Below are 57,671 nucleotides of genomic sequence, written 5' to 3' on the forward strand. Positions count from 1 at the left end.
CCGCGTTGCACATCGCTGACGGCGTACTGGGCGGCGTGCTCTCACGTTGGTCCGTCATCCACACTCCGCCGCAGGAACTCCCCGCGATCTCGGCGGAGTTCCACCGGGTGCTGGCACCTGGTGGCCACCTTCTGATCGGCTTTTCGGCAAGCGACGATCCGTCTCACCTGACCCAGGTCTTCGATCACGCGGTCGCTCCGGCCTATCGGTGGTCGCCTGATCACCTCGCCGCGATGCTGCGCAAGGCCGGGTTGGCCGAGGTGGCGCGGATGGTCCGGGAGCCTCAGCCCACCGACCGACGGCAGTTCCAGGAGATTCACCTGCTTGCCCGCAAGGATTGAGGGTGCGCCTCGGGACGGGCATGCGCGATCATGATCGGCATGGACGCTCGGTTCCTTGGCATCGCTGATCTGGTCGAAGTCCCGTCCGTGGCGGTCGTGGTCGATGTCATGCGTGCTTTCACCGTGGCCGCCTGGGCGTTCGGCCGGGGGGCGGAAAAGATCGTTCTCGCTGAGTCGCTGGACGAAGCGCTGGCCCTCAAGGCTTCCCATCCGGATTGGGTGGCGCTCAAAGACGGTCCGCACGCGCCCGGGTTCGACATGGTCAACTCGCCGGGCCTGCTGCGGTCCGCCGACCTCGGCGGACGGACCGTTGTGCAGAAGACCACGGCGGGCACGGTCGGCGCCCTCGCGGTCAAGGACGCGTCACTGGTGCTGTGCGCCGGCTTTGTGGTGGCGGAGGCGACGGCTCGGCTCTTGCGGACACACGGGAGCGACAGCGTCACGTTCGTGGTCACCGGCGAGGAAGGGCAGGCCGATGAAGATCTGGCGTGCGCGCAGTACATCGCCCGGAGGACCACCGGGGCGGGGACGGACCCCGCTGAGTTCCTCCGCCGCGCTGCCGAGTCGCGCGCCGCTGCCGAGCTGGCGGCGGGGGTGCGCCAAGGCGTCCACCCTGATGACGTTGCGCTCTGCCTGGAGGTCGACCGGTTCCCCTTCGCCATGGCGGCGGCCGTGGAAGGACCGCTCATGGTCCTCCGTCCGTGTGTCGTGCCTCCGGCGACCGAGAACGCCCCGATCTGATCGCCGGCGACGTCCAACTCTCCCCATGCGGGAGGCGGAGCCCAGTCGGGTACCCCGATTCGGCCGCATGCCCCGGTGGCGGCGGTTCGGGATGGTGGTATCGAGCTGGGCGAGGGCCGGCCCCCGATACGCGGCCGGGTGATCGCTCAGGTCTCGGCGAACGCGCCGACGGCCATGACCGTGAAACACGGCACCCGCGCCGCCGAGCGAAACCGGGTGAAAGCCGGTAGGGATGGTGGATGGCGGTGGGGATTCGATCTGCGGAGCTCGCCGCCGGGCGCGGAGAAGGGCCGCCACATGGTGCCGCCACATGGTCCTGGGATCGCAGGGGTCCCGGGGCCGGCACGGGTGGGCGGCCGCAGTGGTCGAGCCTACGAAAGTGGACCCCGTGACATACGAATCCGATGGATCCGAGCTCCCCGGCTACAACGACTCGTTCTGGATGGAAACCAGCCGTACCACGTCCTACCCGCCTCTGGCGGAAGACCTCAGCGTCGATGTCGCGGTGGTCGGCGGCGGTATCGCGGGGCTGAGCACCGCCTGGGAACTCGGCCGGACGGGCCGGACGGTCGCCGTACTGGAAGCCGACCGCATCGCCGCCGGGGTCTCGGGCTACACGACAGCGAAGGTGACCGCACTGCACACCCTGGTGTACGGCCGACTGCGCCGAAGGCAGGGGGCGGAGGCCGCGGGCCTGTACGCGCGTTCACAGCAGGCCGCCGTGGAACGCGTGGCGGAGATCGTCGACACCCTGGGCATCGACTGTGACTTCGAACGGGCGAGTGCCTACACGTACGCCACCGACCCGGCCGCCGGTCCGGTGCTGGCCGCCGAGGCCGAGGCGGCATCCGCCGCGGGGCTGCCCGCGGCCTATGTGAAGCACACCGGGCTCCCGTTTCCCGTCCATGGCGCGGTGCGGGTCGATCACCAGGCTCAGTTCCACCCCCGTAAGTACTTGCTCGCCCTTGCCGAGGACATCCGGGCGAACGGCGGCTCCATCTTCGAGCGCACCAGGATCACCGGTCTGTCCGAGGGCACACCCTGCCGGATCACGGCGGAATCGGGCCGGACCGTCACAGCGCGGGACGTCGTCGTCGCCACCCACTACCCGGTCTTCGACCGTGCTCTGCTCTTCACCCGTCTGGCGCCGCGCCGTGAACTCGTTGTGGCGGCGCCCCTCTCCGCCGACCAGGCGCCGGACGGTATGTACATCACCGAGGAGGAGGGAAAGCGCTCAGTCCGCTCCGCCCCGCTGGCGGACGGTCAGCGACTCCTCATTGTCACGGGAGAGAGTTTCACGCCCGGTACGGGGGACGCCGGAGCCGGCTTCCAGCGGCTCGACGCCTGGATGCGCGAGCGCTTTCCCGTCGGGAACACCGCCTACCGGTGGGCCGCGCAGGACAATGACTCGACGGATCACATCCCGTTCGTCGGACCCTTCCACGCGGCCGCCCGCCACACCTACGTGGCAACCGGCTTCGGAGGCTGGGGGATGAGCGGAGGCGTGCTGGCGGGTCAGCTGATCGCCGACCTGGTGCAGGGGCGGGCACCCGCCTGGGCAGCCCTGTACGACCCGCGCCGCCTGAAGAGCATCCTGAAAGAGGTTCCGACGCTGATCACACAACAGGCCGAGGTGGCCAAACACTTCGTCGGCGACCGGCTGCGCACCACACACGTGGACTCGGTGGCCGAGGTCGCGCCCGGCGAGGGAGCGGTGGTACGTCTCAACGGCCGGACCTGTGCCGTCTACCGCGACGAGGAGGGCTCGGCCAGGGCTGTCTCGGCCCGCTGCACCCACCTGGGGTGCCTCGTCTCCTTCAACCGGGGTGAGAAGGCTTGGGAGTGTCCGTGTCATGGATCGCGATTCGGTGTTGATGGATCCGTCCTCCAGGGCCCGGCGGTCCGGCCCCTCGAAAAGATCGACATTCCCGCCTCCGACAGCGGGAGAACGGCCCGATGAGCCCACCGCTCGAAGCGCTGTCGTGCCGGATGCGCTGGAAGAACGTAATTTATGAGTCCACGCTCCGAGTGAGGAGTCCTCATGACCGGCGAGGGGCCCGGGAGGCACCGCCTCACGGACTCCCGCCGCCATCCCATCTCCCGCAGAGGACGGTCCACCATGGAACGCTCAACCACGCCATTCGGTACCCCTCGCCTGCTGGGCATCTACCTCAACGACCACCTCGCCGGCGCGACCGGCGGGGTGGAATTGCTGCGCCGCGCCGCACGCGCCCAGCGCGGCCGCAGCAGGGGTCCCCAACTGGCCGAGCTGGCCGAAGAGGTGGCCTCGGACAGGGCCGCTCTTCAGCAGATCATGGCCGACCTCGGTATCCCTGTTCAGCGCGCGAAGACCGCCCTGGGATGGCTGGCGGAGAAGGCCGGACGGCTCAAGCTGAACGGCCACCTGCTCTCGCGCTCACCGCTCAGCGACGTTCTCGACCTTGAGATGATGCGCCTGGGAGTAGAAGGCAAGACCTCCTGCTGGCGTTCGCTGCGTGCCATCGCAGACACCGACAGCCGGCTCGACACCGCCCGACTCGACGGGCTCCTCCAGCGTGCCGGCCGGCAGGCGGAGGTCCTGGAGGCACTGCGCACCGCCGCGGCGGTCGAGACATTTGGCAGCCCGCGAGACTGAGCTCCCGGTGGCTGCTGTTCTGTCCGCAGGGATTTTTTGGTTCCCGCGTTTGGGTCCGGTTTTACGGGTCACACCCAGGCCGTAAGGAACGTATAAGTCTCCGCGTTCAAGGACTGAGGAAGGTAGTGCCATGGGCATCATCGCCTGGATCATCATCGGACTGCTCGCCGGCATCATCGCCAAGGCCATAGTTCCCGGCAAGGACCCCGGCGGGATCATCGTGACCATGCTGCTGGGCATAGTCGGTGGTCTCCTCGGCGGCTTCCTCGGCAAGGTGATCTTCAACGTGGATTCGATCGACGGGTTCTTCGACCTCTCGACATGGATCGCCGCGATCATCGGTTCCGTGATCGTGCTGCTGATCTACCGACTTGTCACGGGCCGCAGCCGCGCGCACGCCTGACCCCGCGCGGTACCGCTCCGTGCCCCGTCCGGAGCTTCGTCCTGGCCGGCCCCGCAGTACAGGGGCCGGCCAGGACGGTTTACGGCACAGCGCCAGCGCGAGGCGGAGGCCCCCGGCGCGAGCCGATCAGTCCTCGTGCCGGCGGTGGCCGGGCAGCATCTCCTGGATCTTCGCCTTGAAGCCCTGCCTGATCATCGCCTCCCTGTCGCTGTCGCCCTTGAGGACGGCGGAGGCCGCCGCCTCGATCTGGTCGAGCGTCGCGTGCGGAGGGATGGGCGGTACGGCGGGGTCGGTGCGGAAGTCGATGACGAAGGGCCGGTCGGCGGAGAGTCCCCGCTGCCAGGCGGCCTCGACCTCGCCGGGTTTCTCGACGCGTACGCCGTCCAGCCCGACGGAGCGGGCGAAGTCCGCGTACGGCACATCGGGAAGGGCCTGTGAGGGAAGGAACTGCGGAGCGCCGGACATGGCGCGCATCTCCCAGGTCACCTGATTGAGGTCCTGGTTGTTGAGTACCGCCACGACCAGCCGGGGATCGTCCCACTCCCGCCAGTACTTGGCCGCGGTGATCAGCTCCGCCATGCCGTTCATCTGCATGGCCCCGTCCCCCACCAGCGCCACGGCGGGCCGGTCCGGGTGGGCGAACTTCGCGCCGATGACATAGGGCACTCCGGGCCCCATGGTGGCGAGCGTGCCGGAGAGCGACCCACGCATCGCGCCGCGCATCCGCAGATGCCGGGCGTACCAGTTGGCGGCGGAGCCGGAGTCGGCGGCCAGGATCACATCGTCGGGAAGGAGCGCGTCCAGCGCGTGGACGACGTACTCGGGGTTGATGGGATCCGCGTCCACGGCGGCGCGGCGGCGCATGACCTCCCACCAGTGCGCCGTGTTCCGCTCGATCGTCTCGCGCCACGTGCCGTGTTCCTTGCGCTCCAGCAGGGGCAGCAGGGCCTCCAGCGTCGAGCGGGCGTCTCCCACGAGGTTCACCTCGAACGGATAGCGCAGACCGACCATAAAGGGATCGATGTCGATCTGAACGGCACGGGCCTGGCCGAATTCGGGCAGGAACTGGCTGTACGGGAAACTCGACCCGACCACGAGCAGGGTGTCGCAGTCCCGCATCAGTTCGTACGAGGGCCGGGTGCCCAGCAGTCCGATCGCCCCGGTCACATACGGCAGATCGTCGGGAAGCGCGTCCTTGCCCAGCAGGGCCTTGGCCACTCCGGCGCCGAGCGTGTCGGCGAGTTGCTCGATCTGCGCCCGTGCGCCGCGCGCACCCTGCCCGATCAGCACGGCGACCTTCTCACCCGCGTTGAGCAGCTCGGCGGCGCGGGAGAGGTCGGCCGACGCCGGGACCGGCGCGTACGAGGCGACGCCCAGGCTGGACGGCACCATTTTGAAGGCGTGGGTCGGCGGCGTGTAGTCGAGTTCCTGCACATCGGCGGGGACGATGACGGCCGTCACCGTCCTCTTGGTGTACGCCGTGCGCATGGCCCTGTCGATGACGTTGGGGAGCTGCTCGGGGACGGTCACCATCTCGCAGAAGTCGGAGGCGACGTCCTTGTAGAGGCTCAGCAGGTCGACTTCCTGCTGGTACGAGCCGCCCAGGGCACTGCGGTTGGTCTGGCCGACGATCGCCACCACGGGCACATGGTCGAGCTTGGCGTCGTACAGGCCGTTCAGCAAATGGATCGCGCCAGGGCCCGAGGTCGCCGCGCACACTCCGACCTTGCCGGAGAACTTCGCGTAACCGACGGCCTGGAAGGCGGCCATCTCCTCGTGCCTGGCCTGGATGAACCTCGGCTTGTCCTCGGTCCGTCCCCAGGCGGCGAGCAGACCATTGATGCCGTCACCCGGATAGGCGAAGACATGACTGACCCCCCACTCGCGCAGCCGCTGAAGGATGTGGTCGGACACCTTGATCGACATGAGGCACCTTTCATCCGGCGTCGGGGAGGCCCAGCCGGTGAGCCCCCGCCCGCCCGTCTCCGGAAACGCGTTCCCGGGGAAGGTGCCGGCTAACGCGGCCGGACCTGACGTTGGGCCGGATGCCCCCGAAGGACCACCGGGCCCGTTTCCGAGTGACGGGAGGTCGGACCGGCGCCGGATTCGTGCCGTGGGCCGGGCGGGCCCCGGAGGGCGTCAGTCGGTCACCGGATGCCCACCGTCGCCCTCGACCACGACGCGGTCCTCGCCGGCCTCGGCCGTGCGCTCGACCACGGTGACGTCGACGCCGCCGTCCCCGGTGGTGTCGAACTGGTACAGGTCCGCCGTGCCGTCGCCGGTGGTGTCCGTCATCCAGACGTCCGGCTTGCCGTCGCCGTTGGTGTCGGCCGCGAGCACGATGTGGTGCTGGTTGCCGCGCGTCTCCACAACCTCTTCGTTTCTCTCCATGTCGGCCGCGTGCCCGGAGCACGTCGGCAGAAACCCGCGGGAAGCATCGTCCGGGGCCCCGGGAAACGGGCCCCCGGCGGAGGCGCGGCGGACCGGCAGGGAACAGACGCGGACGGGGGCTGGGGAGGAACTCCCCGGCCCCCATGTGTGGTCGGTGGCTGATCAGCCTCTGTCCGCGACGGCCGGGGAAACGTCCCGGCGGCGCCCCCCCGAGGTCGGTGTGCCCCCCCCAGGCGGTCGGTGGGTGTTCGGTGTGTCGGGGGGTGGTGCGGAGGACGGGGTGTGAGGGGGGTGTCCCGTCCTCCGCGGTGGGTGTGGTGCGGGGTGCGGGTGTGTCAGCGGTTGAGCTGCTTGTGTTCGGTCGGTCCGCCGATGGTGATCTTGCGGGGCTTGGCGCGTTCGGCGATGGGGATGCGCAGGGTGAGTACTCCCGCGTCGTAGTCGGCGGTGATGCGTTCGGTGTCGAGGGTGTCGGCCAGGACGAGCTGGCGGGAGAAGACGCCCAGGGGTCGTTCGGTGAGTTCGATCTGTACGTCGTCGGCCTTGGCGGTGGGGCGGCGTTCGGCCTTGACGGTGAGCATGTTCCGCTCGACGTCGATGTCGATCGCGTCCTTGGTGACGCCGGGCAGGTCGAGGGCGATGACGTAGTCCTCGCCTTCGCGGTAGGCGTCCATCGGCATGGCCGAGGGCCTGGACCAGGTGCCGCTGACTCCTGTGAGCTGCTGGGCGAGCCGGTCGAGTTCACGGAACGGGTCAGTGCGCATCAACATCGCGATACACCTCCACAGGTCTGGCAGGAACTGCCAATGCGTTCGGTCTGACACCGTTGTAACATGTCATCCGAACGATGACAAGTGAAGTGTCGTCCACAGGGCGACAGTCTTGGGAGGAACGCCGTGACCACCAGCCCCGAGCCCCGTGACCCCACTTCGTTCTTCGCCGCCGAAGCGGCGCTGAACGCGATCGACGAAGCCGTCCGTACCGCCCAGGACCCACGGACAGGAACGCACCCGCAGGACGACACCCACGCCAGCGCGGACCAGGCTCTGGCCGCGCTGCTCCTGCTGCGTGAACTGCGCGACCAGCTCGCGGGATGGGAATCCGGCCTGATCGAAGCGGCCCGGGCGGCGGGTTCGAGCTGGGCCGACCTCGCCCACCCCCTGGGCGTCGCCAGCCGCCAGGCCGCCGAGCGCCGCTACCTGCGCGTACGCCCCGGGACGCCCGGCACCACCGGCGAACAGCGCGTACAAGCCACCCGCGACCGCCGCGCCGCCGACCGTACCGTCACCGCCTGGGCCCGTGCCCACGCCGCCGAGCTCCGTCAACTCGCCGGACAGATCACCGCGCTCACCGACCTGCCCACGCGTGCCCGCACACCCCTGGCCCGGCTGGCCGACGCCCTCGCCGACAATGACTCCGCCAACCTCATCGCTCCCCTCACCGACACCCACACCCATCTCAAGGCCACCCACCCCGACCTCGCGGCCCGCGTCGAGGACATCACTCACAACACCGACCGCCTCCGCCACACCGGCGACACCCCCCGCTGAACGGGCCCCGGCCGCACGGGGATCGCGGATCCGGTGGCGCCCCGGGCCCTGTCCGGCACATCCCGCCCGCAGGCCGGGCGGATGTGCCCGACAGGGATGACGAGGCAGACCTTGGTCACACGGCATCTCGCGGCGGCACCAACAGGCCCCGGAGCGGCGGCGGGGGAGTGGCCGTCAGTCCCGGACGTCGTCGAGTGCGGCCGAGGGGCGGTCGCCGCTCTGGGCCTGCTGGGCGCGGCGTGCGAAGAGCGCGGCGATGTCCTTGACGAAGCCCTGGTCGAGCTGGTCCTCGTGGCGGGCGGAGGTGTCGAGCCGAAGGATTGTCGTCCCCACGCGTATCTGCCCCGTGATCCCTTGTGTGCCCTGGGAGTCGACGGTGCCGCGCAGCGCGTCGCGTTCCTCGCCCGCCGCGCCGAGATCGGCCTTCTCCTGGCCGGCTTTTCGCTCCGTGTCCTTCCAGAGCACGTCGTACGCGGCCTCGGCGGCAGGTTCGTCCTCGTAGGCGACCATCCAGAGACCGGCGAGGGCGTCGCTGTCGGCGCGCTCGAAGGTGACGGCCCCGGTGAAGCGGGCACCCTCGCAGCCCTTGTTGCCCTCGTTGGGACAGATGCCGCTCCGCTTGAACGTGGTGTCCAGGGCGCCGGACGAGACCTTCTCGGCGGTCTTCCAGCCGGGCATGGCCTGCGCGTCCGGCAGTACCGACCGGACCTGCGCCTGATCGAGGGGCGCGGCGGTGCCCGCCGGCTCGCCGCCGCATCCGGCGAGCAGCGCCGCTCCCAGTCCTGTCCCCACAGCCCGCACGTACCACTGCTTACGCATGACCCTCCCCGTATGGTCGCCCGGCCGTATGGTCTCCGGCCGAATGGTGCCGGCTGCTGATCATAGTGACGGGGAGTGGACGTTCGCTCACGATGCGGACCCGGCATCGGACACGCGGCTCGCGGGGGGTGACGACGGGGCCCGGCAGGTGGCCGGAGAACTCGGGTGTCGGCGGCGGGCGGTGGTGGAAGGCGGATTCGCGGCGCGGTGCCCCGGTACGATTTGACCTGCCCAGTTCAAGCCGCATATCTTCAGCCACCTGGCCTGATCCATAGGGACAGGTCATCATCGTGGGCCCTTGGGGGGGAACGCAGTGCACTGGTATGTGGATGTACTCAAGAACTACGCCGGATTCAGCGGGCGCGCGCGGCGCCAGGAATTCTGGATGTTCTACCTGCTGAACCTGATCGTCGCCATTGTGGTGGCCATTCTGGATGCCGTGCTGGGGCTGAACACCATTCTCAGCCTGCTTTACACGCTCGCCGTCCTGCTCCCGTCCCTCGCCGTGACCGTGCGCAGGCTGCACGACACCGGCAAGAGCGGCTGGTGGGTCTTCATCAGTCTGATACCGCTCGTCGGCAGCATCATCCTGCTCGTCTTCCTCGCGAGCGCGGGGGAGCCGAACGCGAACGCCTACGGCGAGAACCCCAAGCAGGGGCCCGCGCACCTGTAATCCGTCCGGCCCGGGGCATCTGCGTCAAGGACCCCGCATCGGCCGGTCGAAAGTGTGATCCTTCCCCGAATGCCCGCCGGCACCGAGCCGGCGGGCATTCGGCGTTCCTGGTCCGCTGCCTGACACCGGTCCGCGTCCGGCCGCGGTGTGTGTGCCCGGCCCGGCCCGTCTGTCGTTTCACAACGCCACCGTCCCCACCGGGCATTCATTCATCGGATGGATGAGAGAGGGTGGTTGTCCCATGTCATGCAGGGGGCATTGACAGGTTGTCAATTCGCTCCAATCATCGGACCTCATGACCGAACTTCCCAGGCGTCAGGTACTCGGAATGACGGCAGGAGCGGCAATCGGCGCCGCTCTGATCGCCCCGGCCACAGCCGAAGCGAGCGCGCTCACCGCGGACTCGGCACCAGTCCAGGGACATACGGAGCACGGCGGCCACTGGGGCACCGTTCCCCCGGCCGTCCCCGTGCCCCTGGAGAGCTGGTTCGACAACGACGGCATCGACACCGCCGGAGTCCGCGGCGGCGACTTCGACGGCTCCGGATACACCTTCCCCGGCGAGGAACTCCCCGCCGGGGAAGTGGAGATCGACGGCATCGCCTATCTCTTCCCCGCCTCGGCGACCGGTGCCAAGAACAACATTGTCGCGCTGGGACAGCGCGTCGACCTGCCCCCGGGCCGTTATCTCTCGGCCTTGTTCCTCACCTCCTGCAGCTATGGCGCCACGTCGGGCACCGCCACCGTCCACTACGCCGACGGCACCACCACCAGCGCCGGACTCGGCGGATCCGACTGGTACTCCGGCACCGGGGCACTGACCGCGCCGTACCGCTACGATCCGAACGGCTCCAAGGACCAACACCGGGTGGTCATCGGTACGTCCGAGCTCGCCATGGACCCGGCCAGGGAAGCCGTGGCCGTCACCCTGCCCGTCACCCACGCCGCCACCGAGGGCAGTTCGTCCCTGCACATCTTCGCGCTGTCCTTGCAGCCGGTGGCCGAGGGCCGGGCGCTGTCGCTGCGAAGCGCGCACTCGACGACATCCCTGCTCGACAACGGCGCGCAGAGTGTCGAGGCCACCGTCGTCAACGCGGGCACGGTCGGCATCCTCGCCTCCGACGCGCTCACCCTCTCCGTGGACGTCCCGGGCGCCCGTACCGTCTCGCCGGGGAAGGTCACCAGGCTCTCTCCGGGCGACCAGGCCCGCGTCACCATCGGCATCCGGTCCTCGCCGGGCACGGTACCCGGCACCGGCCGCGGCGGCCGGATCACCGTCACCAGCCATGGCCGGCGCGCCGCCGGCACCGCTCTCGACCTGACCCTCGGGGTGCCCGACTACCGGCCCACGGACGATTCCCTGAACACGCATCAGGCGCCCTACTGGTTCCAGGACGCCAAGTTCGGGATCTTCATCCACTGGGGGGTCTACTCGGTGCCCGCCTGGGCGCCGGTCGGCGTCCAGTACGCCGAGTGGTACTGGGCCCAGATGCAGGACCCCGCCAATCCCACCTACGCCTACCACCGTGACACCTACGGTGAGTCCTTCGCCTACGACGACTTCATCCCCCAGTTCCGCGCCGAACGGTTCGACCCGCGCGCCTGGGTCGAGCTCTTCCGCGACGCGGGCGCCCAGTACCACGTCCTGACGTCCAAACACCACGAAGGCTTCGCGTTGTGGGACACCAAGGTGTCCGACCGCAACTCCGTGAAGATGGGGCCGAGGAGGGACATCGTCAGGGAACTCTTCGATGCCTCACGCCGCTACGCGCCGGAACTCCACCGGGGCCTGTACTTCTCGATGCCGGAGTGGTTCAACCCGGACAGCCCCTGGCAGGGGCACGCGCCGCGCAATCCGTACACCCTCGAACCCCTGCCGTACACCGGCCATGCGGCGGGCAAGGACTACATCAGGGATCTCCAGGCCCCGCAGATGCTGGAGCTGATCGAGAACTACGACCCAGAGGTCATCTGGTGTGACATCGGCGGTGACAACGACAGCCACCGGGTGCTTGCCGAGTACTTCAACCACGCGAAGAACCGCGCCCGGCCGATCGGCGTGACCGTCAACGACCGTTCGGGCATCGCCCCGCACGACTTCACCACACCCGAATACACGACGTACGACACCGTCGTCACCGCCAAGTGGGAGGCCAGCAGGGGCCTGGACCCGCGCTCGTACGGCTACAACCGCGCCACACCCGACGACCGCTATATGACGACGGAGGAGGTCATCCACTCCCTGGTCGACATCGTCTCCAAGAACGGCAACTTCCTACTGGACATCGGACCGCGTGCCGACGGCACCATCCCGGAGATCATGGAGCGCAGGCTCCGTGAGACGGGGGAGTGGCTCAAGGTCAACGGCGAGGCGATCTACGGCAGTACGTACTGGGCGAGGATGCCGCAGCTCGGCGAGGACCTGCGCTTCACCGTCAAGCCCAACGAGGCGTTCTACATCCACTCCCTGGCCGAGCCGGGCAGCACCCTCACGGTCGGCGCGCCGGTGCCCGTCAGGCCCGGCGACCGCATCACCATGCTGGGTCATCACCGGCCGCTGACCTGGCGTACGGCCAACGGCGCGCTGGTCGTGGACGTACCGGCGGCGGCCCGCAAGGCGGGGCGGCATGCCTGGGTCTTCAAGATCGACTGGAGGTCCTGAGGTACCGGACCGGCCCGGGGGCGCCGGAGCCGGGCGTCCGAAGTGCGGGACGGAGGGGCGGGCTGCCATGGCGCCCCGACGTCCCGCGTAGGGTCATCGCGTCGTAGTCGTCGGGCGGAGGACGTGACCGGCCTGTGAACGTGGGCATCACCGGGCAGGCGGTCGGCCTGTTCGCCGTCACGAACGTCGACGACATTCTGATCCTGTCCCTGTTCTTCGCCCGGGGAGCCGGTCACCGGGGCGCGGCCGGCCGGATCGTCCTCGGGCAGTACCTCGGCTTCATGGCGATCCTCGCCGTCGCCGTCGCTGCCGCCTTCGGTGCCTCGTTCCTGCCCGGGGCGGTCATTCCTTATCTCGGTCTGCTTCCGCTGGTGCTCGGTCTCAAGGCGGCCTGGCAAGCCTGGAGCGCTCACCGTGACGACGCTGACGGCGCTGACGGCGCTGACGGCGAGGTGAAGGAGGGCGGCGGTCCGAACCAGTGGGAGGTCGCCGCGGTCACGTTCGCCAACGGCGGCGACAACATCGGCGTCTACGTCCCGGTCTTCGCCACCGCCGGCGCCGGCGGGACGAGCCTGTACGCCGTCGTCTTCCTCGTCCTGGTCGGCGTGTGGTGTGTCGCGGGTCGGTTCTTCGCCACCCGACCGGTCATTGCCAGGACCCTCGGCCGCTGGGGACACATCCTGCTTCCCCTGGTGCTTGTCACGCTCGGTCTGCTGATCCTGGTCGAGGGCGGCGCCTTCGGCCTCTGAGCCGCCCGGAGTTCCGGCGGTCACGGGTTGGCGGCCCTCGGGCGACCTCTCCGATCCGGGCCGTCCGGGCGGCTGCCGACGGGCATTCCACGCCGCACCCGGCCCCCTCGCGGAAGAGACCTGTCTCCAAGTGTTGAATATGGATGTCATTATCAATTAGCGTAGGAAGGGCGCCGCGCCAGCAGCGCCATCGAGGCGGTGGAGGAGAGGTCTGCGTGAGCGCGACAAGCCAGGCGGTCGGGCCGGAGCGGGTCAGTGCCGAGCGGCATCTCTGCGTGGGAGCGGGACAATGCGTGCTTGCCGCGCCGGCCGTCTTCGACCAGGGGGACGACGACGGTCTGGTGGTCGTGCTGGACGAGACACCGCCCGCCTCGGAGCTGCGTGCCGTACGCGATGCCGTCCGGGCCTGCCCGTCCGGCGCTGTCACCCTGCGTCGGGGTGCGGAGGACTGACGTACGTGCACCACCCCCGCGCCACAGGCCGCCCCCGCCGACGTGGGGTGCCCGGGACCGTCACCGTGTGACGGCCCGTCCGGTTTCGCGGCCCGGGCGCCGGCGCTGCCCTCTCACTCCGCACGCGGCCGGTGTTCCACGCCCGCCCGTGCGCCCACTTCGTTCAGTTCAGCAGATCGTCAAGGAGAAGCATGTCCAGACAGTTCGACCGCCGCGCCTTCCTCCGCCGCAGCGCCACCGGGGCCGCGGCCCTGGCGTTGGGGCCCGGCCTGCTGGCGGCGTGTTCTACGGACGATCCCGCGCTCGACCCGAAGACGAAGAACGGCTCCACATCCCGCACCGGAGGTACGCTTCGCGCGGCCTTCGTCGGAGGCGGTGCCTCCGAGACGCTCGACTTCTTCAACGGTCCCTCGGCACTGGACCTGGTCCGCGCCCGGGCCTGGCACGGCACGCTGGGCAATCTCGATCCCACCGCACCCGACGGCGTCCGCTACGGCGTGCTCAAGGGCATCGACATGGCGAAGGACTTGTCCACGTACACCCTGCACATCCGGCCCGGCGTCCGTTTCACCGACGGCTCGAAGCTGACCTCCACCGACATCCTGCACTCGCTGTCCGTCCTCGCCGGCAACAGCATGCTGCCCGTCTACAAGCTCGCCGCGGCGAATTTCGATCTTTCGCGCGCCAGGGCGGACGGCGACCTCAAGGTCGTACTGCCCACACGCCGGCCCATCGCGGACGGTCGCATGATCCTGTGCCAGGGCAACTTCCTGATCGTCAAGGACGGGACGAAACACTTCGCCCCGGGCATGCCGAGCTGTGGACCCTTCAAGCTCAGCGAGTTCACACCGGGCCAGGGCGCGGTGTTCACGCGCTACGACGAGCACTACGGTCATGTGCCCCGTCTCGACGGCCTGGAGCTGCGGTCGATCGCGGACTCGACGGCCCGCGCCGGTGCGCTCACCAGCGGCGAGGTCGATTTCGCGCACGACCTGTCACCCGTCACCGCACGCACCCTCGCGGACAGCGCGAACGTCGAACTCGTCCCCACGAAGAGCCCGTATCTGGTCGGGCTGTCGTTCCAGATGAACATGGGCGTCAAGCCGTTCGACGATCCGCGGGTACGTGAGGCGTTCAAGCTCGCCGCGGACCGTGAGGCGATGGTGCGGACGGTGTTCTACGGAAACGCCGAGGTGGGCAATGACCTGCCCGCCATAGGGTTTCCGGACTACGCCGCGAGCCTGCCTCAGCGTGCCCACGACCCGGCCGCGGCCCGAAGGCTGCTCAAGGCGGCCGGGGCCGACGGAATGAAGGTCGTACTGACCACGGGTCCCGAGACACCGGGGATGGTGGAAATGGCCACGCTCTTCGTCGAGGACCTGAAGAAGGTGGGTGTCCGGGCGTCCGTCCGTGAGCTGCCGGCCGGGCAGCTCTTCGCCGACTTCGCCGCCTACAGCCGCCTGCCGCTGGCTGCCGCGTACCAGATGCCGATCCCCGCGCTGTCGACCTACCAGATGAACACGGCCGCCGGCTCGCCGTCGGCGTTCGGCTGGAAGCGGCCCGCGGTCGATGCCCTGGTGGCGCAGGCACGTGCCCAGAGCGACCAGGGCAAGGCCAGGGAGATGGGCGCGCGGGCACAACGCGAGCGCTGGGAGGAGGGAAACCAGGTGCTGCCCGCCTTCAAGCCGAATCTGAACGCCCAGACCAAGAGGGTCAGTGGGATACAGGACGACCTCTTCGAGCAGTTCCCGGGCTTCTCCCAGGCGTCCCTGGCGTGAGCTGGCTCTCCTTCGTGGGCCGTCGTCTGGCCGGCGCGGCCGTTCTGCTGGTGGTGCTGTCGGCGGCGATCTTCGCGGCCACGGCTGTACTGCCGGGCGACGCGGTCAGCGCGGTCGCCGGGGTGGACGCCTCGCCGGCGGAACGCGCCGAGGTCCGTGCCGAACTCGGTCTGGACCGGCCCGCCGCCGAGCGTTACGGCGCCTGGGTGTCGGGCGCCGTCCGCGGCGACCTGGGTACCGGCTTCGTGGGGCATCGCGCGGTCAGGGACGTCCTCACCACCCGGCTGCCCAACAGCCTGTTGCTGGCGGGCCTGACCCTCGCCGTCACCGCGCCGCTGGCCGCGCTGCTCGGTCTCTGGACCGGGCTGCGCGGCGGCGCCGCCGACCGATGGGTCTCGGCCGCAGCGCAAGTCGCCGCCGGAATACCCGAGTTCGTACTCGCGTCGCTGCTGATCACGGTGGCGGCGGTCTGGCTCCGGCTGCTGCCGCAGGTGTCGCTCGTACCGCTGGGCGGTACACCGCTCGATGTGCCGCTCGCACTGGTGCTGCCCGTCCTGACCCTCAGCGCCGTCGGCCTGGCCGTGGCCACCAGGCTCTTCCGTGTCTCCGTCGCGGATGTGGCGGCCACGCCGTACGGCGAATCGGCCCGGCTGAACGGTGTACGCGGAGTGCGCCTCGCGGTGCGCCACATCCTCCCCAACGCGGCGGGGCCGGCCGTCCAGGCGCTCACCCTCACCACCGGCGCGCTGGTCGGCTCCGCCGTGGTCGTCGAGAGCGTCTTCGACTACCCGGGGATCGGCCGCGAACTGCGGCTGGCCGTGGCCGCACGGGACATTCCGATGGTCCAGGGCATCGCCACCGCTCTCGCCGCGGTGATGCTGGTGATCCTCCTGCTGGGAGACATCTGCGCGCGCTCGCTCGACGCGCGAGGAAGGCACGACGGATGACGAGTGTCATGACGGAGGAGCGGCGGGTACCGCGTGGCCACCCGGCGCGGCCGGGCCGGTGGCTCCTGGTCACCGGGGCCCCCGCGCTCCTGGTCGTCCTGCTCGCGCTGCTGGGCCCACTGGCCGCTCCGCACAGTCCCACCGAGCAGTTGGCGGCGCCCTTCCAGCGGCCGGACGGGCAGTTCCTCCTGGGGACCGACATCCTGGGCAGGGACGTCGTGAGCCGGGTGCTGAGCGGAGGCCGGACGATCGTGCTCATCGCCATGGCCGGGACAGCGGTCGCGGGCGTCATCGGTGTGGCCGCCGGAGTCCTGGCCGCCCTGGTGTCCCGGCGGTTCGGCGACCTCGTCCTCCGGGTGGTCGACGCGCTGGCCGTGCTGCCGGCCCTCCTGCTCGTCCTCGTGCTGGCCGCCGGCTTTCCCGGCAGCGACTCGGCGGTTGTCGCGGCCGTCGCCCTGGCCACCGCGCCCTTCTCGGTCAGAGTCCTGCGCGCTGCCGCGGACGCCATCCTGACCAGCGGATATGTGGAGGTCGCCCGGGCCAGGGGCGACAGCGGGCGGTCCGTACTGCGCCATGACGTGCTGCCCAACATCGCCGGGCCCGTCCTGCTGGACACCGCGCTCCGGCTGGTCGCCTCACTGCACCTCGCGGCCACCGCGGGTTTTCTCGGCCTCGGCCGTGGCGGGTCGGCGCCCAACTGGGGGCGCATGGTGAACGAGAACATCCCGGGAGCGTCCCTGGCGATGGCGCCCTTCCTCGCTCCGGCTTTGCTGCTGGTGGTGCTGTCCGTCTGCGTCGGGTTGCTGGCGGGACGGCTGGCGGACGCGGTGGGCGGGGGCGCCGTATGACCGGCGGCGACACACTCGCCGAGGTCCGAGGACTGACGATCGGTCCGGTCACCGGGGGCCCGCCCGTCCTCCTCGACGCCACCCTGTCCGTGGCGCGCGGGCAGGTGCTCGGTGTGGTGGGGCGGTCCGGTTCCGGCAAGAGCAGTCTCGCGTTCAGCCTGCTCGGCCATGTCCGCCCCGGCCTGGAACGCCGCCGCGGCACCGTCCGGGTGGCCGGGCTCGACCCGTTCGGCCGGGCGGAGGCCCGCAGGCTGCGGGGACGGGTGGTGTCGTTCCTCGGCCAGGACCCCGCCTCGTCACTCAACCCCGCGCTGCGCATCGGCAAGCAGGTGGCCGAGGCGGTACGACTGCGGTCGGGAGTGTCGGGTGCCCGGGAGGTGGGCGCGGAGGTCGAGTCGCTGCTCTCCTCGGTACGGCTGCCCGCCGACCGGGCGTTCCAGCGGCGCCTGCCGCATCAGCTCTCGGGCGGGCAGGCCCAGCGGGTGGCTCTCGCTCTCGCGCTCGCGGGCTCGCCGAGTCTGCTGGTCCTGGACGAACCCACCAGCAGCCTGGACACGGTCCTGGCAGCCCGGATGCGCCGGCTGCTCGCCGACGTGCTGGGCCACGGCGACCGGGCCGCGGTGCTGGTCAGCCACGATCCGGCCTGGATCGCCGCCGCGGCGGACGAGGTGATCCGGCTGGAGGACGGCCGGATCGCCGCACCCCGCTCCCCGCGGACCCCGTCGGCCACCGCTCCCGTACGGGGCCGGCCGGACGGTCCGGTCGGCGGCCGGGCCACGGGCGGCCCGAGCTCCGGCGGGCGGCTGTCCGTGCGGGGACTGACGGCCGTCCATGGCCGGGAGCCGGTGCTGCACGGTGTCTCTCTCACCGTCGAGGGCGGCAGTTGCACCGCGGTGATGGGCCCGTCCGGCTCGGGGAAGACCACCCTCGCCCGCTGTCTCGCCGGGCTTCACCGGCCCGCCCACGGCAGTGTCATATGGCGGGAGGACGCCCCGGATCCCGACGGCGGCGGCGCGGTTCACCTCGTACCGCAGGACGCGCGTGGCGCGCTCAACCCGCGTGAATCGGTGCGTGTCGCCCTGCTGCGCCCGCTGACGGGGATACGACGGCTGCCGGCCGAGCGGGCGGAGCAGGAGGCGGACCGGCTGCTCGCGTTGGTCGGCCTCACACCGGAGATGCTCCGGCGCAGGCCCGGTGAGCTCTCCGGCGGCCAGCGCCAACGGGTGAATCTGGCCAGGGCGTTGGCCGCCGGTCCGCGTGTCCTGGTCTGTGACGAGATCACCTCGGCGCTCGACCCGGAGACGGGGGCCGCCGTCCTCTCGCTGCTGGACTCTCTGCGGAGCTCGCTGGGGCTGACGGTCGTACTGGTCACGCACGACCCGGCGGCGGCCGCTCGCTGCGCGGACCGGATTGTCGTCCTGGACGCGGGGCGGGTGGCCGAGTCCGGACCCGTGGACCAGGTCCTGGGCCGCGCGGAACACTGAGGTCCTGCGTCGGAAGGCCGATGGGGAGGGGAGCGTACGCGTACGCTCCCCTCCCGCCTTTCACGCCTGCGTCAGCCGCCGGGCCAGTGCCGCCTTGTCGATCTTCCCGACGGCGGTCAGCGGCAGGTGGGCGACCTCCACCACCTCGTCCGGAGCCTTGTGGTCCGCCAGCCCGCGGCCCTTCAGGAAGGCGGCAAGCTCACGGGCGCGCGGAACGGCGTCCGTACACACGACGAACGCGACCGCGCGCTCGCCCCAGCGGTCGTCGGGCACGCCGACCAGGGCGGCGGAGGTGATGGCCGGATGTGTCAGCAGCTGCTCCTCCACCTCGGTCGCGGCGATCTTCTCGCCGCCGCGATTGATCTGGTCCTTGATCCGGCCCACCACCACAAGATGCCCGGACGGGAGGCGCCGTACGACATCGCCTGTCCGGTAGAAGCCCTCCGCCGTGAAGGCCGTCCTGTTGTGTTCCTCGGCCCGGTAGTAACCGCGCAGTGTGTACGGTCCCCGGGTCAGCAGCTCACCCGGTGTGCCGTCCGGCAGCGGCCGGCCTTCCGAGTCCACCACGAGGACCTCGTCGTCCGGTGAGGCCGGACGTCCCTGAGTGGTGCAGACGAGCTCTTCCGGATCGTCAAGACGTGTGAGGTTGATCAGGCCCTCCGCCATGCCGAAGACCTGCTGCACCGTGACGCCGAGCGCCGGCCCCAGTTCACGCGCGAGACCGTCGGGCAGCCGCGCTCCGCCGACCTGGACCACCGCGAGGCTGCTGATGTCCGACACCCCGGACGCGGCCTCGTCCATCCAGTGCGGGACGAGCGGCGGACTGAGCGAGGTGATCGTCACCCCTTCCCGCTCGATGAGCGCGAACGCGGTCTGAGGGCTGGGATCCGGAGCGATGACGACGGTTCCTCCCGTGAAGAACGTACCGAGCACTCCCGGACAGGACAGTGTGAAATTGAAGCCGATCGGGAGCACCGCCAGATACACGGCACGGGCGTCGAGCGCGCAGACGCCGGCGCAGGCGCGCGCGTTGTAGCTGTAGTCGTCGTGCGTCCGGGGGATGAGCTTCGGCAGTCCCGTGGTGCCGCCGGAGAGCAGCAGCAGGGCCAGGTCGCCGGGGTCGGCCCCGCCGTCGTCCCCGGCGAGGCCGTTCACGGGTCCGGCCGCCCGGCGCAGCTCCTCGAACCGGATGAAGTCGCTGTGCGGACCGGGGTCGCCGACCACCACGACATGGCGCAGTGAGCCCCCGGGTCCCTGCTCGGCGAGTGTCTGCCGCAGGAGTTCACGGTGGTCGAATCTCGCGTGCCGGTCGGGGATGACACAGGCGCTGGCCCCGGAGACGCGTACGAGATGACCGATCTCCTTGCGCCGATGGCCGGGCATGGCGTGGACGGGTACCGCGCCGAGCCGCTGGAGGCCGAACCAGACCAGCACGAACTCGGCGCGGTTCGGGAGCTGGACCACCACCCGGTCCCCCCTGCCCAGCCGCAGTCCGCGCAGCCCGTGGGCGATGCGGTCGGCCTCGGCGTCCAGGTCCGCGTAGGTCCAGCGCCGGTCTCCGTCGACCAGGGCGGTGCGTTCGGGGTGTTCCGCCGCCCAGCGGCGCAAGGACGTGCCGAAGGTCACGCCCTGCCAGTGTCCGGCGGCGCGATAGCGCTCCGATTCGGCTTCGGGCCAGGTGGGTTGGGTGTTGTTCACGGTGTCTGCCTTTCATCGCCGTCTGCCCGGGTGCTGGCGCGCAGCCCTGTCATCTGTCTACGATAAGCTCATTGAAATGATAATCGTTTCCATGTGACGCCGGGTCGGGCCTCTGCCGGACCGAGCCGGACCGGGCGTGAGCGGAACGCCGCTCGGTGTTCGCCGACGAACCCGCGCACCACATCTCCGACCGGAAGGACCCCCCGTCAGTGAGCGATGAACCGGCCTCCACGGCACAGACACCGCAGGACGGCTCCGCGAACCGCCCAGCCTGTTCACCGGCGGCGGTGCGCGAAGCGGTGGCGCGCGCGCTGGACATGACCCCGCAGGAGGTGGACGGCGACCGTGACCTCTTCGAACTCGGCCTTGACTCACTGACGTTGATGGCCCTCGTCGGCGACTGGCGCCGCGGCGGCAATGCCGTCACCTTCCAGGACCTCACCCGTGACCCCACCCTGGACGCCTGGACGCGTCTGCTGACGGAGAAGGCCCGGTGCGACACACCGCCCGCCGGGCAGCTCGCGGCCCGCACCCCGCCCGGCGGTGAGCGGGCGGCGGAGGCGGGGACCTTCCCGCTGGCGACGATGCAGCACGCCTACTGGATCGGCCGCCAGGACGGCCAGCCCCTGGGCGGTGTCGCCGCGCACTTCTATGTCGAGCTGGACGGTGACGGTGTCGATCCCGGCCGGCTCGACAACGCGCTCAAGGCACTGGTGGACAGGCACGGCATGCTCCGGGCCGTCTTCGACGACGAGGGCCGCCAGAGCTTCGGAGCCGCGAGCACCGGACTCACCCTCCACGACCTGCGCCAACTGACCGCCGACGAGGCCGGATCGGAACTGGAACGGCTACGCGAACACCACACCCACGCACGTGCGGACATCGCGGCCGGCCAGGTCTTCCAGGCCGCTCTGTGTCTGCTCCCGGGCGGCGGGACACGCCTGCAGCTCGACCTCGACATGATGGCCGGAGACGCCCTGAGCCTGCGGGTTCTCCTCTCCGACCTGCGGCGCTTCTACGAGTCACCGGACGACGCGCCTCCCGGACTCACCCTCGACTACCGCCAGTACCTCGTCGAACATGAGCGCCGCCGGAGCCCCGAGCGCGAACAGCACGCCGCCTGGTGGCGGGAACGGCTGGCCGAACTGCCCCGCGCGCCACGACTGCCGACCACCGTGGACCCGCTCACCCCGGTACAGGCGGACGACAAGACACTCACCCACTCCAGGCGGCTGCACCACTGGCTCGGTCCGGAGGCCAAGGCCGCGCTGCTCGGCGCCGCCCGCCGCCATGGCATCACCCCCGCGGCCGCTCTCGCCACAGCCTTCGCCGAGGTCATCGCCGCCTGGAGCGGCAGCCCGCGCTTCCTGCTCAACCTCCCGGTGTTCGACCGGGAGATGTTCACGCCCGAAGTGGCGCGACTCGTCGGCGACTTCAGCAGCTCGGTCCTGCTCGACGCGGACATGAGCGCCCCGCTGCCCTTCGCCTGCCAGGCCCGGCAGGTGCAGGAGCGGCTTCAGACCGGTATCTCCCACGGCGCGTACAGCGGAGTGGAGGTGCTGCGTGACCTGGCACGCGTCGAGGGCACCCCGGTGCTCGCACCCGTCGTCTACACCAGCGCCATCGGGCTGGGCGAGATCTTCGAGCAGGACGTCCAGAAGTCCTTCGGCCGGCCCGTCTGGATCATCTCCCAGGGCCCGCAGGTGTTTCTGGACGCGCAGGTCACCGAACTCGACGGCGGCCTCCTCCTCAACTGGGACGTACGCGACGGCCTGTTCGAGCCCGGCGTTCCGGAGGCGGCCTTCGAGGCGTACCGCCGGCTGATCACCGGCCTTGTCACGGACGCCGCCGCCTGGGCCCGGCCCGTCGGCGCCCTGCTCGACCCCGGCGTGCCGGCCCGGCGAGCGGTCGCGGCGCTGCCGCCCACACCGCTTCCGGACCGCGCCCTGCACACGCGCTTCTTCCGGCTCGCCGAGGCGGAGCCCCGGCGCACCGCCGTCGTCCGCGAGAACGGCGACACCCGGACCTACGGCCAACTCGCCCGGGCGGCACGGCGGGTGGCCGCGCATCTGCGCCGTCACGGGGTGCGTGAGGGCGACGTGGTGACGGTGACCCTGCCCAAGGGCGCCGACCAGATCACCGCCGTGCTGGGCGTACTGGCCGCCGGCGCCGCCTACGCACCCGTCGGAGTGGAACAGCCCGCCGTACGGCGCGCGCGTATCCACGCCGTCGCGAGCCCGTCCGCCGTACTCACCGACCGGGCCCACGCGCACCTGTGCGCGGACGCCTCGCCAACTCCGGTGCTGCTTCTGGAGGACGCGCTCACCGAGGAACCGGGACCGGTCGCCCGGCCGGACCCCGCACTGCCCGCCTATGTGCTCTTCACCTCGGGCTCCACAGGGCTGCCCAAGGGAGTGGAGGTGCCGCACCGCGCCGTCGTCAACACCATCGAGGCGCTGGAGGACCAGCTCGGCCTCGGTCCCGGCGACCGCACCCTCGCGATCTCCGCCCTGGACTTCGACCTCGCCACCTGGGACATCTTCACCCCGCTGTCCCTCGGCGGCCAGGTGGTCGCCGTCGGGCAGGAGCACCGCAGGGACGCCCACCACTGGGCCCGGCTCGTACGCGCACACCGGGTGACACTGATCCAGTGTGTACCGGCCCTGCTCGACCTGCTGATGGCGGCGGCCGAGGACACGGGCCTGGGCGATTCCCCGCGCATGGTCCTGCTCGGCGGTGACTGGATCGGACTCGACCAGCCCGGCCGGCTGCGCGCCCTCGTCCCGGGCTGCCGCTTCGTTGCGCTCGGGGGCATGACGGAGGCGGCGGTCCACTCGACCGTCTTCGAGGTGGCCGAACCCGACCCTGCCTGGAAGTCCGTGCCGTACGGGGTCCCGCTGCGCAACACACGGGCGCGCGTGGTCGACGGTCGTGGACGAGACTGTCCGGACCTGGTCACCGGAGAGCTGTGGGTCGGTGGCCGCGGTGTGGCGACCGGCTACCGGTCGGACCCGGAGCGCACGGCCGAGCGTTTTGTCGAGTACGACGGCGAGCGCTGGTACCGCAGTGGTGATCTGGCCCGCTACCGGCCCGACGGCGTCCTGGAATTCCTCGGCCGCGCCGACCACCAGGTCAAGCTCGGCGGTCACCGCGTCGAACTCGGCGAAGTCGAAGCCGCGCTGGAGGCCGACCCGGCCGTCCGGCACGCGGTCGCCACCGTCCTGGAGACACCGGTCCGGAGGCTGGCCGCGGCCGTGTCGGCACGCGGTCCGGCGCCCCAGGCGGACGAGCTCCGCGCCCGGGTCGCAGAACGGCTGCCGGCCCCTATGGTTCCCGAACGGATCCTGGTCCTTGACGATCTGCCACTGACCGCCAACGGCAAGTTCGACCGGACCGCCGTGCGCCGGGCCCTGACGGACGCCGCAGGCGAGGAGACCGTCCCGACCAGCGCGCCGGCCGGCCCGGTGGAGACCGCGGTCGCCTCCGCATGGGCCGCACTCCTCGGAGTGAGCGACATCGGAAGGGACAGCAGCTTCTTCCGGCTCGGCGGAGACTCGCTCATCGCCACCCGCCTGATCGGCCGGCTGCACGCCGCCGGTTACCCCGGTGCCCGGGTCGCCGCGTTGTTCACCCACCCCGTGCTCCAGCACTTCTGCCGGACGCTGAGCCCCACGACGGGAGCCGCCGAGGCCACGCGGCCTGTCCTGGTGCCCGATCCCGCGCACGCCCACGAGCCGTTCGCGCTGACCGATGTCCAGGCGGCCTATCACACCGGCCGTGATCCCGGCTTCACCCTCGGCGGCGTCGGCACCTGGCACTACAGCGAGTTCGACGGCGCCGATGTCGACCTCGACCGGATGGAGCGGGCCTGGGCGACCCTCGTGCGACGGCACGGCATGCTGCGCGCGGTCGTCACCGACGGCGCGCAGCGCGTCCTGCCCGCCGTCCCGGCCCCGCGCATACCGACTCGGGACGTGGATCCCGAAGGGGCCCCTGAGGCGCTGGCCCACCTGCGCGAGCGCATGTCCCACCAGGTACGCGACCCCGCGCGGTGGCCGCTGTTCGCGATCGAGGCGGTGCGCTACCCGGACGGCACCGGCCGCACCAGGACCCGGATCGGCGTCGGCCTGGACTACCTCGTCCTCGACGCGCTCTCCATCACCACCCTCTACGCGGAACTCAACGCCCTCTACGCCGACCCGGACCTGCGGCTGCCGCCGGTCGACGTCTCGTTCCGCGACTACCTCACCCAGCTTCCCGCCGATCCCGCCTCGGTCATCCGGGCCCGCGAGCACTGGCGGGGACGGCTGGCCGAACTGCCACCGCCTCCGGCGCTGCCCTTCGACCGCGACCCCTCGACGCTCGGCGCGCCGGCCTTCACGCGGCGCCGGCTGCGCCTGGCCGCGACGGACTGGGAAATCCTCAAGGAGGGCGCCGCCCGGCACGGCCTCACACCGTCCACCGTGCTGCTCGCCCTGTACTGCGAGGTACTGGCGGCCTGGAGCGGGACCGACGCGCTCACCGTCACCCTCACGCTGTTCAACCGGCGTGATGTGCATCCCCACATCCACCGTGTGCTGGGGGACTTCACCTCGCTGTCCCTGGCGGGCTACCGCCGTACGGAGCACGGGTGGCGGGCCGCCGCCGCCGCGCTTCAGCGGCGCCAGGCCGAGGATCTCGACCACCAGGATGTGCCGGTCGACTGGCTGCTGCGCGAATTCGGCCGTCGCACCGGCACCGTGGACGCTGCCGCACCCGTGGTGTTCACCAGTGCCATCGGGGTCGGTGACGCGGCGCTGGACGGTCCCGGCACCGGCTTCCCGGCGAAGGTCTGGGGCATCTCGCAGTCACCGCAGGTCTGCCTGGACAACCAGGTCACCGAGGAGGCCGGGGCACTGGTCATCACCTGGGACGCGGTGGAGGAACTGTTCAGCGCGGGCGTACTCGACGCCATGTTCGACGCCCATACGCGGCTGCTGCGTCACCTCGTGACGAGCGACTGGGCATCGCCTCTTCCCGACCTGCTGCCCGCCGCCCAGCGGGAGCGGCGCGCCGCCGCGGCCCGGGAGGCGCGCCTGGAGCAGGTGCCTCCCGCGCTCCTGCACCAGGCGTTCTTCGCGCGCGCCGCGCACCGTCCCGGCCGTACAGCCCTGGTCACTGCGGACGGTACGGGCGTCGGCTACGGCACGCTCGCGCGGCAGGCGCTGCGGACCGCCGCCGCCCTGGTGACCGCGGGCGTCCGGGAAGGCGACCTGGTCGCCATCACGCTTCCCAAGGGTCCGGAACAGATCGCCGCCGTGCTGGGCGTGATCGCGGCCGGCGCCGCCTACGTACCACTGGGCCTCGAACAGCCTGCCGCCCGGCTGGAGCGGATACGCGCCACGGCCGGCTTCCGGCTGGTGGTCGGCGACTGGCCCGCTGTCATGGAGCGGGACGGCGAGACGGGCGGGGCAGCGCCACGCGTTCTGTCGTTCCAGGCCACCCAGGAGGCACCACCGCTGCCGGCGCCACGGGAGATGTCTCCCGACGCGCTCGCCTATGTGATCTTCACATCGGGCTCGACGGGTGAGCCCAAGGGTGTCGAGATGAGCCACGCCTCCGCCTGGAACACCGTCGCGGACATCGGGGCCCGGCACGGCATCGGCGAGGACGATCGCGTATTCGCCCTGTCGGCACTGGACTTCGACCTGTCGGTGTACGACATCTTCGGCCTGCTGTCCGCCGGTGGGTCCGTGCTGCTGCCCACGGAGGAGCTGCGACGCGAGCCGGCACGCTGGCCGGGGCTGGTGGGCCGGCACGACGTGACGGTGTGGAACACCGTGCCCGCCCTGCTCGACCTGCTGCTCGACGCCGACGAACAGCGAGGCTCCGAGGAGAGCGGCATACGCGGCATGCGCACCGCCCTGGTCTCCGGCGACTGGATCGGCCTCGACCTTCCCGGCCGGCTCAGGGCACGGACGGCCCGGCCCTGCCGGTTCGTCGCCATGGGCGGCGCGACGGAGGCCGCCATCTGGTCGAACACCCTGACCGTCGACGAGGTCGACCCCCGGTGGCCGTCCATTCCCTACGGACGCCCGCTGACCGGACAGCACTACAGAGTGGTCGACGCGACCGGCCGGGACTGCCCCGACTGGACACCCGGAGAACTGTGGATCGGCGGCAGGGGGCTGGCGCGCGGCTATCTGGCCGATCCGGTCCGCACCGCCGAGAAGTTCGTCGTGCGGGACGGCCGGCGCTGGTATCGCACCGGAGACCTCGGGCGCTACCGGGGCGACGGGATGCTGGAGTTCCTCGGCCGCCTCGACAACCAGCTCAAGATAGCCGGGCACCGCGTCGAGGCGGGCGAGATCGAGGCAGCCCTGGAAGCACACCCGGACGTCACGCGGGCCGCCGTGGTCGCGGTGGGAGAGCGCACCGCCAAGCGGCTTGTCGCCTTCGCCGTGCCACGGGACACCGCACGGGTCACGGTGCCACCGAACGCCGGAGCGGGCGCGGACGCACCGCGCGGCGGCCGGGCCCCCGGAGCGGAGACAGCGGAGCGCGAGCCGGAGCCGTACGACCTCACCGAAGACCTCTTCGGCTGGCTCGCCGAGCGGCTGACCGCCTACGCCGTCCCCTCCCGCGTGCTGCTGCTGCCCGAACTGCCGCTCACCGCCAACGGGAAGGTCGACCGGAACGCCCTGGTCCGCACAGCGGGACAGGAGACGGTCTCGGCCGGCGCCGAGCCACCGCGGGGCGAGGTCGAGACCGCACTCGCCGAACTGTGGCAGGAGCATGTGCCGGGACCGGTACTGGACCGGAACGCCAACTTCTTCACCATCGGTGGCGACAGCCTCTCCGCGCTCCGTCTGATCACCGCGATCGAGCGCCGTCTCGGCGCCGCCGTCCCCGTCAGGCGTCTCTTCGCGGCACCGACCATCGAGGCCCTCGGCGCGGACGTCACCCGCATCCTCGCGGCCCACGCGACCCCTTATGAAACCGGAGAACTGTGAACATCACTGAACTGCTGGCCCGCTGCGCCGACGAGGGCGTGGTCCTGTGGGCTCAGGACGGACAACTGCGCTTCCGGGCCCCGCAGGGCCGTCTCACCGGCGAACGCCGGGCGGAGCTGCGGACGCACAAGGAGGCGATCCTGCGCCATCTGGAAGCGGGAGAGCCCGTGCTGCGCGGCGACGCGGCCGGGCGCCACGAACCGTTTCCGCTGACGGACATCCAGGCCGCCTATCTCATCGGCCGCACCGACGCCTACGCCTACGGGGGCATCGGCTGCCACGCCTATGTCGAGCTGGAATACCCCGACCTGGACGCGGAGCGCGTCACCGCCGTCTGGCGCGAACTCGTCCAGCGGCACGACATGTTGCGTGCTGTCATCCACAACGACGGCTACCAGCGGGTACTGCCGGAAGTCCCCGAGCTGGATGTCACCGTCAGCGATCTCACCGGGCTCGCCGACGACGCGGAGGCCGACGCGGCTGTCGAACGCACCCGTGCGCGGATGTCCGTACGGCGGAAACCCACCGACCGCTGGCCGCTCTTCGACGTCGAGGTGAGCAGGACCGGCAGACGCGCCGTGCTCCACCTCTCCTTCGACATGCTCACCGTCGACCACGCCAGCCTGCGGATTCTGCTCGCCGAATTCCAGAAGCGCTACGAGGGCTCCGCCCTCTCCGAGCCGCCCCGGATCTCCTTCCGCGACTATGTCCTGGCCCGCCGCGCCCTCGGGGAGGGCGCCGGCTACTCCCGGGACCGCGCCTACTGGACGGAGCGGCTCGACGCGCTGCCTCCCGCCCCCGAACTGCCCGTCGCGGAAAGCTGGGAACCCAGAACCGGAGCAGCCGGGAGCACGGGCCGGGACGACGCGTCCGGCGACCCCGTGCGCTTCCGCCGGCTGGCCTTCCCGCTCGCCGCGCCCGACCGGGAACGCTTCGCCGAGCGGGCCGCGCGGCGTGGGCTGACCGTGTCGAGCGCGTTGCTCGCCGCCTACGCCGAGACCGTCGGACGCTGGTCGCGCACCACCCGGTTCACTCTCAACGTACCGACGGTGGACCGCCCGCCGCTGCACGAGGACATCGGCAAAATCGTCGGCGACTTCACCTCGCTCGAACTCCTCGCCGTCGACCTCGACACCCCGGCGACCTTCACCGAGCGGGTCAGGACCATCGGCGCGCAGCTCCTCGAAGACCTGGGACATCCGCTGTTCACCGGGTCGGACGTGCTGGCCGAACTCTCCCGCAGGGCCGGGGCGCCCGTCCTGATGCCCGTCGTCTTCACCAGCGCGCTCGGTGCCGGCGCCACCGCCGAGGGCGTACCCCCGGAGGTGACCCATGCCGTCACCCAGACGCCGCAGGTATGGCTCGACTGCCAGGTCATGCGGCGCGGCGACACCCTGAGCCTGTCCTGGGACATCCGGGAGGGGGCGCTCAGCGCCGGAGTGGCGGAGGACATGTTCGCCGCCTACACCGCACTGGTGAGCCTGCTGTCGGCCGAAGGCGCGGCGGGCGAGGCCGCCTGGGACGAGCCGGCCCGTATCGCTCTCCCCGCCGCCCAGGCGGCCCGCAGGGCCGAGGCCAACGCGACCGACGGGCCCCTGCCGGACACCCTGCTCCATGAGCCGGTGCTCGCTCAGGCACGGGCCACTCCGGACGCCATCGCGGTCCGGACGCCCGGACTGGCCCTGACCTACCGTCAGCTCACCGCCCGCGCGAGCGGCCTGGCCGACGCGCTGACGGCATCCGGGCTGCGGTCCGGCGAGCCGGTGGCCCTCTGGATGGACAAGGGCTGGGAGCAGGCAGTCGCGGTCCTCGGCACCCTGATGGCGGGCGGCGCCTACCTGCCCGTCGACACGGCACAGCCGACGGCCCGCCGCAATACGATCCTGACGGACGCCGGAGTCCGCACGGTCCTCACCCAGTCCTGGCTCGCCGAGATCGGCGATCTCCCGGAGAACGTGTCGGGCCTCGCCGTCGACCTCCTGCCGGAAGGCACGGTGTCCGACCCGTCAGGCGAACGCCGGCACCCCGACCAACTCGCCTACGTCATCTACACATCGGGATCCACCGGCACGCCCAAGGGCGTGATGATCAGCCACCGGGCGGCCCTCAACACCATCGAGGACATCAACCGGCGCCACGCCGTCACCGCGGCGGACCGTGTCCTCGGCATCGCGGGGCTGAGCTTCGACCTGTCCGTCTACGATCTGTTCGGACCGCTGTCGGTGGGCGCGACCCTTGTCCTGCCGGCGGCCGACCGGCGCGGCGACCCCTCCCACTGGGCCGAACTCGTGCGGGACTTCGGTGTCACGGTGTGGAATTCGGTGCCCGGCCAACTGCACATGCTGTGCGACTGGCTCCGCTCGGAACCCGCCGCCGACGACGGGACGCTGCGGCTGGCGCTGATCTCGGGCGACTGGATCCCGGTGACGCTGCCCGACGAGGCGCGCGCGGTCCTCCCGGGACTGGAGGTCATCTCCCTCGGCGGCGCCACCGAGGGCTCCATCTGGTCCATCGCGCACCGTGTCGGCGAGGTGGACACCACCCGCCCGAGCATCCCCTACGGCAAGCCCCTGACCAATCAGACGTTCGCCGTGCTCGACGACGAGTTGCGTCCCCGGCCCGACTGGGTCCCCGGCGAGCTGTACATCGGCGGCGCGGGAGTCGCCCTGGGCTACCTCGGAGACGAGGAGCGCACCGCGGAGCGGTTCCTCACCGACCCCGCCGGCGGCGAGCGGATCTACCGCACCGGTGATCTCGGACGCTACCTTCCCGACGGGACCATCGAATTCCTCGGCCGCGAGGACGCACAGGTGAAGATCCGGGGCTACCGGGTCGAACTGGCCGAGGTCGAGGCCGCCGTACAGGCCCACCCGGCCGTGGCCGCGGGCGCGGTCGTCGTCGACGACTCCGCAGCCGGCGGCCGGCGCCTCGCCGCCTTCGTCGAGACGGCGCGCCGGGACGGCGGCACGCCCGTGGCGTCGGGTGCCGAAGGCGCCCGCAAGGCGGCCGCCGAAGCCGTACGGGAAGCCTCGGCGGCCGTCGACGCCCCACGGCTGACGGCGTTCCTCGGCGCGCTCGACGAGGTCGCCCTCGCCGAGATGACGCGCGTGCTCGCGGCGGCCGGGCTGTTCGCGGACGACAGCACACACACGGCGGACGAGGTGGGGACGGCCCTGCGGGCCACTCCCCGGCACCGTCACATCGTGCGCCGCTGGCTGCGCGCCCTCACCGGCCGGGGGCGGTTGACACACAACACCGCCGACGACACCTACGGCGGACTCGCCGCCGTCTCCGCGTCCGCGCTGGACGAGAGCCGGCGGCGAGCGGCGCGGTTGGAGCACGAGGTCGGCTGGAGCACCGAACTCCTCGCGGTCATGCGGACCTGCGCCGACCGGCTGCCCGAGCTGATCGCCGGGGACACCGGCATCAGGGATCTGCTCTTCCCCGGCGCCGCGCTGGACGCCGCCGACGCCGCGTACCGCGACAACCTGGCCATCCGGCACCTGAACCGGGCCGTGGTCGCCGCACTGCGCGAGATCGCCGCCGCGCACACCGGTGAGGAGCGGCTGCGTGTGCTGGAGGTGGGCGGCGGCGTCGGCGGCACCACGGGCGAACTGGTGCCCGTACTCGCCGAGTACGGGGTGGACTATCTGTTCACCGACCCGTCGGCCTTCTTCCTCAACGAGGCACGCGAGCGCTTCGCGGACCACGCCTGGGTGCGCTACCAGCGCTTCGACGTGGACGAGGACGCCCGTACGCAGAACCTCCCGCCCAACTCCTTCGACGTCGTCGTCTGCGCCAACACCCTGCACGCCGCCGCCGACGCGGACGCGGCGGTCGGCCGCCTCCGGGAGCTGCTGGTGCCCGGCGGACAGCTCGTGTTCGTGGAGAACACCCGCGACGAGAACTGTCCGCTGCTGGTGTCCATGGAATTCCTGGAGGTCGCCGGGCGTACCTGGACCGACGTACGCGAACACACCGGCCAGTCCTTCCTCACCCACGGCCAGTGGCGCGAACTGCTGGCCCGGCACGAGGCAACGGACGTCGTGTCCCTGCCGGACCCGGCGGACCCACTGGCCGCCACCGGGCAGGAGGTGTTCATCGCCACGTTGAAGGGCGACCGGCACCACGTGCCCGTCGGGGAACTGGCACGTGGCGCCGCCACCAGGCTGCCGGACTACATGCTCCCCGCGGTGTGGCAGGTCGTCGACACACTGCCGCGCACCGCCAACGGCAAGACCGACCGGTCGCTGCTGCGGACCTGGCTGCCCCGGGAGACCGCGCGGCCCGTGGTGGACGACGGGCCGATGGACGATCTGGAGAGCGGCCTGGCCGAGCTGTGGACGGAACTGCTGTCGGTCGAGCGGGTCACCAGGAACGACGACTTCTTCGCCCTCGGCGGGGACTCCCTGCTGGTCGCCCGCATGGTGGGCCGGCTGCGCGAGCGCGTACCGCGGGCGGCCGACCTCGAATGGGAGGTCGTCCTGCGGCACATGCTCCGCCGACCCACCGTGGCCGGGCTCGCCGGCTTCCTGCGCGGCCTGGCGGGCGCGGGGGAGCGGCCGGCGGCCGGGACCGCGCTACGCACCGATCCCGTCGTCCCGCTGCACGGCGCGCGGTCGGCGGACGAGCCGACGACCGTGCTGGTGCACGCCGGAACGGCCACGATCATGCCGTACCGGGCGCTGATCACCGAGATCAGACGGCGCTCCCCGGGCCTCGCCGAGGTGGTCGGCGTGGAGGTCCCCGATCTGAACGGATTCCTCGCCGCGCCGCCGGAGGGACTCATCGAGCAGTCGGCGGCCGGCTACGCGCGCGCCCTGACGGCCGGTGGCCGGCGGCGCTTCCATGTGGTGGGCTACTGCCTCGGCGGGCTGATCGCCACCGAAGTGGCCCGCAATCTGGCCGAGTCCGGGGCCGAGGTGGAGAGCCTCACCGTCATCAGCAGCCACAGTCCTCGTTTCCGCCTGGACGACGAACTGCTCTCCGAGTACTCCTTCGCCGTCATGATGGGGATCGACCCCGCCGCGCTGGGCTTCCCCGCCGACCAGTACCGGGTGGCCGCGGCGGCCGACGCCGTCCTCGCCGGCAGCCCCGGAGTCCTGCCGGACGGCGGGCTCGCCGCGCTCCCCGCCGAATTCGCCGATGTCGCCGACCGCTTCCGGGCCCTGGCGGGCATACCCCGCGCCACCCGGATCGCGCGGATGTGCGAGGCGGTGCCCGCCTCCGCGGGCAGCTATGAACCGGAGCACATGACACGGCTGTTCCTCGCCTTCCGGCAGAGCGTCTTCGCCATCACCCGCTACGACGCCGAGCCGTACGCCGGCGACATCACCTTCCTGCGGCACGACGGCGCCTACCCGTTCCCCGGCAGCAAGGACGCCGTCACCGCCTACTGGGAGGAACTCACCCTGGGCGACCTGGACATCGTCGACATCGGCGGCGACCACTACAGCTGCCTGTCGGTCGAACACGCGCCCAGCATCCTCAAGACCCTCAGCGACCTGACCAGGGGAGCGATCACCCGATGACGGAACAACCTCTCATCGGTGTCCTCGGCGCCTCCGGAGCGGTGGGCCGGGCCGCCGTGCGCGAACTCCGGGCACTCGGCCACACCGGGCTGCGGCTGGGCGGCCGTACCGCGTCGGCGCTCCGCACCCTCGCGGAGGAGGAGCCCACCGGCCGCGACGAGATCGTCCGGGCGGACGCCGGGGCGCCGGGCGGACTGAGCGCCTTCACCGACGGCTGTGACATCGTCCTCAACTGCGCCGGGCCCACCTACCGGCTGCGCGCCACCGTGGCCTCGGCCGCGCTCGCCGCCGGAGCACACTGCGTCGACGTGGCGGGAGACGACCCGGCCGCCGAGGACCTCCGCGCGGCCGGCGACCCGGCCCGCGACGGCCGCACCGTCGTCCTGTCGGCAGGGGCCCTGCCCGGCCTGTCCAGCCTCCTGCCGCGCTGGCTGGCGCGGCAGGGCCTCGACAGCGCCACCGGTCTGACCGCGTACTGCGGCGGTCTGGAACCCTGCTCGCCGACGGTGGCGAGGGATCTGATGCTCTCGCTCACCTCCGGCGGCGCGGACGGAGCGGCCTACGGCGAGCCGCTCGCCGCCGTCCGGGGCGGCCGGCGGGTCCCGCGCGCGCTGCGGGCCGCCGAGGACACCGAACGCGACGGCTTTCCCGGCCGGGTGGCCGTACAGCCGTACCTCAGCGGCGAAAGCGAACGCCTCGCCACCGGACTGGGCCTCGACCGGCTCGACTGGTACAACGTCCATCCCGGCTCCCAGGTACGGAACCTGCTCAGCCTGCTGCCCGCCCGCCTCGCCGCGGGCACCGACCCGGAGGACCTGGCGGACCGCCTGATCCTCGCCGCCGGCCTCGACCTGGCCGGGCGCACGCCCTACTACGTCATGGACTTCGAGCTGTCGGGGACCGTATCCGGTCAGCCGGCGACGGCCGGACTGACCCTGCGGGCGGCCAGCAGCTACCGGCTCACGGCCGCTGTCGGCGCGCTGGCGGTGGACGCCGTGCTGCGGGCCGCCGTGCCACCGGGCGTCCACTTCGCATGCGATGTGCTGGACCCGGACACCGTGGCCGGCCACCTCCGCGGCGGTGGGGCCGGCGACCTGCGGCTCACCGGAGCCGCCGCCACGACGGGCACCGAGCCGGTGGAAGAAGGCGCCCTGTGAGCGCCGCGGCCCCCTTCCGCGTCCTTGTCTGCGGCACCAACTTCGGCCGGTTCTACACCGAAGCCGTCCTCAGACGTCCCGGATATGTCCTGGCCGGAGTCCTGAGCCGGGGCTCCGCCGCCTCCCGCGCGCACGCCGAGAGCCTCGGCGTCCCGCACTACACGGACGTCGACCACCTCCCGGGCGACATCGACGCCGCGTGTGTGGTGGTCAGCTCCGCGATCTCCGGAGGAGCGGGCACCGAACTGGCCAAGGCACTGATGGACCGCGGCATCCATGTGCTCCAGGAACACCCGGTGCACCTCGCCGAACTGACGGACTGCCTCCAGCACGCCCGCCGCCGGGGAGTGCGCTACCGCATCAACACCCACTATCCGTACGTCGGTCCTGTCCGTGCTTTCACCGAAGCGGCCCGCAGGCTCATCACCCTGCAGCAGCCGCTCTTCGTGGACGCGGCCACTCCGATCCACCTGATGCACCCGCTGGTGGACATCCTCGGTCGCGCACTGGGGACCCTGCGTCCCTGGCACTTCGCCGACCCGGCGCCCCTGCCCGCGCGGATCGGCCCCCAGCCGTTCCGCACCCTCCAGGGCATGATCGGCGGTGTTCCGCTCACCCTGCGAGTGCACCACCAACTCGATCCGTCCGACCGGGACAACCACGCCCTGCACTGGCACCGGATCTCCCTCGGTACGCACGGCGGTGTCCTCACCCTGGCCGACACCCACGGGCCGGTCCTGTGGAGCCCGAGGCTGCACATCGGCAGGGACGCCGACCGCCGCTTCGTCCTGGACGGACCGGGGACCGGTGGTCTGGGCCTCGGAACCACCGCGGTCGTGGGCACCACCGGAACCTTCCGGAGCGTGTTCACCGATCTGTGGCCGCACGCGATCGGCAGTGCGCTCGACGGTCTGCGCGAGGCAGCGGAACAGGGCGGTGACGCCCTGCGCGCCGGACAGTACGACCTGGCGGTGTGCCGTATCTGGTCCGACCTCGCGGCACGACTGGGACCGCCGGAGATCGTCAGGCCCGAGACTCCGCACCCGCTGCCGGTCAGCGACATGTTCCCGGACCCGGCCCGGGATTCCACCGGAACCGCCCCCGCCGCCGGCCCGGTGGCGGGCGAGAGCGTCCCCGGGCCCGCTGACCCCGAGAGCCCGGCGCCCTACACCCCGTCGGCGGAGTTCTTCGACCTGGTCGCGGCGGAACACACCGCGACCGCGAGCGCCCCCGCCATCGCCGCGCTGCTGGCCGGTGCCGATCTCGGCGGCGGCCCGGTGGTCGACATCGGCGCCGGAACCGGCCTGGTGACCGAAGCCGTCGCGCGGGCCAGGCCCGACGTGGAGATCCTCGCCTGCGAACCGGCCGTCGGTATGCGCGCCGTACTGACCAGCCGGGTCTTCAGCGACCCGGACCTGCGCTCCCGGGTCACCGTCACCGCGGACGCCGCTCCCGATCTGGAACTCCCCGACCGTGTCGGTGCCGTGCTGCTGTGCGGAGTCCTCGGCCACCTCGACGCCCCGCAGCGGCACCGGCTCTGGCAGCGGCTGAGACAACGGCTGGCGCCCGGCGGGCTCGTCGTGGTCGAACTCATGGGCCTCGACACGCCGTTGACCCTGCCGGAGACCCGGCTCGCCACGGCCGTCGCCGGAAAACAACGCTACGAGTGGTCGTTCTCCGGGGCGCCGGACGAGGCGGAGGAATCCGTCATGCGACTGCACACCACCTGGCGGGTCTACCGGGACGGCGAACCGGGCGCGCTGCGCGAGGTGCACGACTCCTACCGCTGGGTCCCCCTCGGCCTCCACGACGTCGCCGCCGAGTCCGGAATGACCCTGCGGACCCTGCCCACCAGGCCCGGCGCGCCGCCACTGGCCGTACTCACCCACGAACCCACCACCGGCTTCCCGATTCACGCACCCACGACTGAGGACCACCGATGAACACTCCCGTACCCCCGAGCTCCGGCACGCCCGGCGCGGCCCCTTCCGCGAGCGCGCCCCCTTCCACGAGCGGGGCGCCGGACGGCGCGGCTCCCCGCGACTTCCCGATCCGGCGCGGCTGCCCCTTCGCGGCGCCCGCCGAGTACGACGCGCTGCGCACCGACGACCCGGTCGCCCGGGTCACACTGCCCACCCGGCGTGAAGCGTGGGTGGTGTCCCGGTACAACGACGTGCGCGAGCTGCTCTCGGACCCCCGTGTGAGCGCGGACATCCGCCGCCCCAACTTCCCCGCGCTCGGCGAGGGGGAGCAGGAGGTGGGAGCCAGACTCCGCCCCTTCATCCGCACCGACGCCCCCGAGCACACCCGTTACCGCCGCATGCTCCTCCCGGAGTTCACGGTGCGCCGGGTGCGCGCGATGCGGCCCGTGGTGCAGGCACGCGTGGACGAACTCGTGGACGACATGCTCGCCGCCCAGGAGCCCGTCAACTTCGTTTCCGTGTACGCCAACGCCGTCTCCACCTCGGTGATCTGCGAACTGCTCGGCATCCCCCGGGAAAACCTGGAGTTCTTCCGGGACGTCACCCGGATCTCCGGCTCCCGTCACAGCACCGCCGAGCAGGTCTCCGAGGCCCTCGGCGGCCTCTTCGGCCTCATCGCCGGCCTGGTGGCCAAGCGGCAGGAGGAGCCGGGCGACGACCTCATCTCCACGCTGGTCGCGGACCACCTGAACACCGGCGAGGTCACTCTGAACGAACTGCTCTCCACCATCGGCATCACCATCAACGCCGGCCGAGAGACCAGCACCAACATGATCGCCCTCAGCACACTGCTGCTCCTTGACCGGCCGGACCTCAAGGAGGAACTGCGCGCCGATCCCTCGCTCATGCCGGCCGCCGTCGACGAGTTCCTGCGCGTCCTGTCCATCGCCGACTCCATCCCCCTGCGGGTCGCGGCCGAGGACATCGAGCTGTCCGGCCGGAAGATACCCGCGGACGACGGTGTCATCGGTCTTCTCGCCGGGGCCAACCACGACCCCGAACAGTTCGACCACCCGGAGCAGGTCGACTTCCACCGGCCGGAGAACCACCATGTCGCGTTCGGATACGGCGTGCACCAGTGCATCGGGCAGCACCTGGCCCGGCTGGAGCTGGAGATCGCGCTGGAGACGCTCATCCGCCGGGTGCCCACCCTCCGGCTCGCGGTGGACCGTGAGCAGGTCGCCTTCAAACACGACTCGGCCACCTTCGGGCTCGAAGAGCTGATGGTGACCTGGTGACCGCCTCCCCCCTTCCGGGCGCCTCGTCCCGGGGCGGCACGGACGGCCGCCGGCCGCACGCCCCCGACCCGTGGCTCAGGCGGTGGAGCGACAGGACCGCGCCCCGGCTCCGGCTGATCTGCCTCCCGCACGCGGGCGGCGGCGCGAGCTTCTACCGGCCCTGGGCCGCACTGCTGCCCCCCGAGGCCGAACTGCTCGGCGTCCAGTACCCGGGCCGCGAGGACCGCTTCGAAGATCCCTTGATCGACAGCATGGACGAGCTGGTCACCGCTCTGGCCGGCGCCCTGCTGCCCCTGCTCGACCGGCCGTACGCCCTGTTCGGGCACAGCATGGGATCGGCCGTCGCCTGGGAACTGGCCCACGAGCTGGAGCGTCTGGGCGCACCGGCTCCCCGCCGGCTGTTCGCGTCCGGCCGCGCGGCTCCCGGTACGGCGGTCGCCGGCGAGGTGCACCTCCAGAGCGACGAGGTGCTCTGCGCCGAACTGCGGCGGCTGGGCGGCACCAGCCGTGAAGTGCTCGACGACCCCGGGCTGCGGTCCCTGGTCCTGGGGACCGTACGCAACGACTACCGGCTCGTCGAAACGTACCGGCCCACCGCCCGGCCACCACTGCACTGCCCGATCCACGTACTGACCGGCACCAGCGACCCGGAGCTCGACCAGGCGCGCAGCCGCGACCGGGCCGGTGGCTGGGCGGACCTCACGACCGCCCGCACCGAGGTGTGCACCTTCTCCGGCGACCACTTCTACCTCACCCCCCGGCGACGCGAGGTCGTCGCCACCGTGCTGCGGCGGATGGACCCCTCGCTGAGCACCGGCGGACACACATGGCCGAGCACTCCCTGAACCGGCGGCCACCGGCCGCACGGACCCAGCCCCGGCGCTCCGCCCCGCACCCCCGGAGATCGATGTGATCGACTACTACTCGGCCTCGGCCGAGTTCTACGAACTGGTCGCCACCCGGCACACCGCCAGCAGCGGACCACCGCTCAGCCGTGTGCTCAAGGGCGTCGACCTCTCGCACGGCCCCGTACTGGAGATCGGCGCGGGCACCGGACGCGTGACCGAGGTCATCGCGTCCACACTGCCCGAGGCCGACATCATCGCCGCCGAGCCCTCCGCCACGATGCGCGCCATGCTCACCTCCAGGGTCGCCCGCGACCCCGGCCTGCGCCGCCGGGTCACCGTGGTCGACGGCGCGGCCCAGGATCTCGCGCTGCCCGAGCGGCTCTCGGCCGTGGTCATCTTCGGCGTGGCGGGCCACCTCACCGTCCCCGAACGCGTGGCTCTCTGGCAGCGGCTCGCCGCACGCCTCCCCGAGGGCGCGCCCATCGTCGTGGAACTGATGGGTGTCTCCTCGCCACGCGTCATCCCACCGGTGATGTCCCTCCGGGAGACCATCGGCCGCCAGACGTACGAGTGGTGGATCGGCGGTGAACCCACCGAAGGCGACGCCATGCGATTCACCACCACCTGGAAGGTGCTGCGCGAAGGCCGCACCGTGCGCGAGGTCGCGGACAGCTACGACTGGCACACCTTCGACGTCGCCCGGCTCGCCGGAGAGGCCGGCATGACAAGCCGTCGCATCACCGAGGCGGGCGGCCAGGCAATCCCCGAAATCGGAGTTCTCGTCAAGTGAAGCCGCATCCGTCCGGCCAAGGCCCGGACCCGACCTCTCCCACCACCGCGGCCCCCGCGCCGCCCCCGCCGCTGCGTGGCCTGCTGGGCCGGATCCGGGGGCGCCTCGCCCTCGCGGCCGGCCTCCAGGCCGTCGCCGCCCTCGCCGGTGTGGTTCCGTTCATCGCCGTCTCCCGCATCGCGGACCGTCTCACCGACGGAACCCGCGCCGGCGGCGACGACCTCTGGCCGCTGGTCACACTCGCGTGCGCGGCGGGCCTGCTCGCCCTCCTGTGCGGTTCTGCGGCCGGAGCCGTCAGCCATCTCGCGGACAACGACCTCCAGCTCGGACTCCGCCGCGGGCTCGCCCGGCACATCGGACGGCTGCCACTGGGCTGGATCACCACCAGGGGGACGGGAGCCGTCAAGCAGGCGGTGCAGGACGACGTACGCGCGCTGCACACCCTGGTCGCCCACACTCTTCTCGATGTCGTCGCCGTCCTTGTCGCCCCGGTGCCGGCACTGGTCTACCTGTTCACCGTCGACTGGCGGCTGGCCCTGATCAGCGTGCTGCCGCTGGCACTCGGTGTGTTCCTGTTCAGCAGGGCCATGTCCGGAGCCGCCGCGCAGATGGCCGAGTACGGAGCCGCACTGGGCCGGATCTCCTCCGCCGCCGCGGAGTTCGCCCACGGAATCGCCGTCTTCAAGACCTTCGGCCGCGCGCGCGGCGCTCAAGAGCGTTTCCTCGACGCGACCGACGGATTCGCCGACTTCTTCTCCCGGTGGGTGCGGGCCACACTCGTCACCTCCACCGCCGCCGTGCTCGTCGTCTCCCCGGCCGTCGTGCTGCTCCTACTGGCCGTTCTGGGCGCGGTGTTCGTCACCAACGACTGGATCACCGGCGCGGAGATCGTGCCCTTCCTGCTGCTCGGCCCGGCGGTCGCCGCTCCCATGGGGGTGGTCGGGCCGCGCGTCCAGCAGATCCGGGCCGGCCAGGCGGCAGCCGTCCGTATCTCCGCCCTCCTGGACACCGCCGTCCTGCCGGAACCCACCACACCCGCCCTGCCCGCCGGCCACCACATCTCGCTGCGCGGAGTGTCCTTCACCTACGACGGTCGCACCGACGCGCTCAGCGGCATCGATCTCGACCTGGCCCCCGGCACGGTCACCGCGCTCGTCGGCCCCTCCGGATCGGGCAAGTCGACACTCGCGTCGTTGCTGCTCCGCTTCCACGACGCGACGACCGGCACGGTGACCATGGGCGGCGCCGACATCCGGGACATCCCCGCGGCCGAGCTGTACCGCCGTATCGGCTTCGTCCTCCAGGACGTTCGCCTGCTGAGGGCGAGCGTCGCCGACAACATCCGCCTTGGCCGCCCGGACGCCACCGACGAGGAGGTCGAGCGGTGCGCCCGCGCCGCCCGGATCCACGACCGCGTCATGGACCTGCCCGACGGATACGCGACCGAGATCGGCACGGAGGCCACCCTGTCCGGCGGAGAGGCACAGCGGCTGTCCATCGCGCGTGCGCTGCTCGCCGACGCGCCCGTCCTTGTCCTGGACGAGGCCACCGCGTACGCCGATCCGCACTCCGAGGCGCTGATCCAGGACGCGTTGTCCGCCCTCGCGAGCGGCCGCACCCTGCTGGTCGTCGCCCACCGGCTGGCGACGATCCGCACCGCCGACCGGATCGTGGTGCTCGAAGGCGGACGCGTCACCGAACAAGGCCGTCACGACGACCTGCTGGCGGCGGACGGCCGCTACGCCCGTCTGTGGCGGGCCCAGCAAAAGGTACGGCCCGCCCGGGCCGACATCCGAGAGGGAAGCTCACGATGATCCGCCGGCTCTACCGCGTTCTCGGACCGGAGGGCTCACGCCCGCTGAACCGCCTGCTCCTGCTGCTGTCCGGCGCGGCTGTCCTCCAGGGCGTCGCCTTCGCCCTCCTGGTGCCCACGCTGCGCGCGCTGCTCGGCGACGAACCCGGCCGCGTGTGGCCCTGGCTGGCCGCACTGATCCTCTGCTCCCTCGGTCACGCCGCGCTCCAGGGCGCCGCCCTCAGCGGCGGCTTCACCGTCGGTTCCCGGCTCTCCCGGGTACTGCACCACCGCCTCGCGGACCGGGCGGTGGAGCTGCCGCTCGGCTGGTTCACCGCCGGACGCGCGGCCGAGCTGGGCCGGCTGGCCGGGCAGAACGTCATCCAGGTGATGAACATGCCCGCCCATCTGCTGCGGCCGTTCATCAGCTCACTGCTGACCCCGGTCACCCTGGTGGCCGCGACCTTCTTCTTCGACCGGCGGACGGCGCTCATCCTGCTCGTCTGCGCGCCCGTGCTGTACGCCGTTCACGCGGCGAGCACCGCGGCGATGCGCCGGCTCGACCAGGGCCGGGACGCGGCGATCGCGGAATCCGCCGACCGGGTCCTGGAGTTCGCGCGGAACCAGCCCGTCCTGCGGGCCTTCGGCCGGACCGCGGAGGGCTACGGGGCGTTGGACGACGCGCTGGTCGCCGAATCGCGTGCGGACCGCCGTCTTGTCGTCCGGGGCCTGCCCGGGCTGGTCTCCTTCGCGTTCACCGCCCGGTTGGTGTTCGCTCTGCTGCTGGCGCTGGGCGTGTCCTGGCAGCTCGACGGTTCGCTCACGGTCCCCACCCTGCTGGCGCTTCTGGTGCTGCTGGTCCGGCTGATCGACAGCCTCTCCGGAGCGGCCGACGTCGGCGCCGGCATGCGCATCGCACGCAACAGCCTGGAGCGGCTCGGCGCGGTTCTCGACCAGCCGCCCTTTCCGCAGCCCGCCGAGGGGCGGACGCCCAAGGGCACCGACGTGGAGTTCAGCGGCGTCGGCTTCCACTACGAGACCGACGGGACGGCGCGCCAGGTACTCGACGACGTCAGCTTCCGCCTGCCCGAGCGCGGTTTGACCGCCCTGGTCGGGCCGTCCGGGGCCGGCAAGACCACCGTCGCGAGGCTGCTGGCCCGCTTCTGGGACACCACCAGCGGCACCGTCCGGATCGGAGGTGTCGACATACGGGACATCGGCCCCGCGGAACTGGCCGCACGAGTGTCCCTGGTCTTCCAGGACGTCTACCTCTTCGAGGGCACGATCGAGGAGAACGTCCGGATCGGCGCCCCGGACGCCGACCCCGAGCGGCTCCGCGGGGCCGCGGCCCTCTCCGGTCTTGACCGGGTGATCGAGGAGCTGCCCGACGGCTGGGCCACGCCGGTCGGGGAGGGCGGCATCGCGCTCTCCGGCGGCCAGCGCCAACGCGTGTCCATCGCCCGCGCCCTGCTCAAGGACACACCGATCCTCGTCCTCGACGAGGCCACCGCCGCGCTGGACCAGGAGAACGAGGCCCTGCTCGCCGGGACCGTCCGGGCACTGGCCGCGGAGAAGACGCTGCTCGTCATCGCCCACCGCCTCAGCACCGTTGTGTCCGCCGACCAGATCCTGGTGCTGGAGAACGGCGGGATCACCGAGCGCGGCACGCACAGCGAACTGGTCGCGGCCGGTGGTACGTACGCCTCCTTCTGGGAGCAGCGCACACGGGCACACGGCTGGCGCCTGAAGACGGCGTCATGACCATGTCCCAGCGCCGGGTGCGAGAGACCGGCGAACGAGCACACCAGCAGAGAGAAGGCACACAACGATGAGCAGCGGTACGCGAAAGAGCTGGGACGAGTGGGCGAGGGCCATTCCCCCGCTCCGGTGCACAAGCAGCCTGGAATCCCACGACGACCCCGCGACGGCCGCCGCGCACCTCGCGAAGGCGGGACTGGCCGGCCAGTACGCCGTGTACGAGCGGGCAGGTGTCTGGTACTTCGCGGCCGGCTCGGCCGTGACGGTCACGGCGGACGTTTCCAGTGTCACTGCCCGCGCCGACGGCAGGACATGGACGGCGGAGGCCGGCGCGCGGCCGCTGGAGGTGTTCTCCGACGCTCTCGCGGCCCTGGGGGACCCCGGGCGCGAGGAGCGCCGTTTCTACGGCTGGGCCGCCTTCGAACTCGCGCACCTCCTGCACGGCGACCCGGCGGCAGCCGGCACCGAGCCCTTGCTGCACACACTGGTGCCCTGCCTGGAGGTCTCCCTCACACCGGGCCTGGCCGTGATACGAGCCGTCGACGAGGCATGGGCCCGGAAGGCCGCCGACCTGCTGGCCGAGTCGGCCGCCACGCGCGGCACCGTCAACGCGGTGCCACCCGACCGGGCCGAGACCGTCATCGCCCACGGCATCGGGGCCTACGGCCAAGCCGTCGCCCGTACCGTCGCCGACATCCGGGCCGGGCACCTGGAGAAGGCCGTCCTCTCCCGGCGGGTGCCACTGCCCGCCGGGTCGCGCGCCGACTTCGCGGCGACCTATCTCGCCGGCCGCCGGGCCAACACTCCGGCCCGCTCCTATCTGCTCGACCTCGGTGGCCGCAGAGCGGCCGGGTTCAGCCCCGAGACCGTACTGGAGGTCCAGGAGGACGCCCGGGTCAGTACCCAGCCGCTCGCCGGCACCCGCGCGCTGGGCACCGACCCGGCGGAGAACGAGCGCCTGCGGCAGGAACTGCTCAGGGACCCGAAGGAGATCCACGAGCACGCGGTCTCCGTACGCCTCGCCTGCGACGAGATGAGCGCGGTGTGCCGGCCCGGATCCGTCGTGGTCGGGGAGTTCATGACGGTGAAGGCGCGTGGCTCGGTACAGCACCTGGCCTCGCGTGTCACAGGACGGCTGCGGCCGGGAACGGGGCCATGGGCGGCTTTCGCGGCGCTCTTCCCGGCGATCACCGCCACGGGCGTCTCGAAGCGCGCGGCCCTGGCCGCGCTGGCCCGCTACGAGGACGGGCCCCGCGGTCTGTACGGCGGCGCGGTCTTCCGGGGGAGTACGGACGGTTCGCTGGACGCGGCCCTGGTCCTCCGTACGCTGCTGGGCGAGGGCGAGAGGGCCTGGCTGCGCGCGGGCGCCGGGGTCACCGGACAGTCCGTCCCCGAGCGGGAGATCGAGGAGACCTGCGAGAAGCTGCGCAGTGTCGCGCCCCATGTCCGGTACGCCGAGGACTGAGCGGTCCCTCCCCCGCGTGCCGGAGACCGTGGCGTCGGCGGTGATGGGCGGTGGATTCGGCCCGCACCTCGCGAAGCCGGGCCCGCGCGGCTACGATCTGGCAGTGGTTGTCGGGCAAGGGGCCCGGTCTGGTTTGGGGTTGGTTGGCATGGTTGCTGGGCGTGTGATTCGGTTTGACGCTACGCGGGGTTATGGGTTTATCGCTCCCGAAACGGGTGGCGAGGATGTCTTCTTGCATGTGAACGATCTGCTGATCCCGGAGTCCTATGTGCGCGCCGGTCTGGAGGTCGAGTTCGAGACGGAGGACGGCGGCCGGGGGCTGAAGGCGTCGTCCGTGCGGCTCGCCGAGCGGTCCGGCGCTCCGCAGCCGGTCCGGGCGCCGCTGCCGGCTCCGTCCACGGCCGCGCCGACGGCGTCCGGCGGAGAAGACTCGCTGTGCGATGTGCTCGGGGTGGAGGAGTACACCCGGGAGGTGACCGAGCTCCTGCTGAAGGCAGGTCCGCGCCTGACCGGAGAGCAGATCCTGGAGATCCGCCATGAGCTGCTGAAGTCCGCGGAGAGCCACGGCTGGACCGAGGACTGACAAGCGCCGTCCCGTACGGCGGGCGAGACCGGCTCGCGTGTCCGCGGCGTCGTTCAACTGCGGTGGTGTGGCGGTTGGACGACGCCGTTGTCGTCCGCCCGCCGGACCCGGCCGGTGTACTCGGGGCCCGGGGTCCTTCGTTCTGACCCGGCTCAGATCCAGCCGCGGCGGGTCGCCTCCATGGCGATCTGGAAGCGGGTCTGCGCGCCGAAGCGGTGCATCAGCCTGGTGACATGCCGCTGTACGGTGCGCTCGCTCCAGCCCAGGGCCCGGCCGGCCGTTTTGTCCGTCGCGCCGGCGGCCAGCAGGCTCAACAGCTTCGCCTCCTCGTCCGACAGCTCGTCCGCCGCGTCGCCCGTGGCTCTGGGCATCGGCAGCCGGACCGGGACGCTCCGCTCCCAGAAGGCTTCGAACAGCGCGATCAACGCGTCCAGCAGCGGCGACGGATGGATCAGATAGGACGCCGTCACCGCGCTGTCGTCGGGGCGCAGCAGCGGGATGATGGCCAGCCGGTCGTCGGAGATCGCGAGCTTCATCGGCAGATCCGGCGCGATGCGTGCCTGCTCTCCCCGGCGCACCCCCGCTGTGACGTCCTCCAGCCAGCCGGGCAGTGCCAGGACGGTGTTGTCATAGATGACGCGGTAGCGCAGGCCCCGTCTCAGCAGGTCGAGTTCGACGGTGTTCGGCTCGGTGTGTTCCTGGGGCGCGGCGTAGGGCGGGCGGTCGAAGCCCCGTATCTGGGTGCGTGTGTCCCGTTGCATCCGCGCCCAGCGGTGGTTGACATCGTCACGGCCCGAGACGACCTCCACCAGCTCGCCGGGATAGGTGAAGCGGGTGCCCGCGCGGTACAGATCCATCAGTGTCCTGATGTGGGGGCGCACATCGTTCAGAGCGCGCTCGCGCTCGCGCAGTGCCGTTTCGAGTCCGCTGTCCGGCGAGACCACCACATAGGTGACCGGACGGCCCCCCGAGCGCGTGGCCAGACCGAGCCGGATGAGTGACTGCAGGCTCCTGCGGACGGCCGGCGCGGCCAGCTGGCAGGCGCGCACCAGGTCGGACACCGATGCCTGGGTACTGCGGACCAGGGCGTCGTACACCTCCTCGTCGCGCTTGCTCAAACCGATGGATTCCAACATCGCCGGCCTCCTCCACGTCCCGGTCCCGGTCCCGGTCGTCCCACCTCATCCTGTCCGATCCCTGTCGCACATACGACACCTGACGGGAAGTCGCCTCCGGTTGCGCTTGTCAGGACGCCGAAGCGGATGTCAGCGTTCCAGCATTTACCCCGTCAGTTCGACACACGGTGCGGCCCACCGGTCACCAGCCGGTGGCCGGTGGGCCACCACCGAGAAGGAGAGCCCAGGTTGTCGTCAGCCTTCCGGTCCCGCGGGCTACGCCTGCCCGCACTGTTGTTGGCGTTCGGAATATCAGCGGCGACCCTGGGCGGTGGTCCGGCGGTGGCGCGGGACACCGGCCCGGCGTCGCCACCGGCCTCGGCCGGACGAGCGAAGATCGACCCGAAACTGCTGCAGCGGATGGAGGCCGTCGGAGCGCGCGGCAGCGGCCGCGTCGAAGCGGCCGTCGTCCTGCGCGACCAGCCCGGCCTCCCGGACCGGGGGACCGGGGCGAGACAGGTGCGCACGGAACTGAGCCGGACCGCGGCGTCGGTGCAGTCGCCCGTCGTTGACATGGTGGAAGCCCGTGGCGACGAGGTGCTGAACACCTTCTGGCTGAAGAACATGGTCCTGGTGAAGGCCACACCGGAGACACTGAAGGAACTGGCCGAACTCGCCCCGGTCGACCACATCATCCCGAACTTCACACTGAAGGTGCCGCCGGCCACCCGGGCCGCGACACCTCGGGCCGCGGTCGCCGAGCCGACCACCTGGGGCCTGGCCAAGATCGGTGCCGACCGGGTGCTGAGCGAGCGGAAGGTGACGGGCGAGGGCGTACGGGTGGCGGTGCTGGACACCGGCGTCGACATCACCCATCCCGATCTGGCGGGGAAGCTCGCGACCGACAAGGCCGCGGATCCGTCGTATCCGGGCGGGTGGATGGAGTTCTCCGGCACGGGTGAGCCGGTGCCGTCCGAGCCCCACGACAGCAGCTACCACGGCACCCATGTGGCGGGCACCGTCGCCGGCGGCAACGCCTCCGGGACGCAGGTCGGAGTCGCGCCCGGCGTCGACCTGATGGCGGGACTGACCATTCCGGGCGGGCAGGGGACACTCGCCCAGGTGATCGCCGGCATGCAGTGGGCGATAGCTCCCTACGCCGCCGACGGCACTCCGGCTGGTGAACCGGCCGATGTCGTCAGCATGTCACTGGGGGCGGAAGGCTATGCCGACGAACTCGTCGAGCCCACCCGCAACATCTACCGGGCCGGTGTGTTCCCGTCCTTCGCCGTCGGCAACGAATGCGTGGACGGCTCGGCCAGCCCCGGGAACGTCTACGAGGCCGTGGCGGTGGGAGCCACCGACGACGGCGACGGTGTGGCCGATTTCTCGTGCGGCGAAGTGGTCGAGAGAAGCGACTGGATCGACGCACCGGCCGAATGGCCCGAGTCCTATGTCGTACCCGACATCTCCGCCCCCGGAGTCGACGTACTCTCCACCCTGCCCGGCGGTGAGTACGGCATGCTGAGCGGGACCTCGATGGCCACGCCTCATGTGTCGGGCACGGTGGCCCTGATGCTCCAGGCCAATCCCGAACTGACCGTGGACGACACCCTGGACATCCTCGCCGGTACGTCGTTCTTCGACGACCGGTACGGCGCGCGCCCCAACCCGCGGTACGGCTGGGGCAGGATCGACGCCTACGCCGCCGTCACGGAGGCGGGTCTCAGGAGCGGTGTGCGGGGCACGGTCGCCGACACCAGGACCGGCAAGCCGCTGGCGGGCGTGACCGTGGCCCGCGCGGACAACGGCCGCACGGTCGAGACGGACAAGGACGGGCGCTTCGAGATCCGGCTCGGCGCCGGCACCCAGGAACTGCGGTTCTCGCGTTTCGGCTACCAGCCGGAGACGGTCAGGACACGGGTGACCGCGGACAAGTACACCGACGTCCGCCCGCGTATGACGCCGACCCCGCGAGGGAGGATCACCGGCCGGGTCACCTACGGACCGACAGGCACCACGGTGCCGGGGGCCACCGTCCGTGTGCTCGACGTGCCGGACACACTGGTGGCGACGACGGACCGAGACGGCCGCTACACCATCCGCGATGTGCCCGAGGGCAGCTACCAGGTGTCGGCCACGGCCGCGGGGATCTCACGCTCCCAGCCCGTGCCGGTGGAGGTGAAGAAGCACCGCCTCACCGGTCACGCCGACCCGCGACTTCCCCGCCCCTCCGCCACCGACCGGGTCTCGCTGACGCCCGAGGGCAAGCAGGTCAACCACGAGGCATGGTGGCCCAGAATAAGCGCCGACGGAAGCGCCGTGGCGTTCGCGAGCCCCGCGTCCAACCTGGTCGACGGCGACACCAACGGCGAGCTCGACATCTTCGTCACCGACCTCGGCACCCGTGCCACCGAGCGGGTGTCGGTGGGCTCCGACGGCGCCCAGGGCGACAGCTTCTCGCTGTCTCCCACCCTCAGCACGGACGGCAGGTACATCGGATTCAACAGCGGTGCCACCAATCTGGTCGCGGGCGACACCAACGAGCAGACCGACAGCTTTGTGCACGACCGGCGGACCGGTGTGACCGAGCGGGTGTCGGTCGCCTCCGACGGCACGGAGGGTGACGGCCTGTCATCGGCGCCCTCGTTCAGCGCCGACGGCAGATTCGCCGTCTTCAACAGCGACGCCACCCAGCTCGTTCCCGGCGACACCAACGGCACCACCGATGTCTTCGTCCACGACCGGCAGACCGGCCGGACCGAGCGCATCTCGCAGACGCCGGGCGGTGCCGGCGGCGACGGCAGCTCCCGGGAGCAGTCGATCAGCGCGGACGGCCGCTATGTCGCCTTCCAGAGCAACGCCACCAATCTGGTGGCCGGGGACACCGACACGGCCACCGATGTCTTCGTCCACGACCGGCAGACCGGCACGACCACGCTGATCCCCGGTCCCGTCCCGGACGCCAACAACACCGGACCGCTGATCAGCGCGGACGGCCGGGTGGTCGCCTTCGGCACGGACAACGGAAAGATCTACGTGTACGACCGGGAGACGGGCGCCACCGAGCAGATCGGGGTCGCCTCCGACGGCACCGAGGGCAACGACTGGTCCTTCGCGCCCTCCCTCAGCACCGACGGACACCTGGTCGCCTTCTACAGCAGCGCGACCAATCTGGTCCCGGGCGACACCAACGGGAGGGCGGACATCTTCGTACGCGACCGCACGGCGGGCACCACGCAGAGGATCTCCGACGGACTGGAGGGCGCGGAGGGCGACGGCACGTCCGACCTGCCGTCGATCAGTGGTGACGGGCGCCTTGTCGCCTTTGAGAGCACCTCTGCCAACCTGGTGGCCGATGACACCAACCGGCGGTCCGACATCTTCGTCCACGACCGGGTGGCCGGGCCGGAGCCCCGCTTCGCCTGGAGCGGACTGTCCGTCACACCGGACACCGCCCGCGCGGGAGCGCGCGTACGCGTCACGGCCGAGGTGAAGAACGTCGGTGAGAAGGCGGGCTCGTACCAGGCGGTCCTCCGGGTCGGGGGCGAGGTGGAGCAGAGCCGCACCGTCGAGGTCCGGCAAGGCCGGAGCGAACGGCTCACCTTCGATGTGCGCCGCGGGGACGCGGGCATGTACACCGTGACGGTCGGCCCGCTGACCGGCCAGTTCACCGTGCGCCGGTAACCGGGCGGCACCCGTCCACTCGAACGCCCGGGGCGCCGGGGTCCTCTCAGGTCCCCGGCGCCCCGGGCAGGTCGCTGGACCGGCGCGCACACCGGCAGCGCGGCTCGGCCCGGCGGGAGCCGCCGAGGCCGGAGCCGCGAGGTGACACCGGCCCCGACCGGCGCGTCCGTGGCCGGGTCAGTGGGCGAGGCGTGGGCGCTGGGCCGCTCCGGGGGCCACACCGAGGCGTTCCAGCAGCAGTCCTTCCCGAGTGGACCAGTGGCAGATGGTGACGCTTTCCGCCCGGCAGTGCTCCATGAGGGCCTCGGCGATCAGCGCACCGGCCAGGGACTGCTCCGCGCGGTGCCGCGAGATGCCCGGCAGATCCCTGAGCCGGGCCGGGTCCGCCGCCAGGAACAACGGGAACGTCGCCCGCAGTTCGGAGAGCGTGAGCCGGCGTGGCGTACGTACGTGTGTGCTGCGGGCCCCGGCGAGCCGGGCGAGCTGGGCGAACGTCTTGGAACAGGCGAGGACGTGTCCGCCCGGGTCGGCGCGCGGCAGAGCGGGAAGCGCCTTCAGTGAGCTGCGCAGATGCCGTCGGACCCCGGCCAGGCGCTTTTCGGACGCGGCGGTGCCGCCGGGCAGCCAGTCACGGGTGATCCTGCGGGCGCCCAACGGCAGCGAGTGCAGGACGCGGGGCTCGTCCGCGCTGCCGGAGGCGATCTCCACGGTCCCGCCGCCGATGTCCAGGACCAGCAGGGGACCGGTCGCGGTGCCCGCCCAGTGCCGGGCCGCCACATAGGCCAGCCGCGCCTCCTCCTCGCCCGGCAGCACCTGGAGCCGGACGCCGGTGGCCCGGGCCACCCGGTCGATGACCTCGTCCCGGTTGGGCGCGTCCCGGATGACGGAGGTGGCGAACGCGTACGCCTCGGGCAGGCGCAGTCTCGGATCCGTCGTGACCGCCTCGGCCACCGCCCGCTGCACGCTCTTGATCCCGGGCCCGGTCAGCCGCCCCTTCGCGTCGAGGAACATGTGCAGTCTCAGCCGGACCTTGCGAGTGAGCACCGGCTCCAGCGTCCCGCCCTTCCTCCGCCGCGCCACAGCGAGCAAAGCACTGTGGCAGCCGACATCGAGCACCCCCGCCTGCCGCATTCCCCCACCTTTCCGCACACGAACACCCCGTCGGACCGCGCGCGTTGAACGCCCCGCGCCTGGTACTCGTCCAGGTGCCGGCGGCCATGGCACGACAGCGGTCCACCCCTCCGTAACCATTATGTCACCGTCCGTACGGGCATGGTTGAGGGAGGGGTGAGTGCCGCCGCGGTCCGTGCTTCCGGACGGGAATCCGGCTGTGCCGCCGCGTGCGCCTCCGCCTTCGTGGTCTGCGGGTCTGCGGGTCTGCGGGTTTGCGGGGCTGCGGGTCTGCGGGGCTGCGGGTCTGCGGTGTTGGCGGCGTCCCTTCTCGGCTGCTCGGTGAGGGGGCGTTGATCAGTTGATCAGGCGGGCAGCGAGGCGAGCCAGCGGAGCAGCAGCCGATTGACCTCGGTGTGGCGTTCCTGCTGGATCCAGTGGCCGCAGCCGTCGAGGACATGCGAGGAACGCAGGCCGGGCAGGGTGGTGGGATACGCCTTGATCGCGTCGGCCAGCCAGGTGGTGGAGGCGTCCAGCGCTCCGCCGAGGAACAGGGACGGCTGGGTGACGGGGGCGCCGTCGAAGCCGGCGAGGTCCTTCCAGTCGCGGTCCATGTTCCGATAGCGGTTGAGCGCCCCGCTCATGCCGGTCCGTTCGAACTCCCCGGCGTAGACGTCGAGGTCGTCCTGACTGAGCCAGGCGGGCAGCCGCCCGACGGGGAACCGGTCACGGAGCTTCCCTCCCCGGCTCACGAAGTGCGGGTCCGGCGAGCCGGGTGCGGGCATGGTGTCGGCGGACAGGGCGGCGTAGAAGCCGGCCAGCCAGCCGCGCACATCGGGTTCGATCTCGGCTTCTGCCCGGCCGGGCTGCTGGAAGTAGGAGACGTAGAACTCCTCGTCGCCGCCCATCCGCGCGAAGACCTCGCTGGGCAGCGGTCCGCCGCGCGGGGTGTAGGGCACGCTCAGCAGAGCCACCGCACGGAAGACGTCCGGCCTGGTCAGCGCGGAGTTGGCGGCGATGGTCGAGCCCCAGTCATGGCCGATGATCACCGCGGACTCCGCGCCGAGGGCACGCACTACGGCGACGTTGTCCTCGACGAGGTCGAGCATCCGGTACGCGGCCGCGCCGTCGGGTGCGGAGGAGCGCCCATAACCCCGGACGTCGATGGCGACCGCGCGGTACCCGGCTGCCGCCAGCACCGGCAACTGGTGGCGCCAGGAGTACCAGGACTCGGGGAACCCGTGCACCATGAGGACCAGCGGCCCGCTGCCCTCCGACACCAGATGTGTCCGGCCCGCCGGCGAGGCGATCAGGCGGTGTTCGGCTGGTGTGCCCCGGGTGTGCTGCTGTGACATGGGTCCTCCGGCTCTGTCGTTCTGCGGCATACCGAGCACACGGGCGGACCCATTCCGCTCGCGGCCGGCCGCACCGCGGCTCGGACAGCGAGCATGGGGCCGACGGTGCGGTCGACGCGAACTTTCTTGCTGTTCCGGCAAACCCGCTCTGAGCGACAGGGCCTTCGGCGGCCGGGGGATCCGCCGGGGCGAACGCTCACAGCGTGGCGCATCCGGCTCACGCGCGAGCGGAGACCACCTCGTGGTAGGCGTCGCCGAAGCGATGAGCCATCGTCTTGATCTCGGTGTCGGAGCTGACCAGCGGCGGGGAGAAGATCACGTTGTCACCCGTCGCGCGCAGCAGCAGCCCCTGTTCCATCGCTTTCGCGGCCACGAGCGGGCCCAATTGGCCTTGCTGCAATCCATGGGCGGCCGAATCGAACGTCACGGCACTGAGGAAGCCGTAACTACGCACGTCCTGGACCAGCTCCGCGCCATGAAACGTGCCGAGGGCGTCGGCGAGCACCGGTGCGAGGGCACGCACATGGCCCGGGATGTCGCGTTCCTTGAGGATGGCGAGATTCTCTCGGGCGACGGCCGCTGCCACCGGGTGTCCGGAGTAGGTGAAGCCGTGGCCGAACGAGCCCGAGTTCGCGGACCCCTCGGCGAGAGCGGCGTACACCCGCTCTCCCACCATGACCGCGGAAATCGGCAGGTACGAAGAGGAGAGACCCTTGGCAAAGGTCATCATGTCCGGCCTGAGATCGAATTCCGTGGTCCCGAACATGGAACCGGTGCGGCCGAAACCGGTGATCACCTCGTCGGCTATGAAGAGGATGTCGTGACGCGCCAGAACCTCCTGAACCCGCTGGTAATAACCGGTCGGAGGGATGATGACGCCGCCCGCGCCGAGAATTGGTTCGCCGATGAAAGCGGCGATCGTGTCGGCGCCTTCGGTGGCGATGAGGTCCTCAAGTCGCATGATGAGCCAGTCGACGAACTGGTCATCTGTCAGGTTGTTCGCGCGGGCGTCGAGCGGGTCGGGGCACGGCACCTTCAGGAAATTCGGCAGCGGGATGCCGAATCCCTCGTGAATATGGGGGATTCCGGTGGCAGAGCCGCTGGCCACGGTGGTCCCGTGGTAGCTCCGCTGATGAGAGATGATCTTCGTGCGTCCAGGACGCCCCAAGCTCCGATGGTAATACCACGCGAATTTGAAAGCGCTGTCGTTCGCTTCCGAGCCCGAGTTCGCGAAGAAGGTGCGCCCCATCGCCATCGGTGACATCTCGGCCAGGTCGTCGGCCAGGGCCAGGGGGACGTCGCTCGTGCGGTGGTCGAAGGACGGATAGAACGGCAGCTTGGCCATCTGATCGGCGGCGGCCTTGATGAGCCGGGGTTCGCCGTAGCCGAGGTTTGTGCAGAGAATTCCGGAGACACCGTCGAGATAGGCGTTGCCCTCGCTGTCCCACACCGTGATCCCCTCGCCGCGAGTAATGACATGCGGCGGAGTCTCCAGGTGGAGAGCGGTATGTGGTTCGAGCATGGTGGACGTCTGCGGGTCGAGCACGGTGGATGAGCGATGAGGCATGAGAACTCCCTGCGGGTTGCGAGTTGCATTCTCAGAGTGACGAATTGAGCCCCCCAGCCGAATACCGGCTCTTTCCGTGGTACACGAAAGGAGTTCGAACGGCAAACAGCGCGCCATGCGTACGTCGTGCACACCCGGCTTCCCGCCGTCGGACGGCGAATACGCGTAACCGGAGAGTGAGTCCCGGAACGCGCCGCCGCAGGCCGTCCCGTAATCCCCGCTGGATGAACGGGACAGCACTGAGAAAAACGAAGCGCGGGACGGTGCGGTGAAGCACCGTCCCGCGCCTGAGAAGGTACGGGGAGGGAACGGGCCGGGAGAGAACGGGGAGGAACGCCTGCCGAGCCCGTTCAGCCCGTACCGTTCAGCCCGTACCGCTCCGGTCTCCCGTGGTTTCCCGCCGACGGAGCGTCAGACCGGCTTCAGTCCCGGGTCGCCGGCCTCGGTGACAAATGAACCCGCCGTACTGATTGGGGCGTTCGGCGTCGTCACGGCGGAGACCGTGCGGAAGTCGGCCCTGGCCTGGTCGTCCCCGAGGGTGACGGTCACATAGCCGCGTCGTCCGTTGTAGAACTTCATGTGCGGGTTGGCCTGGAGATAGGTGTCGTAGTTGGACGGCTTGTCGGAGCCGTCCTTGCCGCTGCTGATGGAGGTCGCCACGATCTCGGTGCCCAGGGTGCGTGAGTCGGGGTCGTTCCAGTCCTTCTTCAGGTCGTAGGCGTTGGCGACATGGACGTCCCCGGTCAGCACCATGAGGTTGTCCAGTCCGGCCGCCTCGGCGCCGTCCATGAGCCGCTGCCGGGAGGCCGGGTAGCCGTCCCACGAGTCCATCGACAGCTTGAAGTCGGGGGTCGGCAGGCTGCGGCGCTGGGAGAAGGTCACCTGCTGCGGCACGACGTTCCAGGTGGACCGGGAGTTCTTCCAGCCGTCCAGCAGCCACCGCTCCTGGGTCCCGCCGGTCAGGGTGCGCGACGGGTCCTCGGACTCGGGGCCCGGGGTCTGCCAGCCGTCGCCGTACGCCTGGTCGGAGCGGTACTGCCGGGTGTCCAGGATGTCGAACTGCGCGAGGCGGCCGAAGTACAGCCGGCGGTAGAGCTGCATGTCCGGTCCGTCGGGCTGCTGCGGCTTGCGCAGCGGCTGGTTCTCCCAGTACGCGCGGTAGGCCGAGGCCCGGCGGAGCAGGAACTCCTCCGGCGGCACGTCGTTCTCGGGTGTCTCGTCGGCGTAGTTGTTCTCGGTCTCGTGGTCGTCCCAGGTGACGACGAAGGGGTGGGCGGCGTGCGCGGCCATCAGGTCGGGGTCCGACTTGTAGAGCGCGTAGCGCAGCCGGTAGTCCTCCAGCGTGACCGTCTCGCGGTTGTAGTGCGCGGGCAGCCGGCGGTCGGTGTAGTTCCGGGAGCCGCCGGCGGCGGTCACCGCGTACTCGTACAGGTAGTCGCCGAGGTGGAAGACGACACCGAGGTCTTCCTGGGCGAGGTGCCGGTACGCGGTGAAGTAGCCGTCGTGGTACGCCTGGCAGGAGACCGCGGCAAGCCTGAGCTCGGAGATCCGGGCGTTACGGGCGGGCGCGGTGCGGGTGCGGCCCACGGGGCTGATCCAGGCACCGGCGCGGAAGCGGAAGTAGTACACGCGGTCGGAGTCCAGGCCGGACACGTCGATGTGCACGGCGTGGTTGAACTCGGGGTGGGCGTCGACCGTGCCGTGCTTGACCACGCGGGTGAACCGGGAGTCGTTGGCGACCTCCCAGCGAACGGAGACTCTCTTCGCGGGGAGGCCGCTGCCGGACTCGTAGGGGCTCGGTGCGAGGCGGGTCCAGAGCACCACGCCGTTCGGGCGCGGCTCGCCGGAGGCGACGCCGAGGGTGAACGGGTCGCTCTTGATCTTTGCTGCGTCGAGTTCGGCGGCACTCGCGGTACCGGCGGCGGGGAGGTTGACGGCGAAGGCGAGCGCGACGGCGGCACCGGTCCCGGTGAGGAACCGGCGGCGGCCGAAGTCGGCCGCGGCGGCCCTGAGGTCGGAGGAGTGCGTGCCCGGGGCGTTGCGGTGTACAGGAGTCATATGCCCTTCCCTGACTGCGGTGGTGAAAGGCATTGCAGTCAGGCGTGGAGGCGAACCGCTGTCGGGCAGCCGACATCCGCATGGCCGCTGCGTGAGTTGACCGTGCCGTGTCAAAGAGCGTGCCGAAAAGTCGAGTTTGGCCGCCCGTTCGTACGAGACGCCGGACGGCCGCCCGGCAGAGCCGGTCCGCGGGAGGCCGGTGCGCCGGCGGAGGGCCGTGCTTCGCGCGCCGTGAACACTTCGTGACGGCAGGTGTTCGCGGAGATCGCGGGATCGACACGACCTCCTCACCGTCACCTTGTTGTGGGAGACTGCGCTGGTCAGGTGGCGGTGGGGGGTGTGTATGAGCGGGCCGGACACGTCTTCAGCGGCGAGGCGGGGCCGCGGCGGGAAACGTTGTCACGGCCGTCCGCGTCCCGGCGCGGTTGGCCGGCCGCTCGCCCCGGCCCGGCATCGGGTCCGCCGCACGTCCCGGCTCTCATCTGACGTTGTCCCATCTGTATCCATCGCGCTACGGAGCTCGTCATGACAGCAGGTACTCCCAAGCCCCAGATCGACACCAGCAAGCCTCATCCCGCGCGTGTCTATGACTGGCTCCTGGGCGGCAAGGACAACTATCCCGTCGATCAGGAGGTGGGGGAGAAGCTTCCGCCCGAGGCGAAGGACGCCGCGCGTCAGAACCGCGATTTCATGCGCCGCGCGGGCGCCTGGCTGGCGAGCACCGGCGTGGACCAGTTCCTCGACATCGGTACCGGTATCCCGACCGAGCCCAACCTGCACCAGATCGTCCAGGAGATCGTGCCGGCCGCGCGGATCGTCTACACCGACAACGACCCCATCGTGCTCCGGCACGCGGAGGCCCTGCTGATCAGCAGGCCCGAAGGTGTCACCGACTACATCCAGGCGGATGTGCGCGAGCCACAGGTGATCCTTGAACACGCCCGTGGCTTCCTGGACTTCGACCGGCCGGTCGCTCTCTCCCTCATCGCTCTGATGCACTTCATCCCCGACGACCAGGAGGCGCACGACATTGTGCGCACCCTGGTGGACGCGCTGCCCTCCGGCAGCTACCTGGTGCTGTCCCACGCGGCCTCGGACCTCTTCCCGGAGCTGTCGGCCAGGGTCACCGCCGAGTACGCGAGGGGCGGTATCCAGCTCGGCTTCCGGGACCGTACCGAGGTCGGCCGCTTCTTCGAGGGGCTCGACCTGGTCGAGCCCGGCCTGGTGACGGCGCCGAAGTGGTTCAGGGGCACGTCCGCCCCGCAGGCGGAGGACAGCGGTATCTACGCAGGAGTGGCCCGCGTTCGCTGAAGGCACGTCAGATCCCGTCCGGCGGGCGGCCATTCGGCCGCCGGTGCCGGACGGGCGGCCGGAGCGGCTGTCGCACGCGGAGGCGCGGGCCCCGGTCTCGCGACACCGTCCACCGTGGTGGCCGGCGGATGCCGTGACGGCGCTCCGGGGCCCGCGATGCGCGAAGGAAGAAGCCTGCCCTCCTTGCCCCGGCGGCTGGAAAAACTCATCGCCGTCCGACGCGGCGCCCGTGCCAACACGCCCTTCCCGCCGGGGACTACGGGACAGCCGGGAGAGTGCGGCCGAGGAATCCGCGGACATAGCCGGCGATGGTGTCGAGCCGGCTCTCCAGCGCGAAGTGGCCGGCGTCGAGAAGATGGATCTCGGCATCGGGCAGGTCGCGAAGGAAGGCGCGCGCGCCGTCGGGCCCGAAGATCTCGTCGTTGGCTCCCCAGACCGCCAGCAGCGGTACCTGACTGGCGCGGAAGTATTCCTGGAGCGCGGGGTACAGCTCGACGTTGGACGGATAGTCCTGGAAGAGCCGTAGCTGGATCTCGGCGTTGCCGGGGCGGTCCAGCAGAGGCTGGTCGTGGGCCCAGGTGTCGGGGCTGACGAGACTCTTGTCGGCCACGCCGTTGAGGTACTGCCAGCGGGTGCTCTCCAGCGTCAGCGCCGCGCGCATGACCGGCTCGGTGTCGGGGCCGGGCGCCTCGGCGTACGCGAAGACACCGCGCCAGAAGGCGTCGACGAATCCGTCGGTGTAGGCGTTGCCGTTCTGGGAGACGATCGCGGTGATCTTGTCCGGGGTGCGGGTCGCCAGACGCCAGGCGATGGGGGCGCCGTAATCCTGCGCGTACACCGCGAACCGGTTGATGCCCAACTGTTCCAGCAGCCCCGCGGTGATGTCGGCGAGGGCGTCGAAGGTGTACGGAAACTCCTCCGGCGACGGCATGGACGACTGTCCGAAGCCGATGTGGTCCGGCGCGAGGACGTGATAACGGTCCGCCAGCAGGGGGATGAGATGGCGGAACATGTGCGAACTGGTCGGAAAGCCGTGCAGCAGCAGGACCACGGGAGCGTCGCGCGGGCCGGCCTCACGGTAGAAGACGTTCTGGCCCGCGACCGTCGCGGTGAGATGGCGTACGGGAACGACCATGGCTAACCTCCAAAATGGATCTATGC

38 protein-coding genes (1 of these 38 only partly in view) are annotated in these 57,671 nt (G+C 71.1%); 27 read left to right on the forward strand and 11 right to left on the reverse strand.

The window, feature by feature from the left end:
• From ABZ707_RS06945 to ABZ707_RS06965, 5 genes are all read left to right on the forward strand, one after another.
• Positions 1-341, forward strand: the 3' portion of a protein-coding gene (locus ABZ707_RS06945; protein WP_360168993.1) for a methyltransferase domain-containing protein. Its footprint begins 307 nt before the window's first position; 341 of the gene's 648 nt are visible here — the last part of the coding sequence; the start codon falls outside the window, past its left edge; it ends in the stop codon at positions 339-341.
• Positions 342-380: 39 nt separating this feature from the next.
• Positions 381-1,082 carry a 2-phosphosulfolactate phosphatase gene (locus tag ABZ707_RS06950; protein WP_360168996.1) on the forward strand — a complete coding sequence of 234 codons (702 nt, stop codon included), beginning with the start codon at positions 381-383 and terminating at the stop codon, positions 1,080-1,082.
• Between the two features lie 442 nt (positions 1,083-1,524).
• Entirely contained in the window at positions 1,525-3,042 is a 1,518-nt protein-coding gene (locus ABZ707_RS06955; RefSeq protein WP_360169880.1) for an FAD-dependent oxidoreductase, read from the forward strand.
• Positions 3,043-3,201: 159 nt separating this feature from the next.
• Entirely contained in the window at positions 3,202-3,717 is a 516-nt protein-coding gene (locus tag ABZ707_RS06960; RefSeq protein WP_360168999.1) for a hypothetical protein, read from the forward strand.
• Between the two features lie 130 nt (positions 3,718-3,847).
• Complete coding sequence (locus ABZ707_RS06965) at positions 3,848-4,120, forward strand: GlsB/YeaQ/YmgE family stress response membrane protein (RefSeq protein WP_360169002.1); 273 nt, start codon at positions 3,848-3,850, stop codon at positions 4,118-4,120.
• Positions 4,121-4,246: 126 nt separating this feature from the next.
• Here ABZ707_RS06965 and ABZ707_RS06970 read toward each other — a convergent pair whose 3' ends face one another.
• The 3 genes from ABZ707_RS06970 to ABZ707_RS06980 all read right to left on the reverse strand — a co-directional run bounded on the left by ABZ707_RS06970 (position 4,247) and on the right by ABZ707_RS06980 (position 7,281).
• Positions 4,247-6,046 (reverse strand): thiamine pyrophosphate-requiring protein, encoded by a 1,800-nt coding sequence (locus tag ABZ707_RS06970; RefSeq protein ID WP_360169005.1) that lies wholly within the window; start codon positions 6,044-6,046, stop codon positions 4,247-4,249.
• Positions 6,047-6,259: 213 nt separating this feature from the next.
• Complete coding sequence (locus tag ABZ707_RS06975; protein WP_360169008.1) at positions 6,260-6,511, reverse strand: hypothetical protein; 252 nt, start codon at positions 6,509-6,511, stop codon at positions 6,260-6,262.
• Between the two features lie 335 nt (positions 6,512-6,846).
• Positions 6,847-7,281, reverse strand: a complete 435-nt coding sequence (locus ABZ707_RS06980; protein ID WP_360169012.1) for an Hsp20/alpha crystallin family protein — start codon at positions 7,279-7,281, stop codon at positions 6,847-6,849.
• Between the two features lie 126 nt (positions 7,282-7,407).
• On the opposite strand from ABZ707_RS06980, the gene ABZ707_RS06985 reads away from it, so the two are divergent.
• On the forward strand, positions 7,408-8,061 hold the full coding sequence (locus ABZ707_RS06985) for a type III effector protein (RefSeq protein ID WP_360169015.1): 654 nt from the start codon (positions 7,408-7,410) through the stop codon (positions 8,059-8,061).
• Positions 8,062-8,235: 174 nt separating this feature from the next.
• Here ABZ707_RS06985 and ABZ707_RS06990 read toward each other — a convergent pair whose 3' ends face one another.
• On the reverse strand, positions 8,236-8,880 hold the full coding sequence (locus ABZ707_RS06990; RefSeq protein WP_360169018.1) for a hypothetical protein: 645 nt from the start codon (positions 8,878-8,880) through the stop codon (positions 8,236-8,238).
• Positions 8,881-9,193: 313 nt separating this feature from the next.
• On the opposite strand from ABZ707_RS06990, the gene ABZ707_RS06995 reads away from it, so the two are divergent.
• The 8 genes from ABZ707_RS06995 (at position 9,194) to ABZ707_RS07030 (ending at position 18,473) form a co-directional block, all read left to right on the forward strand.
• Positions 9,194-9,553: a DUF805 domain-containing protein gene (locus tag ABZ707_RS06995; RefSeq protein ID WP_360169883.1), complete on the forward strand. Its 360-nt coding sequence runs from the start codon at positions 9,194-9,196 to the stop codon at positions 9,551-9,553.
• A 295-nt stretch (positions 9,554-9,848) separates the two neighbouring features.
• Positions 9,849-12,215, forward strand: coding sequence for an alpha-L-fucosidase (locus ABZ707_RS07000; RefSeq protein WP_360169021.1), 2,367 nt, complete (start codon positions 9,849-9,851; stop codon positions 12,213-12,215).
• A 134-nt stretch (positions 12,216-12,349) separates the two neighbouring features.
• The gene (locus ABZ707_RS07005; RefSeq protein WP_360169024.1) at positions 12,350-12,964 is read left to right on the forward strand and encodes a cadmium resistance transporter; all 615 of its coding nucleotides are present in this window, start codon (positions 12,350-12,352) and stop codon (positions 12,962-12,964) included.
• A gap of 215 nt (positions 12,965-13,179) precedes the next feature.
• Positions 13,180-13,416 (forward strand): ferredoxin, encoded by a 237-nt coding sequence (locus ABZ707_RS07010; protein WP_360169027.1) that lies wholly within the window; start codon positions 13,180-13,182, stop codon positions 13,414-13,416.
• Between the two features lie 191 nt (positions 13,417-13,607).
• Positions 13,608-15,194 carry an ABC transporter substrate-binding protein gene (locus ABZ707_RS07015; RefSeq protein WP_360169030.1) on the forward strand — a complete coding sequence of 529 codons (1,587 nt, stop codon included), beginning with the start codon at positions 13,608-13,610 and terminating at the stop codon, positions 15,192-15,194.
• Positions 15,191-16,141 carry an ABC transporter permease gene (locus ABZ707_RS07020; RefSeq protein WP_360169033.1) on the forward strand — a complete coding sequence of 317 codons (951 nt, stop codon included), beginning with the start codon at positions 15,191-15,193 and terminating at the stop codon, positions 16,139-16,141. The genes ABZ707_RS07015 and ABZ707_RS07020 overlap by 4 nt, the downstream gene beginning before the upstream one ends.
• On the forward strand, positions 16,138-16,989 hold the full coding sequence (locus ABZ707_RS07025) for an ABC transporter permease subunit (RefSeq protein WP_360169036.1): 852 nt from the start codon (positions 16,138-16,140) through the stop codon (positions 16,987-16,989). Before ABZ707_RS07020 ends, ABZ707_RS07025 begins: the two co-directional genes overlap by 4 nt.
• The gene (locus ABZ707_RS07030; protein ID WP_360169039.1) at positions 16,986-18,473 is read left to right on the forward strand and encodes an ATP-binding cassette domain-containing protein; all 1,488 of its coding nucleotides are present in this window, start codon (positions 16,986-16,988) and stop codon (positions 18,471-18,473) included. Before ABZ707_RS07025 ends, ABZ707_RS07030 begins: the two co-directional genes overlap by 4 nt.
• 60 nt (positions 18,474-18,533) lie before the next feature.
• Here ABZ707_RS07030 and ABZ707_RS07035 read toward each other — a convergent pair whose 3' ends face one another.
• Positions 18,534-20,171, reverse strand: coding sequence for a (2,3-dihydroxybenzoyl)adenylate synthase (locus tag ABZ707_RS07035; RefSeq protein ID WP_360169042.1), 1,638 nt, complete (start codon positions 20,169-20,171; stop codon positions 18,534-18,536).
• A gap of 287 nt (positions 20,172-20,458) precedes the next feature.
• Here ABZ707_RS07035 and ABZ707_RS07040 point away from each other — a divergent pair, with 287 nt between their 5' ends.
• The 11 genes from ABZ707_RS07040 (at position 20,459) to ABZ707_RS07090 (ending at position 44,307) form a co-directional block, all read left to right on the forward strand.
• Positions 20,459-27,163 (forward strand): amino acid adenylation domain-containing protein, encoded by a 6,705-nt coding sequence (locus tag ABZ707_RS07040; protein ID WP_360169886.1) that lies wholly within the window; start codon positions 20,459-20,461, stop codon positions 27,161-27,163.
• Positions 27,160-32,694 (forward strand): amino acid adenylation domain-containing protein, encoded by a 5,535-nt coding sequence (locus ABZ707_RS07045; protein WP_360169045.1) that lies wholly within the window; start codon positions 27,160-27,162, stop codon positions 32,692-32,694. Before ABZ707_RS07040 ends, ABZ707_RS07045 begins: the two co-directional genes overlap by 4 nt.
• Positions 32,691-33,851 (forward strand): saccharopine dehydrogenase NADP-binding domain-containing protein, encoded by a 1,161-nt coding sequence (locus ABZ707_RS07050; protein WP_360169048.1) that lies wholly within the window; start codon positions 32,691-32,693, stop codon positions 33,849-33,851. The genes ABZ707_RS07045 and ABZ707_RS07050 overlap by 4 nt, the downstream gene beginning before the upstream one ends.
• Complete coding sequence (locus ABZ707_RS07055) at positions 33,848-35,794, forward strand: Gfo/Idh/MocA family oxidoreductase (RefSeq protein WP_360169051.1); 1,947 nt, start codon at positions 33,848-33,850, stop codon at positions 35,792-35,794. The genes ABZ707_RS07050 and ABZ707_RS07055 overlap by 4 nt, the downstream gene beginning before the upstream one ends.
• Positions 35,791-37,071 carry a cytochrome P450 gene (locus ABZ707_RS07060; protein WP_360169054.1) on the forward strand — a complete coding sequence of 427 codons (1,281 nt, stop codon included), beginning with the start codon at positions 35,791-35,793 and terminating at the stop codon, positions 37,069-37,071. Before ABZ707_RS07055 ends, ABZ707_RS07060 begins: the two co-directional genes overlap by 4 nt.
• Positions 37,068-37,916, forward strand: a complete 849-nt coding sequence (locus ABZ707_RS07065; RefSeq protein ID WP_360169057.1) for an alpha/beta fold hydrolase — start codon at positions 37,068-37,070, stop codon at positions 37,914-37,916. Before ABZ707_RS07060 ends, ABZ707_RS07065 begins: the two co-directional genes overlap by 4 nt.
• A gap of 64 nt (positions 37,917-37,980) precedes the next feature.
• A complete protein-coding gene (locus tag ABZ707_RS07070; RefSeq protein WP_360169060.1) occupies positions 37,981-38,709 on the forward strand; it encodes a class I SAM-dependent methyltransferase in 729 nt (242 codons plus the stop codon).
• Between the two features lie 71 nt (positions 38,710-38,780).
• Positions 38,781-40,523 (forward strand): ABC transporter ATP-binding protein, encoded by a 1,743-nt coding sequence (locus ABZ707_RS07075; protein ID WP_360169889.1) that lies wholly within the window; start codon positions 38,781-38,783, stop codon positions 40,521-40,523.
• Positions 40,520-42,262 carry an ABC transporter ATP-binding protein gene (locus ABZ707_RS07080; RefSeq protein WP_360169063.1) on the forward strand — a complete coding sequence of 581 codons (1,743 nt, stop codon included), beginning with the start codon at positions 40,520-40,522 and terminating at the stop codon, positions 42,260-42,262. The genes ABZ707_RS07075 and ABZ707_RS07080 overlap by 4 nt, the downstream gene beginning before the upstream one ends.
• 67 nt (positions 42,263-42,329) lie before the next feature.
• The gene (locus tag ABZ707_RS07085) at positions 42,330-43,724 is read left to right on the forward strand and encodes a salicylate synthase (protein WP_360169066.1); all 1,395 of its coding nucleotides are present in this window, start codon (positions 42,330-42,332) and stop codon (positions 43,722-43,724) included.
• Positions 43,725-43,872: 148 nt separating this feature from the next.
• Positions 43,873-44,307, forward strand: a complete 435-nt coding sequence (locus ABZ707_RS07090; RefSeq protein WP_360169070.1) for a cold shock domain-containing protein — start codon at positions 43,873-43,875, stop codon at positions 44,305-44,307.
• A 152-nt stretch (positions 44,308-44,459) separates the two neighbouring features.
• Here ABZ707_RS07090 and ABZ707_RS07095 read toward each other — a convergent pair whose 3' ends face one another.
• Positions 44,460-45,443 carry a helix-turn-helix domain-containing protein gene (locus ABZ707_RS07095; RefSeq protein WP_360169073.1) on the reverse strand — a complete coding sequence of 328 codons (984 nt, stop codon included), beginning with the start codon at positions 45,441-45,443 and terminating at the stop codon, positions 44,460-44,462.
• Positions 45,444-45,671: 228 nt separating this feature from the next.
• Between ABZ707_RS07095 and ABZ707_RS07100 the strand changes: the two genes are divergently transcribed.
• Entirely contained in the window at positions 45,672-49,109 is a 3,438-nt protein-coding gene (locus ABZ707_RS07100; protein WP_360169076.1) for a S8 family serine peptidase, read from the forward strand.
• Positions 49,110-49,286: 177 nt separating this feature from the next.
• Here the strand turns inward: ABZ707_RS07100 and ABZ707_RS07105 are convergent, their stop codons facing one another.
• The 4 genes from ABZ707_RS07105 to ABZ707_RS07120 all read right to left on the reverse strand — a co-directional run bounded on the left by ABZ707_RS07105 (position 49,287) and on the right by ABZ707_RS07120 (position 55,199).
• Positions 49,287-50,240: a hypothetical protein gene (locus ABZ707_RS07105; protein WP_360169079.1), complete on the reverse strand. Its 954-nt coding sequence runs from the start codon at positions 50,238-50,240 to the stop codon at positions 49,287-49,289.
• A 344-nt stretch (positions 50,241-50,584) separates the two neighbouring features.
• Positions 50,585-51,574, reverse strand: coding sequence for an alpha/beta hydrolase (locus tag ABZ707_RS07110; RefSeq protein ID WP_360169081.1), 990 nt, complete (start codon positions 51,572-51,574; stop codon positions 50,585-50,587).
• Between the two features lie 217 nt (positions 51,575-51,791).
• Positions 51,792-53,141, reverse strand: coding sequence for an aminotransferase (locus ABZ707_RS07115; RefSeq protein ID WP_360169084.1), 1,350 nt, complete (start codon positions 53,139-53,141; stop codon positions 51,792-51,794).
• A 411-nt stretch (positions 53,142-53,552) separates the two neighbouring features.
• Complete coding sequence (locus tag ABZ707_RS07120; RefSeq protein WP_360169087.1) at positions 53,553-55,199, reverse strand: alkaline phosphatase D family protein; 1,647 nt, start codon at positions 55,197-55,199, stop codon at positions 53,553-53,555.
• 525 nt (positions 55,200-55,724) lie between these two features.
• Here ABZ707_RS07120 and ABZ707_RS07125 point away from each other — a divergent pair.
• Positions 55,725-56,510 carry an SAM-dependent methyltransferase gene (locus tag ABZ707_RS07125; protein ID WP_360169090.1) on the forward strand — a complete coding sequence of 262 codons (786 nt, stop codon included), beginning with the start codon at positions 55,725-55,727 and terminating at the stop codon, positions 56,508-56,510.
• A 256-nt stretch (positions 56,511-56,766) separates the two neighbouring features.
• Here the strand turns inward: ABZ707_RS07125 and ABZ707_RS07130 are convergent, their stop codons facing one another.
• Positions 56,767-57,645 (reverse strand): alpha/beta hydrolase, encoded by an 879-nt coding sequence (locus tag ABZ707_RS07130; RefSeq protein ID WP_360169093.1) that lies wholly within the window; start codon positions 57,643-57,645, stop codon positions 56,767-56,769.
• Positions 57,646-57,671: the final 26 nt, after the last annotated feature.

The sequence above is a fragment of the Streptomyces sp. NPDC006923 genome, from assembly GCF_040635655.1.
In the GTDB taxonomy this organism is placed as follows: Bacteria; Actinomycetota; Actinomycetes; order Streptomycetales; family Streptomycetaceae; genus Streptomyces.

Coding starts and splice junctions, on each gene's coding strand:
- ABZ707_RS06950 (WP_360168996.1), top strand. CDS start 381: ATGGACGCTCGGTTCCTTGGCATCGCTGATCTGGTCGAAGTCCCGTCC.
- ABZ707_RS06955 (WP_360169880.1), top strand. CDS start 1,525: ATGGAAACCAGCCGTACCACGTCCTACCCGCCTCTGGCGGAAGACCTC.
- ABZ707_RS06960 (WP_360168999.1), top strand. CDS start 3,202: ATGGAACGCTCAACCACGCCATTCGGTACCCCTCGCCTGCTGGGCATC.
- ABZ707_RS06965 (WP_360169002.1), top strand. CDS start 3,848: ATGGGCATCATCGCCTGGATCATCATCGGACTGCTCGCCGGCATCATC.
- ABZ707_RS06970 (WP_360169005.1), bottom strand. CDS start 6,046: ATGTCGATCAAGGTGTCCGACCACATCCTTCAGCGGCTGCGCGAGTGG.
- ABZ707_RS06975 (WP_360169008.1), bottom strand. CDS start 6,511: ATGGAGAGAAACGAAGAGGTTGTGGAGACGCGCGGCAACCAGCACCAC.
- ABZ707_RS06980 (WP_360169012.1), bottom strand. CDS start 7,281: ATGTTGATGCGCACTGACCCGTTCCGTGAACTCGACCGGCTCGCCCAG.
- ABZ707_RS06990 (WP_360169018.1), bottom strand. CDS start 8,880: ATGCGTAAGCAGTGGTACGTGCGGGCTGTGGGGACAGGACTGGGAGCG.
- ABZ707_RS07000 (WP_360169021.1), top strand. CDS start 9,849: ATGACCGAACTTCCCAGGCGTCAGGTACTCGGAATGACGGCAGGAGCG.
- ABZ707_RS07015 (WP_360169030.1), top strand. CDS start 13,608: ATGTCCAGACAGTTCGACCGCCGCGCCTTCCTCCGCCGCAGCGCCACC.
- ABZ707_RS07025 (WP_360169036.1), top strand. CDS start 16,138: ATGACGAGTGTCATGACGGAGGAGCGGCGGGTACCGCGTGGCCACCCG.
- ABZ707_RS07030 (WP_360169039.1), top strand. CDS start 16,986: ATGACCGGCGGCGACACACTCGCCGAGGTCCGAGGACTGACGATCGGT.
- ABZ707_RS07050 (WP_360169048.1), top strand. CDS start 32,691: ATGACGGAACAACCTCTCATCGGTGTCCTCGGCGCCTCCGGAGCGGTG.
- ABZ707_RS07060 (WP_360169054.1), top strand. CDS start 35,791: ATGAACACTCCCGTACCCCCGAGCTCCGGCACGCCCGGCGCGGCCCCT.
- ABZ707_RS07080 (WP_360169063.1), top strand. CDS start 40,520: ATGATCCGCCGGCTCTACCGCGTTCTCGGACCGGAGGGCTCACGCCCG.
- ABZ707_RS07085 (WP_360169066.1), top strand. CDS start 42,330: ATGAGCAGCGGTACGCGAAAGAGCTGGGACGAGTGGGCGAGGGCCATT.
- ABZ707_RS07090 (WP_360169070.1), top strand. CDS start 43,873: ATGGTTGCTGGGCGTGTGATTCGGTTTGACGCTACGCGGGGTTATGGG.
- ABZ707_RS07095 (WP_360169073.1), bottom strand. CDS start 45,443: ATGTTGGAATCCATCGGTTTGAGCAAGCGCGACGAGGAGGTGTACGAC.
- ABZ707_RS07105 (WP_360169079.1), bottom strand. CDS start 50,240: ATGCGGCAGGCGGGGGTGCTCGATGTCGGCTGCCACAGTGCTTTGCTC.
- ABZ707_RS07110 (WP_360169081.1), bottom strand. CDS start 51,574: ATGTCACAGCAGCACACCCGGGGCACACCAGCCGAACACCGCCTGATC.
- ABZ707_RS07115 (WP_360169084.1), bottom strand. CDS start 53,141: ATGCCTCATCGCTCATCCACCGTGCTCGACCCGCAGACGTCCACCATG.
- ABZ707_RS07120 (WP_360169087.1), bottom strand. CDS start 55,199: ATGACTCCTGTACACCGCAACGCCCCGGGCACGCACTCCTCCGACCTC.
- ABZ707_RS07125 (WP_360169090.1), top strand. CDS start 55,725: ATGACAGCAGGTACTCCCAAGCCCCAGATCGACACCAGCAAGCCTCAT.
- ABZ707_RS07130 (WP_360169093.1), bottom strand. CDS start 57,645: ATGGTCGTTCCCGTACGCCATCTCACCGCGACGGTCGCGGGCCAGAAC.